This is a genomic window from Pseudomonas alkylphenolica, from assembly GCF_004025535.1.
GTDB classification, from domain to species: domain Bacteria; phylum Pseudomonadota; class Gammaproteobacteria; order Pseudomonadales; family Pseudomonadaceae; genus Aquipseudomonas; species Aquipseudomonas alkylphenolica_A.
Window position 1 is genome coordinate 284,274 of record NZ_QJRG01000050.1, and the last position, 57,671, is coordinate 341,944.

Consider the following 57,671-nt stretch of genomic DNA (forward strand, 5'->3'; position numbering starts at 1 on the left):
AATCGACCTTGCTGGGCGTGCGCCGTGAGAGGCGCTGGCGCTGTAATGATTGATGTAGACGTTCTGGCCCAGTGGTCTGGTGATGTAACCCTAACCCAGGGTCGGAAAAATTTTTAATACGAAAAACAGCTATCGAACTGCTGCAATGTTCTATTGCTATTCCTTAAAAGTATTGCTGGTTGCGCTTTTATTGCGTTAGCTTTTAAGCACGCCACGCTTGGCGACCGATAACAATCTCTTCGCTCAACGCCAGACTGCATGCCCACAGATGGTCGAGTTAGCCATTAACTCTGTGGGTATCGTTAATGATCATTCGTCGAAAGCTTTTAACCCTGTTGGGCCTGGCCTCGCTGGCGCTGCAGGGCGCTCCGGCACTCGCTGCTCAGCCACTGACGCTGACCGTAGGCGACCAGTTCTTTTCCAACCGCATTGTTCTGGAGCTTTCCGGCGAGTTGAAGGACTTGCCGTATCGCATTGATTTCAAACGTTTCAATACGGGGTCGCCAGTGGCCTCGGCCGTGTCCAGCGGTGCACTGGATATTGGTGTGGTGGGTGACACACCGGTGATCAGCCTGGCGGCCAATGGCGCACCGGTAAAGGTGGTGGCCAGTACGCAGACCAGCCTTGACGGCGTAGGCATTGTCGCCCGTAAGGGCATTCATTCGGTGGCTGACCTCAAAGGCAAAACGGTCGCGATCTGGAATGGCTCGTGGAGCCAGCAGCTGATGTACAAGGCCCTGGATGAAGCCGGGGTCGCACGCGACAGCGTCAAGTTCAAATTCCTGCTGCCCGCCGAGGCGAGCATGGCCTTGAGCCAGGGCGACATCGACGCCTTTGGCACCTGGGAGCCCTATGTGTCGTTGCAGGAGAAAGAGGGCAGCACGCTGATCCGAAATGCCAAGGGGCTGATGAGCGCACCGACTTATGTGGTCGCCTATGAGCCGGCCCTGGCGCAAAAAGGTGCTGCCATCAAAGACTTTGTCGAACGCCTGACCCGCGCACGGACCTGGAGCAACAGTCATATCGACGAATATGCCGAGGCGTGGGCCAAGGCAAATCAGTCGTCCCCGGAGATCGCCAAAGTGTGGTTCAAGCGCGACGCCATCAAGGTGTTGCCGATCTCGCCGACGATTGTCAGTGAGGCGCAGGCCACGGCTGATTTTTTATACGACGCACAGATGCTCAAGCAGCGCTACGACGTCGCGCCCTTGTTTGATCGCACACTCTGACCGCCAAGGAGAAGCATCATGCCCAAGCAAATGGCATTGGCCGGATTCATGCTTTCCGGCCCTGTGGTACACAGCCACGCGGTATGGCGACACCCGCTGACCCACAGCCACTTTCTCGACCCCGATTACTACATCGAAGTAGCCAAAACGCTCGAAGACGGCTGCTTTGATCTGCTGTTTTTCGCCGATCGCCTGGCTGTCGGCGATCAGGCGGGAGAATCGCGCGCGCGTTCGTTCGAACTGGGCGCGCAAGATGCCGCGCGGCTGGACCCGTTGCCGATCCTTAGCTTGCTGGCCGGGCACACCAAGCGTATCGGCCTGGGGCTGACGCGCTCTACCACGTATTACCAGCCGCCCCATGTGGCGCGGGCGATAGCCTCCCTGGACCATATGTCCAAGGGCCGCAGCGCATGGAACATCGTCACTTCGATGAACGACAGCGAAGCGCGGCTGTTTGGCCATGCGCAGCACTTGCCCCATGACCTGCGTTATGCCCGTGCCGACGAGTTTGTCGAGCTGGTGCTAAAGCTGTGGAACAGCTGGGGACCTGACGCGCTGGTGCTGGACAAGGTCAGGGGCATCCTTGCCGATCCCGCCAGGATCGATGCGTTCAAGCACCAGGGTACATACTTTGAATGCGAGGGGCCGCTGAACATTCCGCGTGTGCCGCAGGGCCAGCCAGTACTGATTCAAGCCGGGGCTTCGGGCCGTGGCCGGCAGTTCGGTGCGCGTTGGGCGGAGGTGATTTTCAGCATTAACAGCCGGGTGGAGCGCATGCTCGAGTTCCGCCAGGATATCCACCAGCAAATGCGCGCGTTTGGCCGTAACCCGGAGGAATGCAAGATCCTCACGGCGGTCATGCCATTCATTGGCGGCACTGAAGCTGAGGCGATCAAAAAGCGTGATGAGCACAATGCCCTGGCTAACCCGGAGCTGGGGATCATCACCTTGTCGACCCAGTCGAACTTCGACTTCACCCAGTTTCCGTTGGACATTCGCCTGCTTGATATCGCCAAGCACTCCGCCACACCGGACGTGATAGCGCAAAAGCTGCGCCTGGAGCGCGACATGACCCTGGGTGAATACGGCGCGATCATGGCCTCGAGCATCCGTGTGCCGCAATTGGCGGGCACTGCAGACAGCGTGGCGCAGCAACTGATCGACTGGCTGGAGCAGGGCGCTTGCGACGGTTATGTGGTTTCGCCGGCGCACCTGCCCGGAACATTCACGGAGTTCACCGAATCGGTCGTGCCGATTTTGCAACGTCGCGGTTACTTGCGCACGGCGTATGAACATTCAACGTTGCGCGGTCATCTGGGGTTGAAGGCGTTTGCTGGCTGACCGTCGCCGGTCACGAGCAATCATGTTCCAGTTGAACGTACTCCAGCATTTTCTGGCTGCCATCAAGGATGTCACTGCAGATCGCCTTGCGCGCTAGCGCGCCATCGCGTTTCTTCAGGGCGTCGAGTACATCCCAGTGGTGGTCGATCGCCATGCGCTCGTTGAAACTGCCATAAGCGCGGGCAATGAGCGGCCCGGTACGCATCCACAAGCCGTCCAACAGGTTGGACAGTACCGGCATGTCAGCGATTTCCGTCAACGCGAAGTGAAACTGGTGGTTGAAGGTCAAGGCAGAGGCCAGGTCATTGTCTTTGATCGCGGCGAGGTTGTTTTCAATGCAGGCTTCCAGGCGCATCAAGTGCTGCGGGGTCGCTAACGACGCCGCAGTCTCGGCTGCCAGTCCTTCGAGCTCAAGGCGGATGCTCCTGATCTCCAGGTACTGCTTGGAGGTCAGGACCGGGACGCGAATGTCTCTCGGTGTCTTGAGAACTAGCGCCTGCTCCTTGGCCAACTGAAGAATGGCGTCGCGTACCGGCGTAACACTCGTACCCAGTTGTTCGGCCAGGTCGCGTATGCGTAGCCGGTCGTTAGGGTGGAAGCGACCGGTGATCAACGCTTCCCGGAGCAAGCCATAGATGCCGCTGCCAAGATAGGCGTGTTTCAGGTTCTCAATAGGGTAATTCATCGCGTACTCGTGTGAGGCTACCGGCTGCGATTATCGAGTAACTCAAACATGTTGCCCACCGTTTACGTGGATTTCTGCGCCATTGACATACGAAGCGCCGTGCGAGCAGAGAAAATGCACCAGTGCGGCGACTTCCTCGGGTTTGCCCAGGCGTTTCATCGGGATCGATCGCTCAACGATCAGCTCGGTGCCGGCGGACAGGATGGCGGTATCGATTTCCCCGGGCGCGATCGCGTTTACGCGAACGCCATGTGGCCCGAAGTCATGCGCCATCTCGCGTGTAAGGGCCGATAGCGCTGCTTTCGAACAGGCGTAGGCAACACCTGCAAACGGGTGAACGCGTGACCCTGCGATGGAGGTGACGTTAATAACCGAGCCTTTTGCCGCTTTGAGTTCTTCGAAAAGCCCTTGGGCCAGCAGGGCTGTCGAGAAGATGTTGACGTTGAAAACGTTCAGCCAGGTCGAGTAGTCAGACTCCAGAACCCCCAGTCGCGCGCCATCCACGCCTTTTGGTGAAATCCCGGCGTTGTTGACCAGCGCATCCAGCCGGCCACCGAGTTTCTCCCGGATTTCCGGAAGCCTGCGCTGTACATCCTCGATGTTGCCGAGGTCGAGGTGAATGTGGTTGGCCAGCCCTTCGGCCCATGGGCAGCCTTCGCCCAGGTCCTGCCGCGAAGCCGTAAAGACGCGCCAACCCGCGGCGCTGAAGTGTTTCACGGTGGCGTGGCCAATGCCCCGGCTGGCACCGGTGAGCAGCAAAGTACGTTGATCGGTCATGACAGGATCCCTTCGTTGGTGAGGGCAAGTGTAGATCAAAATATGATGCATCATATTTTTAATGTGTTTTAATGGATTTTGTCCCCACCGGGGAAGCGTCACCTTCGATCGATTGCTGCCACTACAAGAAAACTGCCATCCCTTTAAAGCTGCCCACCCCACGTAGCTGACCTGGAGAGACGCATGAATAAGAAAATCGCAGCTGTACTTTTGCTTGGAACACTTGCAGGCCCGCTGAACGCCGCTGAAAAGCTGACCGTGGTGTCCTTTGGCGGGAACAATCGCCAGGCCCAGGAAAAAGCGTTCTACAAACCCTTCACCGCCGAGAGCGCCACTACCATTACGGCGGATGACTACAATGGCGAAATGGCCAAGATCAAGGTGATGGCCGACACCGGCAAAACCAGTTGGGATGTTGTCGAGGTCGAGTCCCCCGAGCTCATCCGTGGTTGCAGCGAAGGGTTGTTCGAACCCCTGGACTGGAGCCGGATCGGGAAGAAGGAAGATTTCCTTCCTGCCGCAGTCAGTGACTGTGGCGTCGGCATTTTCATCTGGTCGACTGTGCTGACCTATGATCCCAAGAAGCTCGCTGATAGCCCGCAGGGCTGGGCAGACTTTTGGGACATGAAGAAATATCCCGGTAAGCGCGGCCTGCGTCGCGGCGCGAAATTCACCCTGGAGTTCGCGCTGCTGGCAGACGGTGTCAACAAGCAGGACGTCTACACGCTGCTCGGTACTGAAGCGGGTATTCAACGTGCGTTCAAAAAGCTCGACGAGATCAAGCCCAACATCCAGTGGTGGGATTCCGGCGCGCAGCCGCTGCAATGGCTGGTAGCCGGTGACGTGGTCATGACCTCCGCCTACAACGGTCGTGTCACCTCTGCCCAGGAGGAGGGCCAGTCATTTGCAATGCAATGGAATGGCAGCCTTTACGACCTGGACCACTGGGCGATCGTGAAAGGCTCTCCGAAAAAGGAACTGGCAGAACGTTTTATCGCGTTCGCCAGCGAGCCTGTGCAACAGAAGAACTTCGTTGAAGCCATTCCCTATGGGCCCAGCAATTCCAACGCAATGAGCCTGGTTGACAAGCACGTTGGCGCGAAACTCCCCACCGCACCGGAAAATCTGAAAAACGCCCGGGCTACCGACGCCGAGTTCTGGATCGATCATGGTGAGGACCTGGAGGAGCGTTTCAACGCCTGGGTTAACAAGTGAAGTATGGCGCCCCTGAAAACAGGGGCGCCATTAGCAAGCCGGATGAGGACATGAGCCAATGCCCCTTGAAAATTTAGCGGTTGATGACAGCTTGCTGGAAGCTGCCCCAGCCCTGGTCACTGATATACAAGCGTGCGCTGTGCTCCAGCAGCACTTTGGTTTAAGCGGCACGCTCGAAAAACTTGGCGGAGAACGCGACCTCAATTTCCGCGTAATTCTTGAGGACGGGGCGTCTCGTTTGTTCAAGCTTTCCCATCCGCTCGAAAACCCCGATGTGGTCGACTTCCACAACCAGGCGATGCGAAGAATCGAGCTTCGCGATCCCGAACTTCCGGTTCAACGCGTGCATCCGTCGCTTGCAGGCCAGTACGCCACCCTGGTCGAGATTGATGGTCAGCACATGCTGGCGCGACTCATGTCGTTTGCAGAAGGCATGCCCCTTCACAGGGTAGGTCGCGCCACAACGGCTTTTCGCCGGGTAATCGGGCAGTCCATTGCCCGGCTCGACGTAGCGCTGGAAGGCTTCACGCATCCTGCTGCCGGGCACGCGCTGCTCTGGGACATGCAGCATGCTGCGCACCTTCGACCGCTGCTGACTCACATCGAGTCAGGGCAGGGGCGAAGCCTTGTCGAGCACACGCTGGACCGTTACGAAGCCGTTGTCTTGTCCCGGATACCGGGGCTTCGAAAGCAGGTCATTCACAACGACACAAACCCGCACAACATTATCGTGGAGGCCGCACGTCCTGATGTGTTGCGCAGCATTCTTGATTTCGGTGACATGGTGTACGCCCCCCTTGTTAACGAAGTCGCGGTTGCAGCTTCATATCACCTTGGGCCTGTCGGTGAAGTGCTGGAGCCAGCACTGGATGTGATTGGCGCTTACCACCAGCACAATCCGCTGACGCCTGAAGAACTGGCGCTGCTGCCAGAGCTGCTGGCCACGCGGTTGGCCTTGGCCCTATGCATCAACTCATGGCGCGCCGAGCTCCATCCTGAGAACCGTGAGTACATCCTTCGAAACGCCCAGCGTGCGTGGGCAAACCTGAATGCGATGGCGTCCCTGTCCCGATCTGAAATGGAAGATCGAATTTCTTCAGCGTGCCTGCGCGAGGTCAAAGCATGAGCATGGTCAACGGATTCACGTCAGACGACGCAAGCCGGCTTTCGGAAGCGGAACGACGCCTGATCGAGCGCCGCGAGCGTCTACTGGGCCCGGCCTACCGTCTTTTCTACGAGCGACCGTTGCATACCGTTCGAGGGGAGGGCGTATGGCTTTTCGATGAGCAGGGCCGTCGTTTTCTGGATGCCTACAACAACGTCGCGTCCATCGGGCACTGCCATCCCCGCGTGGTGGAGGCCATGTATCGGCAGTCGCAGCAGTTGAACACGCACACCCGCTACCTGCAGGAGGGCATTCTCGACTATGCCGAGCAGTTGCTGGACACATTCCCGGCTAACCTGGATCGGGTCATGTTCACCTGTACCGGCAGTGAAGCGAATGACCTCGCGCTGAGGATCGCCAAGCAGTACACCGGCGGTACCGGCGTCATCATCACCCGGTTTGCCTACCACGGCGTAACAGGCGACATCGCCGAGCTGTCGCCATCGCTCGGTCCCGGCATCGTACTACCGGCACATGTGCGTACCGTTCGCGCCCCTGACGCTTACCGACTGGGGGCTGAAAACGTGGCGTCGACCTTCGCCGCCGACGTACGTGCTGCAATCGATGACCTGAAAGCGCACGGCATCCGCCCCGCGGCCATTTTGCTGGATGGCATCTTCTCCAGCGACGGCGTGCTGCCCGGGCCGGAAGGCTTCCTCGCTGAGGGCGTTGCGTTGGCCCAGGCAGAAGGCATGCTGTACATCGCCGATGAGGTGCAGTCAGGCTTTGCGCGTACTGGTCTGAACATGTGGGGTTTTACCCGGCATAACGTGCGCCCGGACATAGTCACGCTGGGTAAGCCCATGGGTAATGGCCAGCCCATTGCCGGTATTGTTGGACGCGCCGACGTAGTCGATCACTTCGGCAAGAACATGCGCTACTTCAATACCTTTGGCGGCAACCCGGTCTCATGTGCAGCAGGCCAGGCGGTGCTTGACGTCATCCAGGAAGAACAGCTGCAGCAGCGCTCGCATGACATTGGCGGTTATCTGCTGGCCGGCCTGACAGCGCTTGCGCAGCGCCATGAAATGATCGGTGACGTCCGGGGGGCGGGCATGTTCCTCGGTGTTGAGCTCGTTACTGACCGTGCTACCAAGAACCCTGCAGCCGGGGACGCGCGCAAGGTCGTCAACTTGATGCGGGAGCAGGGCGTGCTGATCAGTGCTGCCGGCCCGCTTGAAAACGTGCTGAAGATTCGGCCGCTATTGGCGTTTACGCAAGAGCACGCGAAGATGCTTATCGAGGCGGTGGATGTCGCCCTGCAAGGGGTTTATTGACAACATGTGTGGATGGCTCCCACAGGTGGAAGCCATCGGTTTCAAAGCACCGGGCTAAAACGCGTAGACCAGCGTGGCCGTCGCGCTTCGCGGCGAGCCGTACCAGCCACGTGAGCCAATCGCTGTATAATAGGTCTTGTCAAAGACGTTATTGAGGTTCAGCGAGACGCTGGTTTGCGGCGTAAACGCGTATTGCGCCATCAGGTCGACCACGCTGTAAGGGTCTTGGGTGAACGTCTCGTCGTTGGGCCCTGCGCCTTTGTAGTATTCGGTACCCTGCCAGCGCACGCCACCACCCACTTTCAGCTGCGGCAGGGACTGAAGGCGATAGCTGGTGAACAGTTTGAAGGTGTCACGGGGGACTTCGGTGAGCAGGCGGTCATTGTCGGCATCCTTGAGTACGGCGTAGGTGTAGCTGGCGGAGACTTGCCAGTCGGGCAAGATCTCGCCCGCCATTTCCATTTCGAAACCACGGGTTTTGGTACCGGACTCGGCGCGGTAGGCCTGGTTGCCGTCGGGCGCCAGGTTACTGCCGTCGGCGACCGCGAGGTTGTCCTGGCGCACCTCGAAGACACTCAACGCAGTGGTCAGACGCTTGTCCCAGAACTCACTTTTCAGACCCAGCTCGTAGTTCACGCCTTCTTCTGGATCCAGGTAGCTACCGCTTACATCCTTGTTGCTCTGGGGCTTGAAGATCGTGGTGTAGCTGGCATAAGCCGACCAGTTTTCATTGAGGTCATAAACCAGTCCGAAGTAGGGCGTGACAACCCCGGTTTCGCTGCGTGAGGTTCGGCTGGTATCGCCGGTTGACAAGCTCGTAGAGGCTTCGTCACGTTTCCAGTCAATCACCCGCGCCCCGGTGATCAGCGACAGATCGTCGGCCAAGCTCCAGCGTACCGAAGCCACCAGGCCGTCCTGAGTTTCATCCAGCGCATCCTCCGACGACTTGGTATGGATGGCATCGGGGATCGCCAGCGAGCCGTCCCAGGTGTAGATGTTGTCAATGTCCTGGAATGACCAGAGCGGGTAACCGTCGTTACGGTAGTAGGCTTTGTAGTGACTGGCACCCAGGTAAGCCTGATGCTCGCGGGCAAACAGCTCGAATGGGCCGGAAGCCGAGAAGTCAAACGAGGTCTGCCGGGGCTCGCCTGCCCAGCGTCCGGTCCAGGTACCAATGCCGCTGCCATCGGGATTGACGGTGCCGCTGGCGGCAGTGGCAAAGGCATCATCATAACTTCGGCGATTGTGCTCAGCGTTGAATTTCAGGTGCCAGCCATTGTCCAGGTCGTGATCCAGGGTGGTGAACAGGGACTTGGTTCGACGCTTGTGATAGCTCCAGTCCGAAGCTGAATTGAACGAGCGGGAAGGGCTGAAGTGGCTGCCATCGGTATTGAACATCGGGAAGCCGTGATTGCCTGCCCCGTCGCTGTCCATCTCCTGATACTCCGCGCCCACGGTCAGCATCGTGCTGTCGGTAATATCCCATTCCAGCACCCCATACGCCGCCTGCTTTTCGAGGGACTGGCGATCGATATAGCTCTGACTGTCGGTGTTCGACGCGACGAAACGCCCACGTACATTGCCGCTTTCCGACAATTTGCCGGAGACGTCCAGTTCGGTGCGGTAGTTGTCCCACGAACCGGCTTTGAGGGTCAGCTTGCGTTGTGTTTCGAGTGTCGGTTTCTTGCGAATAAGGTTAACGGTCGCGCCGGGATCGCCTGTGCCCGACATCAGCCCCGTGGCCCCGCGTACCACTTCGACCCGGTCATAGGACACCATATCGGCCAGGTCGTCGCGAAAGCCATAGGTGTCGGGCCGGTTGATGCCGTCAACCTGAATGCTGCCAACCTCGAAGCCACGTACGTAGATATGGTTGGCGTCGCTGCCGGCTGGCCCCATGCTGTCGACGACCACGCCAGGGGTCTGCTCAAGCACCTGGGCTACATCGTTCAGGTTCTGGTCTTCAATCTGCTGGCGGGTTACTACGCTGATCGACTGCGGTGTCTCGCGTGCCGAAAGGCGTAGTCCGGTCGCGGTATTGGCCGAACCCGTAGTGTAACTTCCGGTACCTTCGGTGGTGGCACCCAGCCCCACGCTGGAGACGGTCGTTGCCGTGAGCTCCATCGTGCCATCCTGGCTGGGTCGAACCAACACGAAGCGCTTGTCTCCCGCCTGCTGCACTTGCAGGCCGCTGCCTTGCAGCAAATGGGCGAATCCCTGTTCCAGCTCGTAATTGCCCCGCAGACCCTCGCTGTGCAGGCCGGCCATTTCCTCATGGCTGAAGTTGACAATCACTCCGCTGGCGGTGGCGAACTTGTTCATGACAGTCGCCAAAGGCCCTGCAGAAATGCTGTAGCTGACAGGTGCGGCCCAGGCATTGGCAGCGGCCAGCAGCGAGCCTGAAAGGCTCAACGCCAGTGCTGCCTGGCGAATGCTGATGGCGGGGGAAACAAAACAAGCGAACATCCATTGACTCCTGTGCGATGGAATACGCGAAGGGCCCAATAGGAATCGACTTGATAATGGGAATCCTTCGCATCGAAGGCGTGGCGATGTTCTTTGCTTTCACTTGCAGTTGTCAACCGATGATTTTCGATTTTGCAGACGAGTGCGCACGCACCGAGGGCGCGTGACAGGGGCTGGACGCTGTCCTGCTAGCGGTGAAAACCAGGTAAAGGTGGGAGGCTTATCAACCTTGGGCTTTTTGCTTCTGCGCGCGCTGGTAACGACTTATCGCGATCTGAACGGCGGCGGCCACGAGGCAAAGCAAGCCGACCTTCCAGCTGCCCTGTACGCCGAAGTGCTCGGAAATTTTCCCCGCAATGATCACGCTAAAGAAGATGGCGACAGGAAGGATCAGTTTGTTCATGGAGTTTCCGGCGGTGAACGACAAAAGCTGTCAGCGTACAGGCTCATTGGCCGCTTGGGGAGCAGGGCGTGTTCAAAGGCAACGCTCCCCACAACAATCATTGCAGCCTGAAGCCCCCTACCAGCCATTTACCGACCGTTGTTGCCGTCAGTCCACCCACTTCAAGCATGTGGGACTCAGTCTCCTGATCGATTGTTCTGCTGTGCTTGAGGTCGTGGAAGAACACAAAACTGGCAATTGGGGAGGAGCACACAGCTCCTCCCTCCGGGAATCAATGGGTGAGGATTTTCGAAAGGAACTGCTGCGCACGGTCAGACGCTGGCGTCTCGAAGAACGCATGCTTCTCACGGTCCTCGATGATCTCTCCCTGGTCCATGAAGATGACCCGATTGGCGACCTTTTTGGCGAAGCCCATTTCATGCGTCACGCACATCATGGTCATGCCTTCTTGTGCGAGTTCGACCATCACGTCCAGGACTTCGTTGATCATCTCGGGGTCGAGTGCAGAGGTGGGCTCGTCAAACAGCATGCAGATCGGGTCCATTGCCAAGGCCCGGGCAATGGCTACACGCTGTTGCTGGCCGCCGGAGAGCTGCCCTGGATACTTGTGTGCGTGCGCCTTCAGGCCAACGCGCTCCAGCAGCTTCATCCCTTTGTCCATGGCCTCTTCACGGCGGCGGCCAAGTACCTTGATCTGGGCGATCGCCAGGTTTTCGGTCAGGCTCATGTGAGGGAAGAGTTCGAAATGCTGGAACACCATGCCGACCTGAGCGCGAAGCTTGGGCAGGTTGGTTTTTTTATCGCCCACCGAAACGCCGCTGACGGTGATCGAACCCTGCTGGAACGGCTCAAGCGCATTGACACACTTGATGAGCGTGGACTTGCCGGACCCTGAAGGCCCACAGACCACAACGACCTCTCCCTTTTTCACTTCGGTAGAGCAATTCTTCAGCACCTGAAAAGGGCCATAGTGTTTGGAAACATTGTCGATTTTGATCACGGAGAGTCTCCTTAAGCGTGCGCTACGTTTTTGTTCAAACGCGCCTGGTAGCGCTTTACGACTTTTGACAGCGTGAAACAGATGGCAAAGTAGACGAGTGCCGCGAAGGTGTAGAACTCCACCAGGCGACCATCGCGCTGGGCGACCTTCGAGGCCGCACCGAGGAAGTCCGTGGCAGAAATCACGTACAGCAGGGAGGTGTCCTGGAAGAGAATGATGGTCTGTGTCAGGAGCACTGGAATCATTGCCCTGAATGCCTGTGGCAGCACCACATAGCGCATGTTCTGCGCGTAGGTGAACCCAAGTGCCTGGCCAGCGCCTTCCTGGCCGCGCGGGACAGCCAGGATCCCGGCGCGGATCACCTCACAGAAATAGGCCGCTTCAAACAGCGTGAATGCGATGAATGCGGTGCGGGTAGTACCGATCTGAACCGGGTGATCGGCGCCAATGAGCCAGGCAACGATTTCCGGGATGAGAAAGAAAATCCAGAAAATCGCCAGGATAAGTGGAATCGAACGCATCAAATTCACGTAGCCGGCGGCAACAGTCGCCAACTTTTTGTAACGGCTAAGGCGTGCCAGCGCCAACAACGTGCCGAAGACAATGCCACCTGCCATGGCGACCAAGGTGATTTGCAGCGAAAAGAGCAAGCCTTCGCCCAGGTACGGCAGCGCACGCAGCAGAACGCTGTAGTCAAGATTCATCATTTCAGCGCTCCTGCTTGATCAGGCCAGGGATATAGCTCTTGCGCTCGATAAGCGCCATGAGCTGGTTCACGGTGAGGGCAACGATGATGTAGATGACCGTGGCGGCACCCAATGCCTCGTAGGTGCGGAAGGTGAACTCATTCATCTGTTGGGCCTGAGCGGTCAGCTCGATGACACCGATGGTCAACGCCACCGACGAGTTCTTGAAAATGGTCATGAACTCACTGGTGAGGGGCGGGATGATCCGCCGCGCAGCCATTGGCAGCAGTACATACCGATAGGTTTGACCGAGGGTCATGCCCACCGCCAACCCGGCGTTGCGCTGCCCCTTGGCTAGCGAGTTGATCCCCGCGCGCACTTGCTCGGCAATACGCGCCGAAGTGAACAGACCAAGCCCCACCAGCGCCGTGAAGAACGGCCCCCACGGTGCGTCGAAGGATTTGATCCAGTTGCCGATGGCGGCAGGCAGTATTTCCGGGAGCACGAAATACCAGAGAAACAACTGCACCAGCAGCGGAATGTTGCGGAAAACCTCCACATACGCGTTGCCCAGCATTACAAGCCATTTGAACGGCAACGTCCGCGCGACACCGACCGCTGTACCAACGATCAATGCCAACACCCACGCGAGCAGTGCAAGTGCTACCGTCCACGCCAGGCCTGACAACAGCATGCCGGCATAGGTGACACCCGGATCAGGCGACGCTTCGAAAAAAATATTCAGATCAAGGGACATTACGAACTCCCACGCATGGGGCGTCCTGAACCCTGGACGATCCATGCATTACTCACTCGGTTTAATAGGCTGAGCTGGCTGCCCAGCACGGGTACCTGGGTCAGCTCGACGCTTGGTCTGATGGCTGCTCGAACAGCTCTTTCAGCTTGGCTGGCATGGCGAAGTTGATCGTGATGTCCTGTGGCGGAATCGGCCCCAGGAACCATTTCGTGTAGAGTTCGGAAGCCTTCCCGCTGCTCATGAGCTCGGCCAGCGTGTCGTCGACCAGCTGTTTGAACTGCGGGTCATCCTTGCGAAACATCAATGCGTATGGGTCACCACCGAAGGTATCGTCCAGCAACTTGAGCTGAGAAGGGTCGCGCTCCTTGGCACGAAGACTGGACACCAGGATGTCATCTTCCATGAACGCGGCCGCACGACCGGTCTGGACCATCAACAGCGACTCTGCATGGTCTTTGCCCGACTGAATGCGCAGGCCGAGTTTTCGCTCATCGTTAACCTTGCGAATCAGCAGTGCCGTATCCGTGCCCTGAGTCACAACAACCGACTGACCCGCCAGATCATTGATGGTGTTGTAGGGGCTGCTGGATTTGCTGATGAGTCGCTTCGAGACCCAGAAGGTCGAATAGGAAAACGCGACTTCCTTGTGGCGTTCCAGGTAGTTCGCAGTTGAACCACACTCAAGATCGACAGTGCCGTTCTTGACCAACGCGATGCGGTTGGACGAGTTTACCGGCTGGTAGCGCACCTTCAGCTCGGCTTTGCCCACAGCAGTTTTGATCTTTTCGACCACCTGGGCACACAGATCCATCGAGTAGCCTACGGGCTTCTGCTGATCGTCGTAGTACGAGAAGGGCATCGAGGACTCACGGTGGCCAACGGTAATCACACCCGATTGTTGGATTTTCTGGAGGGTGCCGGTCAGCGGGTCGGCTGCTTGAACGTTGGTGATTGCTGTAGCGAAGGTGAGACCGAGGGCGATGTAGAGGCTCTTCATAAGACGTTCCCTTGTTGTTTTATGGGCGAATGTGCTTGGTTGAAGGCAGTAATTCTTTGCATTTGCAGGTTTTTTTATTTTATTGGTCCAGCTGATGCGAAGATTTGCATGCATCTTGACCATTTGCAATCTTTTGTTGCGGCTTGTGCGCGTATGAAAACCTCCAACTGTGGAAGCTAAAAAGAAAGAAGTCGTTGTTTTACATAGCTTTTTATAGGTTGCCGAGGAACAGCCGGGCGGGGTTTACGATGGAAAATTCAGGACAGGCTGCATTGCAAATGCACCCGCCCTGCATGAAGCAAGGTGCATTTCGCGATCAAAGTGACGTGTTCAGCTCGGCTATCAGTGCTTCCCGGTACTTCAAGGCAGAGACCGAAACCTCTCCCAATCGTCCCGCTACAGCACTGAGCATGCCTTGCGCCAGCAGCATGAATGCGCACATGCTGTTACTGAAGAACAGGCTTTGATTAGGTACGTAAAAGCTGTGCTGTGCCACTTTCGCCAAGGGTGAGCTGGCAGAGTCAGTCAGCGCAATGATGCGGATTCCATGCTTGGCTGCTACCTCCGCAGTGGCGATTACGCTCGGGGTATAGGGGAAGCAGCTGGCGACGACCAGGACATCATTTTCTTCCAGCTGCGCGAGCGCATCGGCAACGCCCTGTCGGCTTGAGTCCAGTGGGGCAACATCCGGGCGGAGCATTCCCAGCCCGTATGCCATGAACAATGCGAGCGAGTTGAACTGCCGCATCCCGTGGATGCGAACGCGCTTGGCGTTCGAGAGAAGGTCGACAGCGGCTTCAAAAATCTGCGGGTCGACTTGCTCGATCATGCTGGCAATGTTCGCACTTTCCTGACGCCCCAACCGGGTTAGCTGGCTGATGGTGTCGCTGTTGTCGGCGCGCACCAACAACCGGCTAGCCTGGTCACTATAGAAGTGCCGCCCCTCGGTCAGCTCGCGACGAAAGACGTCCTGAAACTTGCTGAACCCACTGTAGCCCAGACGTTGCGCCAGCCTGGAAAAGGTAGAAGCGTTCACCCCAAGCTGATCGGACAACTCACTTATCGAAGATACAGCCGCCCGCTGAGGGGACTCGATCAGCGCAGTCAGCACCCGACGGGAACTGCTGCCAAGCGATATGTCAGTCTCTCGCTTTTCGATGGACTCAAGCAGGAGCTTCAAGCCGGCGACCGTGTCCGGTGCGGATTCAACAGGAATGGCCATTGCAGCATCCATATCACGATGTTCGTGTTCTATTTAAGAGCGCGCAGCAGGCTGCGCGGTCGATTGATGACCTTATACTACCCAGCTATTTCCAAACCGCCACGCCAAGCGTGCAAGAAACGATTGCTTTTTTGCAATTTCGTTTCGGGTTTATTGCAAATGCAACGTTTGTTTGCAACTCAAAAGCTCAACCATCGCTCCGAAAAGCGCCATAGATACCCGAATTTCCTTGCCGTAACGGCTAAAAAGTCCTTTTTCATCCCGCGCTATCCCCTCTGCCTTACCAAGCAAATAATCATTGCATTTATTTTTGATGCAATTATTCTTTGCAAAAAAAGCCTGCCAAGCAGCCCGGAGATACCATGAGCCACGTATTCCATCGCAGCCTTACCCAGCGCTATCCAACCGCGGTCAAGGGTGATGGCCCTTACCTCATCGACAGCCAAGGTCATCGCTACCTTGACGCTAGCGGTGGCGCCGCCGTTTCCTGCCTGGGTCATAGCGACCCTGATGTCATCGAAGCAATTCGCGAACAGGTGGGTAAAGTGGCCTATGCGCACACCTCGTTCTTCACCACCGAGCCCATGGAGGCGCTGGCCGACTTTCTGGTCAAGCGTGCGCCGGCGGGACTTGACTCTGTGTACTTTGTCTCCGGCGGTTCAGAGGCGGTAGAAGCGGCACTGAAATTGGCTCGCCAGTACTTTGTCGAGATCGGTCAACCTCAACGCAAGCATGTAATTGCCCGACGCCAGAGCTATCACGGCAACACCTTGGGCGCGTTGGCAGCAGGTGGCAACGCGTGGCGTCGCCAGCAATTTCAGCCGTTGCTGATTGATGTCAGCCATGTCAGCCCGTGCTACGCCTATCGTGAACAACGTCCAGGTGAAACGCCTGAGCAGTTCGCCATTCGCCTGGCTGAAGAGCTTGACGCGGAGATTCAGCGCCTGGGCGCTGAAAACGTCATGGCCTTCATTGCCGAGCCAGTGGTTGGCGCCACCTTGGGCGCCGTTCCGGCAGTAACCGGCTACTTCAAACGCATCCGTGAGGTGTGCGACCGCCACGGCGTCCTGCTCATTCTTGACGAAGTAATGTGCGGCATGGGCCGTACCGGGACGCTGTTCGCCGCTGAGCAGGAAGGCATCAGTGCCGACCTGATCACTGTCGCGAAGGGACTGGGTGCAGGTTACCAACCCATAGGTGCCACCTTGGTGAGTGAGCGAATCCGTAATGCGATTGCGCAGGGCTCCGGCTTCTTCCAGCACGGACACACCTACATTGGTCACGCGACAGCGTGCGCCGCAGCACTTGCCGTGCAAACCGTGGTCGAGAAGAAACAGTTGCTGGCACGCGTAAGAGAGCAGGGCGACGGGCTGAGCAAGCGTTTGCTCGATCGCTTTGCGGGCCATCCGAATGTAGGAGACATTCGCGGTCGAGGCCTGTTCCAGGGCTTTGAACTGGTGGCAGATCGTGAGACCAAAGCGCCCTTCGACCCGGCATTGAAGGTCAACGCCAAAATCAAGAAAGCAGCCATGGAGCACGGACTGATGTGCTACCCGATGGGCGGCACCGTAGATGGCCGCGTGGGCGACCACATCCTGTTGGCGCCACCCTTCATTCTGGAAGACCACCACCTGGATGAGTTGGTGCAGAAGCTGGACGACGCCATCCACACCGTGTTGCGCTCTCTTTAAGGAGGCTTGGGTATGAAAATCACTTCACGTCTTACCGAACTCGACCGGGAACAGATGAGCGTCCCACAGCAGGAAGTACTCAACGAGATACTCAGTGGCCCGCGGGGCAATCTCGATGGACCTTTCCTGGCCTGGATTCACAGCCCTGAACTGGCAAATCATGCCCAGCGCCTGGGTGCATTCTGCCGATACGGAACGCAGCTGGAACTGCGTCTCACCGAGCTCGCGATTCTGTTCACGGCTACCTGGTGGCAGTCCCAGGCGGAATGGCAGATTCATGAACCCATTGCGCGCAATGCTGGTGTCTCCGATGAAATCATCGAGGCATTGAGAACCGGGAAAGAACCGCAGTTTATTCGCGAGGATGAACGTCTCGTCTACTGCATTGGCTCATCGCTCTACATCTCGCGCCGTGTGGATTCCGAGCTGTATGAGCAGGCGATCAACGCTTTCGGCGAGGCTGCGACTGTCGAACTGATTGGCGTCTTCGGTTACTACGCGCTGGTCGCCATGACCCTGAACGTCTTCATGGTGCGCCGGGGGGCTGAGCTCCCGCTTCCTTTCGCTGAACCCTAAAGCGTTTTCCTCGGGGGAGGGGGTGTGACTTTTTGATCTCTGCTCCCTTTGGTTTTTGACGGCAATGGCATCTTTACTCGCAGCCAAAGACGTCCCAATAATTTACCCAGTAATACTGCTGCTGAAAGCCACCAGGTCTAAGGCCTGGGGCGTTTATCAAAGAAGCGCGTTCTACGAACACCTTGACCTTGTCGCCAGCAACCTGTTCAACAGTGCCTTGGTATCGAATGCCTCCTTGATCCTGACAAACGCGATCACCCACATATTTGGTCCTGTTAGAAGCGATGCGTTGTAGCTCTCGGCGATCCGCATCTGCCTTTTCGCGTGCCTGGCGGATGAGTTGTGCGCGTTGCTGAGGTGACAGGTAGCCAAAGTCGATTACAGATTGATCAAAAGAGGTGTCATTCGCCGAGCGTCGCTCCAGAACGAACAGATTGACTCCTCGGACTGAGAAAATAAAGGTGAGTAATTTTTGAGATCTGGATTGGCAAACGAAGCCCTTACTATTACTGAAGAATGAGTCCTCTTCAGCTTGGTAAGGAATGACGTAACCGCCTGTATTGGCGCAATAACGCTCTAAGTCCCCAATGATGTCGTTGCGGGCAACCTTGTCAAAAACCGTTGCAGAGATACCCAGTCCGGGAGGGGAGATCAGCACGTGGGTTTGTGGGGAAACAGCCTTGATGATTTCGTTCGCAGCTTTCTCGGGAGGGAGATCCGCATGCGGATACATAAACGAACAGCCTGCAAGGGTGCTGATCAGGAGCCAGGTAATTCCTTTTTGTATTTTCAAAACAGATCCTTAACACAACAATGATGGCGCATGGCTATCTTATCGCGTTACCCGCACGTCATACAGGCTCACAAGATATGGCGGCGGCTCGGTTCGCAATAGCGTGTTGAAGGGCCTGGCGAGCAGAAAACCCAATGGAGTACAAATGTTCTCTTGGTCGACGTGTCGACGCATAGCCTTTATGCCTGGATAAAGCGCTACAGCAACTGTCATGACAACGCCGTGGCCGAAAGCTTTTTCCAGCTTCAGAGACGGGAACGGATCAAGCGGAAAATCTACACCACAGGGGCAAATGCTCATAGTGATGTGTTCGATTACATCGAGATGCCCTACAGCGCACAACGCCGCATGGCCTCAGAGCTTGCAAGGTGTCTAGAGTATCCGGGGCAGTTTGTGATAATCGACAGTGTCTGACTGCCAGACAGTAAACTACACGATTTAACAAGTGGGCGATGTAATTTGTTCATAAGTTGGCCGGCACCCGACTTTCTGGAGCGCTATGGCCGATGGCATTGCTGAATGTTCATCGATCTATGTTCATGGAAGCAGGCCAGCGACCTCGCGCTCGGCATACCCGGGCAAAGCTCCTCCACGCTTTCCGCCCGTCTTGGCCTTTGCGGGCTTCTATCCTTCACGCCTTGGCGGCCTGCGCGCGCCACTTGCGCTTAAACCAATTCAATGCCTTCAGCATTTGTGAGCAAGCGCATCCAGATTCTTGATGCAATGCTGCAACTGAAACTTCTCCATCACTCGACTCGGCGGGTCTCGATCACAGAAGACGGCGAGCGGATCTAAACCCGGGCTCAGTCTATTCTGGGTGTTGAGATCGGGGCCAGGCAGGGAGAGCCGACTGGGAGGGTGCGGATAATCAGCAGCCCAGGGTTCGGGCACAGGAAGTTGGCACCTGCGCTTTCAGCGCTCTCTATCAAGTACCCCAAGTTGGACATCCACGATCATCTGACCTAGCTCAAGAGGGTATTGATCTGGACATTCGGGTGGGGAGCGAGATAGCGATGACGCAGTTAGCCAAGAAAATGGTCGGCAATCGAAGGGTATTGTGTGCAAGCTTGGAATACCTGAAACGCAGGAGAGCTCCGAAATCGCCTCGGAGCTTGGAGAACATGACGGCCTAGTAATCAAGGAGCGAGATTACCCGTTTGGCGTCTGGAGCTTCACCGGGCCTTCTGAGTTCAGCAGCATCAAAGTCACCGGTAGTCTTTCGACGAACCACGGAGAGATCGCCCACGAATGTGTTTAGAGGGGAGGGGTATCCTTTCCGTTCCATCTGGGACGTCCGCGATGATCTGGCCAGCGGGAAGCTCGTGCACGGCCTGCCGGACTACTTCGAACAGCTGGATGAAAGGCACGACAAAGATTCCTGCAAAGATCCTGCACTTGAGGGAGTAGTTCGAACCCCCTGAATTCTAGCCACGTGATCCACAAGCGTTAGGCAGTGGAGTTTCAGATATTCATTTGCTAAACACTGCGTGATCACTGCTAAAGCAGCTGCAAAACATTATCTGGATCGAACATGGCGATCGTATCTCGCTGGAGCTTGCTGTAGCACCTCTTTAGTATCCGTTGCTGGGTAGCAATTATGCCGAAGTCTTTAAGCCTTTGTTTAAGGCGAGCGCGCTCATCCTCATTTGTCACTCCACCTCTGAGAAGGTGCGAATAATTGGCCAGGATTTCAATTAAATCTGTAATTCGTGCTGGCTCTAGATTTCCTCGATATCGCGATTCAAGTTTTAGATCAGTGAGAAGTTTGTCGTCAAATATGGATTTTTTTCGTATCCCCAACAAATTTGGTGCTTCATTTCTTAAGACACCATGGTTCAGCTGAAAATTGTACAGAGTATCAAAGCACCGGTTATAAGGATGTATATGCGTTGCTAGCGTAAATTCTTTCGTTCCTTTGAAGCCTTGGTTGCAAGATTTACATGAAGGAATGTGGTTATAAAACGATAGCGCTAAATATGGATAGAGACTCTTAGAGTAAAAGTGGTCGATATCGAACAGCATCTTCTCGTCAACCGTATGCTCGTCCTCCACGCGAACGATCCTCATGATTACTTCATTACAATAGGGGCATGTAGATCCGTCGAAGCCAAGTTTTCTGTATCGGTTGATGCATTGATGACTGCTTCGATAGTTGGAGTACGTGAAAACCTGAGAGAGAAGGCGTGGCCCGAAAGATTTGGGATGGATCTTCTCATTTTCGATGATAAATAGATCGCCAGGTCTGAGTATCGTATTTGCATGCTCAATTATGTCATCTAGCTGTTGAGGTGCGGCAGTAATAATCTTCTTTAAGTTGCTCGAGTCGGAAATGTAGTCAATGTAGGTGAGTTGGCGAGCTACTATCTCTGCACCAACTAAAGCCACATAGTCAGCCTTTTCCAGCTCCGGTCGCAAAGCATGAACTCTGGCAATGAGTGATCTAGCGGAATACGACCCGTCAATGTTTTGGGGATTCAAGTCTTCCCAAAGCTCTTCAACCGTTTCGCTCAGTAGGAAGCTTACGTTATCAGTTAAGGTTTCTAGATGTTTTAGAATGCTGATCACTTGCTGGAAATCCTTTTGATGATATGGGATTTGATCAGCTGATCGTCAATGATTGATGCCGCTTGTCGAAGTGCGTCCAAGTCGAGTGGTGAAATTTCGTCTGCATCAAGTATGGTAAGTATTTTGGATATGTATTTAGCAGAGATGTTGCCGCTACGTTGTCCTTTGAGGCCGAATGTTGAAGCGTAGATATCAAATAGGTTTGCACCGAAAGTTTTCAATTCCTCGCTAGGCGGCACAGCGTTAGGGCCACCACACTGAGGTAGTAGTGCAATCAAACACTGGCTTGGCAAGTCGCTTACCAAAATTGGAGAATGAGTAGTAATTACTATCTGCGATTTCTGCTCTGAAAGCCTTGGCAGGCATGTGATCAGCCGCTCAATAAACTCAGTTTGCCACTTGGGATGCAGGTATAGATCCGCTTCGTCAATGCATAGCAACGTCCCGCTATTACTATTTTTGGATATTCCAGTATTGCTAAGACTGATCCAGATTGAACTAAACATATTCAGGTAAGCTTTTTGGCCGGAACTAAGGCTTGTCCAGTTGATAGATCCAGATCTGATTAGTTCGATAATCCAGGCCAGCTCTAAGTAAGGCAGTGGCTCATCCTTATCGAAGTCTATTGTGAAGGAATAGCGGCTGCTCTTGAGCGACTCATCCAACCGGATGTTCATTGCTCTCAATATGTGCTCAAGTTCAATGGTGACGTCAAGAAGTTTTGTTAGGGTCGGTTTCGAATGATGCAATTCAAGTTCTTCATGTGTTTTGAAGAATTGTCTGGCGGCAAATAATGGCTCCCTGAAGTCTATGGGCTCGGATTGAAGCTTGTTCAAAGATTGGTCAATGTTGTGAATAAACTCTTCGCGCTCAATGTTTTCAGTCAATAGCTGATACAAGAACAGCCCCTGAATCGCAATCACTGCACGCTGTAAGTTTTTATCAGGTAATCGCTGCCTTCGCATGCTAATTTGTAGTTCGGAGATTTTTTTATAGAAATCTACTAACTTATGATTTCGATCGTTGTTCGTTCTGCGGATTGACCTGTCAACCTTGATCTCAATTCTTCTCGGGGTCTCGATTCTAACCTTGGGGAACTGAGTGGAATAGATGAATTGTAGTTGATAGATAATATCAGCCTCAGCTCTGGCTCTTCCGAGCGCGAAGCCTCTTCGACTGTATTTAAAGTTTGCGGATATGTCTTGAACATTCTTCCCGAGATCCATTTGATTTTCGTCAAACACGTTCGAAAAGTAAATTACATTGAGATCCTTAATATCTCTGAAGTCGGCTCTTCGCTGAGCTGGAAAATTGGTTGTTATTTCGTTGCTGGTGTTGTTTATGTAAAATAGCTCGCCATGTAGTTCGTAGACAACAATTGAAGGTGTGTCGATTCGCTCATTGGACTTTAGAGCAAGGCAAATGAGTTCCAATGCATTTGTTTTGCCAGCGCCATTTATTCCCAGTATGGCCGTTATGTCTAATATGTTCTCGCCAAATATTTCTGAGGGTAGAGCTGTTTGTGTTACTTTGCTGACTTCGTGAGTGTCGGGGCTGTATGAGAATTTGAAATCATTGCACAAATTGATTCCAAAATTGTTCAGATTTTTGAAGTGTGATGTCCATATGAAGCAAATTCTCATTCGAAAGCCCGGCATATCAGTTGAGTTCGAGTCGACCACTGGCAGCGATCAACCTCCATGTCGCCACGATAGCGGATGGCTATCTTCTTGTCGAAAGCTCCGCACTGAATCGCCCCGGTTTCATTAGACCACTACAATCCTGCACGTCTTCGGCCGGGGCGGCCTGCGCGCTCCGCTTACTGTCGTTTTCGAGCTGATCAATCTAATCTTCCTTCTCCATCACCACCCTCCCACAGCTCCGTCCCCCTCCTGAGGCTCAAGGACAGGCCATGCTCGCCGTTACAGTGCTGAGAAATGGTTCTCGCTGATATGAAATCACGGAGGAGAAAGGATTTATGTTGGTAGGCTTTTTGCTGCTGGTGGTACAGATCGTAACAATGACCGCGTGGGCTGAGTCTAACGTCAGGAAAACCCCCGAAGGCGTGAAACTGCTAAATACGCTGTCGTCGGCTGGGTTGTTTTTTCTCCGGTGGCGGGCATTCGCAGACTGCAAAAGCGAGCTCAGATCCCTTCAGAAAATCATGGGTGCATTGGCTCTCATTTCTATCGGGCTATTCAGTATCGTTCCAGAAGAGTCGAAGCAGGCAGCATCTATCTATCCCGTGGCGTTCATGGTTCTGTGGATGTCGATTAAGGTTGGAATCGACGTGCGCGGCCAATTTGGGGAGATGATGTCGATGGCTGTGATTCTGTTTTGCGTGCCGTTGATTGTGCTTTTCTGCAAATGGTTAGGGTTTTTGCCGGCCGTCGTCGTTGACCAGGTTCGAATGACTGTTCCGGTGATGCGCCACTTTGTTTTGCAGGACTACCAGTTTGCTTTGATTCTCGCCTTTTTGTTCGGCATCACTGGCGTAATTATGGCGGTGTTTCAAGTCTTGTTCTTTTCGATCATCCCTCTAATGCTTCTTTTCCTGATGGTGTTGGTATCGAAGTTGTCGAGAAATCTGTTGGGCTGGTCGACAAGTCGGGCTCGAAACTGCGTCGCGGTTTACGTGTTGTTCTTGGGGCCAACGCTATTTTTCCTCCACGCCTATCATTTCATATGAGTGCCGGATTGAACTGGCCTAATGATTCTGGACACCACTTAAGGGCGATAAGATATCGTCAATCGTGGAGGTGCCCATGAACGAGAGAAAGACCTACAGTCGCGAGTTCAAGCACCAGGCGGCCAGCCTGGTGCTTGATCAGAACCTTTCTGTCCAAGAAGTCTGTGAGTCCATGGATATCGGGCCGACAGCTCTTCGTCGCTGGGTGGACCAAGTCCGCAAGGAGCGTTCTGGACAATCGCCCACTGGCGCAAAGGCTATTACCTCAGAGCAACGCAAAATCCAGGAGCTGGAAGCCAAGGTTCGCCGCTTGGAGCGACACGCGGACATCCTAAAAAAGGCGACCGCTCTCTTGATGTCGGACTCCACCGGTCGTTTTTCCTGATCGACGAGCTCAGAGAGCTATTTTCGATTGCTGAGCTTTGCCGCGAGTTTGGAGTAAACCGCAGCAGCTACTACGAACGGGGTCATCGGCGACTTCGCCAGGATCCGCTTCGCGAGCAGCTCAAGACTACAGTGGCCCGGCTACACGCAGCCAGCCGCCAAAGTATGGGGGCCCGAATGATTGCCAAACATCTTCAAGCCCAGCATCTTCGGGTGGGACGCAACAAAGCTGCAAAGCTGATGGCGGAACTCGGCCTTATTGCTCAACAACGGCGTCCGCCTGCGTTCAGGTCAAAAGGCGTTGAAGCCTTGGTTGCACCGAACCTGCTGGCTCGTCGTTTTAGACTGACGACGCCTAATCAGGTCTGGTGCAGCGATATTACCTATCTCGAAATCGGCAAACGGTGGTTCTACCTGGCAGCTGTCATGGACCTGTATGCCCGACGTATTGTGGGTTGGGCTTTTTCTTTGGTGGCTGACGCCAACCTGGTCTGCAAGGCCCTGCGTATGGCTGTCGGGGCACGAGGGACACCCGCAGGTTTGATGTTTCACTCAGACCAAGGCTGTCAGTACACCAGCCACAAGTTACAGCGCACGCTGCAGGACTATGGCTTCTTACAGAGCATGAGCCGTAAAGGCGAATGCTGGGACAATGCGCCGATGGAGCGTTTTTCGGCACATTGAAGTCGGAGTGGATGCCCAAAGCTGGCTACCGATCAGCATCTGAAGCAGAGCAGGATGTGCTGCATTTTCTGATGTATTACAACCGCACACGGCTCCATAGCTACAACGGCTAAGCGTTTGAGCATCTGATCGAATGTCCCTTGGTTTCGCCAGCCGCGAAACCGCTGATACACCGTTGACCACGGGCCGAAGCGTTCAGGCATATCTCGCCACGCAGCACCTGAGCAGAGCAGCCAGAGCACGCCATCAAGCATCAGCCGGTCGCTCAGGCGGGGGGGCCATGGGTTTCGGTGAAGAGATCAGCAACCACAGCCCAGGCCTCGTCCGAGAGTTCGTAACGCTTTGCCATCACAGGATTCCTTTCCGTAGATGGCTGGAAACTCTACAAAATTTCAGCTTCCGAGGGACGCCGATTGGGTTTCTCGGGATTTCGTACAGAGCCTAGCAGTCAGCATTTGGTCAGTATTGGGAATCATGGGTGATCTGTTGCGAAGAGGTGCTACCGGATAGTGCGCAAGCTGGCGGTGTTTAGTCAACAAGCAATTTTTCTTTGAACACGTGCGCGCCCCGCTTCCGAGGAGCGCTAAGCGAACATCCTAAGAAACCAGAGCCGTACCATATTTCTCAGCGTCCCTTTATGTCGACTCTTATTTGGCTCATTTCCATTTTTTGCATGATACTTTTGTACCGCTGAATTCATCCCTTGTACGTATCTTTCAAACTCACCGACTGCAAATTTCAAAAAATGCTCATCCATTAGGACGCTGTCAAATACGTTGACCGACACACCCTCAGTTTTGCGAATGGCTGACAAAACCCTTTTTTCTGAAGAAGTCTTTCTGCCTTGGCGAATATTTATATCGCTATAGCCCTTAGCGATGCCATCGCTGTGAATCATGATATTCCTGATGACTGTCAAGTGATCTAGATCGGAAATGTCTTTGCCTCCAATGACCTTCCGCAGCATGACATGAGCCTTCTCTATTGGCCCCATGCCCTTGATCTTCCCCTCAAATCCAGTGAGATCAATCATAAATTCCAGGCATTGGCTCATTCGGTGTTCGAACAACCCAAACATAGTAAGATACGCTGAGCGTCGAGCGAGCTGGGTAATCAAAAATTTGTGCATGGACAAAACTTCGTCAGAGTTGTATCCCACAGAAGAGCCGCATGAGTAAAATGTGCGTAGCCGCACGTAGCTTTCGCCATGCTGATCGTATGCTTCTTCTTCGTGCTCATGCTCATTTACTGCGCCTGGCTCGTCCGCCTCTTTAAGTGCCAAAGCCACATTTTTTTCTGCCTGCTCCGCGAGCATTCGCATAACAGAAATGGATTCACTGATAGCACACATGTGAACACTGAAAATAAAATCAAGCTTAGCCAAGTTGCCTCCCTGCATGTTCAGTGTGAAGGCCATAGGTTACCTATGGTCAAATTTACTTTGAAGATTTTATCTCGTGAAATCCTAACGAGGACGGACAGCGATGAGGCATGGTTTTCGCATGTTTGTTTCTCAGGTTACGTCGATTATTCAAGCTTGCGTACGAGCCCGCCAAACTGCTGGGCTGGCTCGACGTAGCGCAGAGCAGACTTGAGATCGCTCCACCCCACGTACTCCATCAGTGTCTTCATATCCCAGCCCGAACTGGCCGCCCAGGTAGCAAAGCCCCTGCGCATCGAGTGCGCGCTGTAGATCTCAGAGGGCAGAATGACAACGCTTCTGGCAATGCCACGCCGGAGCCTGACCGCGACTCTCTATAACTTACTCCTCATCAGGTTTAGCCTGCGTTTCAGAGCTGCGATCGTTGAGGGTAATCTCTATATCCGGATCCTGGAGGAGTGTGGACATGAATTGGGAAGGTGAGTCCGTTGCATAGAAAGGCCACCACGGGCCCCAAGTGACAGCAGCCTTAAATTCGATGGGTCTGGCAGGTCGACCAGCTCTAACCTTGGCTTGCGCGAGCTTCACCCCCACGGCTTGCCAAGTGAGCTCGTTGAAACGCGCCTCTGGAAGAGTTAATGCGAGCCTTAAGTAGGCGGTGGATTGCCAGTCTTGTGGGCAGTCGGGGTGCCTGAACATGGGCTCGAAGCAATATTCAATCAACTGCAGCATCACGCCCGCATCGCAGCGCCCCGTCAGATACATATCACAAACGAAATCGTTGAGTACCGGCACCGCACTTGAGAAGGTCAGCAGGGGCGTGGCCAGGTAGGTGCGCAGACCATTGAGACCTCTGTTAGCGAAAACGGGCCCTTGATCCATCATCGCGATGAGATCTGCGGTATCGATACCAATGAAATTCCGTCGGCTTATGATCATTTTGATCATGGCGCAGGAATACTCTGGCCATCTTAGCTTCTTATGTACTGCCGCATGATTAAGCAGCATCTGGGGCGAAGCCGTGTTGACCCCCATCGTTTTCGCCAGCAGACGAAGGCGCCCATCTAGAGAAAGCAAGCCGGCGCCGTACTCAAGACAGACAAGCAACGTCGAATAGTCTTCGTCCGATACGATGTCTTTGAGTTGATCAACCGGCGCTGCAGACGATGGCCCGTACGCAGGTACCACCTTGCAATAGCCGTCAACGGTAGCGGTAATGGCTTCAAGGTAGGCCAGGTTGTTCTCCCAATCTTCTTCGGTCAGCTTGAGAACACCGATCTTGCCTTCGTGGGCATACATCGAATCTCGCCCGAGACCTCGAGACGCTTTGTCCGCCTTCGCAGCAAGAGCCAGTCGCGTTGCACTGCTGACATAGAGATTCGGCAAATGTTCGAGTACATCCAGCATACCCAGGGTGGATAGCTCGACCAGCATGCTCAAATCAACCACCCAAGCGAAATCTGGTGCCAGCTCACCGAATGGGTCGGACATATCGCCACGCTCAAACGTGACCTCTAACGTAGTCTCCTCGGCTGGCCATTCTCTGACCAGGTCTATGGCGTCCACCCCGATCAACCTCCCAATCAACCCCAGTGTGGCAGCGTGCTCCTTGTACAAATTCAGCGTATGAAGGCCTTGGGCTTTGCGTCGTTCCAACTGCTCAATGAGGTACGAAAGGTCGTAGTCGCCATTTTCCAGACGAGGAATCTTCATCGCGGCGAGCATTTTATTCGGTACCATTGCGGTCAGGATGCGCTGATTAGAGAGCTCAACGAGCCTTTGGTGAATGGTGATGATTCGTTTGATCCTGTACTGCTGCTGGCCTATCAATCCTGGAAAGCCAACCTCGTCACCTACTTTTAATCCCAGGAGTGCAGCGGCTTGCGCAGAGTCAGGGGGTATAAATTCATCCATGGGGGGAAGCTGAGTGGCCTGCGCTAAATCGATAGAGATGTGGCCAGAGTCTCCGCCGGCGCCTTCAAGCTCTGCCGTGGTTCCAGGGGCAATTGACAGAGGCTTCGTCTGGGCTTCGTCCATTGCTTTAGCTGTGGTAATCATGATCATCAAGTGCAGAGCCGCTGCTTCGTTCTCTCCGGCGCTCGATCGCATTGCGCGGTAGATCCTGTCGATACCCCGATCAACATGACCATGCATAATTTCGATGCTCCCTAGCCGTAACAAGGCCTCCGTTGAACCAATGAGCGAGGAGGGGACTCGAGCCAGCACATCTCCGACATTTACGTCGTGAGTGTTGGCGCTGACCTGCACCAAAAGCAGCCACGAAGCTGCGTCATCGGGTTGTTCCACGACATCTTGTTCGATGAGCGCCAACATTCGCGGCCAGTCGCCTGCGTTACCGTATAGATGAAGTGCAGCCTGTCGCGCATCCTTAGACACCCGCCATTGAGAGGCTAGCGAATCCAGCAAGTCGCGTAATTTGACCCGCTTATCAAGGGCGGCGTAACACTGGATCAGGTCGTCATGCTGTAGGGTGTACGCATCAGTCGGTAGCAGACGCTCCAGAATATCGACGACTGCATCGTAGCGGTGACAAGTGAGCATCAGCTGCGACGCCAGGGACAACTCTTGCGCTACGGTGCAGGTTTTCGCTATCTCGGCCACCCTATCTTCATAGCGCTTACGCAGCGCGTCGTCGCCGATGTATGCGCGGGCTGCGAACACTAAATGGGGAATACTGGTACTTGCCGGTGTGATACCGCGAGCCTCAAGCTCCTCCCGGACACGATCCGCTTGCTTCTCGCGCAACAGTAATTCCCAATGAAGCTGATGAAGAACGGTCGAAACCAGCTTCACCATCTCGCTCTCATCATTTTCGGAAACAGGCATCCTTGCCGTTACCTCGGCGATCGTAGCCTGCAACAGGTCATCACGATTAACGATCAGACAAGACTGTCCGAAGGATACCAACGTATCCGTATCAAGCTGTTCAATGGTTCCTTCAAACCGAGCAAGAAGATCCGCATCCCGGCCAAGGTCACGAAGCGCCTCCATCTCAATGCGCGGGGAAGCGGCGTGTTCTGGTACGCCGCGCTCTCGACCCTGCTCAATCAGGCCTAGCGACTGCGCTGGTTTAGCGAGCAGCAGGAATGCGTAGGCCAGGTGGAAGACTATATCGGTCTGCACCCTGACGCTCTGCTCTGACCAGAGCACTTTCTCACGGTCAGCGAAGCGAGCGATGGCGCTCTCCAGCAGTTCGCGCCGATCTTCGGGCTGCCAGCGATTCTTGACGTGGAAGGCGTTCTGTGTGGCCAAACGCACTACCAGTCGCAGATAGCTTTCGAGGATGAAAATGGATGCATCGGTTTTTTCGAGTGCAATCTCGATAGCACTGACCGCACCAGCGTCGTCGTCCTGGCTGGCACGTGAGCTGGCGAGCATTTGCCACGGTGCCGCCATGTCCACGAAAGCAGCGGGAATCTCTTCAGCAGTGAGTACTTCGCGGTTCATGACCCGCGCATTGGTGACAATCTGCCAAACAGCAAACGACTCTGGGAACTTTGCGTTCAAGGCTTTTCCGGCTTCCAGTGCCGCGTTAACTTGGTTGCGCAACAGCAGCGCTCGAACACTGCCTGCAGCGATACGATCATCGTCAGCATAAAGCGCTGCAGCCGTCTCAAGATCCCTTGCGGCAAGTTCATCCTCGGCAAGATGCCAATTGCACATCCCACGCAGGAAATGCCACCGCGCTCTCTGATGGCTGTCGAAATCGTCCAGTTCCTCCTGCAGGGTCTCCAACTGGGTCAGAGCCTCTCTGTATCGACGCTCGCTGTGCAGCTGCTTCACACGATCCAGCTGGCGTGAATAGATCGAACTGGCAGAACAAGGTTGAGACGAAGGCAGTTCCTCGGGGCCCACTGCACGGGTATCAACCACTACAGGTTGGGACAGGAGGGGTGAAAGCGTTTCTACCAGCGGACGTAGGCGCTCGAAAACCTCTAGATTGATGCTCAGAGGACTGCTTTGAGCTGAAGTCAGCGTAGTGCGCCATAGCTTGGGAAGCTCAAACTCGTCGGCAGCATCCCCCAGGAAACGTTTGAGCGTTGCAAGGCTGAGCTCCCCGCCGAGGCCGTTCAACTCTGAGCAGACACTTACCATCTGCGCCCAGATAGCACTCGGATCCGCCCACGGCATTGCTTGCTTAATGAGCTGTTTCTGATTGGCCACTTCCGCCGTGCGATCGGAGTCCAGATCGTGGCGCAAAAATCGAAGATGCACGACGAATTGGTGAAGCTCATCTGCCTCGACCGGCTCGTCGCTGTATTGCTCCACAGCTAACTTAATCGCTGCGTATGCAGCCCGATTGCTCGCGTTACTGACCTTCTCGGCATTGACTCGCGTGTACCAGCTTTCAGCGCTGGAGGAAGCGAGCGCGGCGCTGACGACCTCAACCGCGCCTTTCATGGCGCTCGTACTCGAGGCGTCATACACAATCACGTTGTCGTCCGACTCGCGCGTGAAATCCGGACGTTTAAAGTCCAGCCAGGCAAGGCCCACTGCCTCGATGAAGGTGGGATTGTCGCTTGCTCGAAGCGACCGCTTCATTTGCAGGTTGTGCCTCGCGCGTTGCGTCGAGTTGAGGCGCGCAGTGAAGATGATCAAGTCATCGGTGTTATGGCCGAATGGCCGACCTTGGAATAGCAGTTCCACGATAGTGAAGTTATCGCGTATGCCAGCGCAGGGGATGCCCAGACACATCGCCAGCAAGCGTACCGCCTGCACGCGCCGCTCGAAAGTGACGCCTCGTCCACCGGTAGACACGGGATTGGACGCATTCTTTTGGCGACCAACCTTACGTCCACCGGTTTGTTGTGTCGCAGGCGTATCAGTCGACTTCCGTGGCATAACCATTCCATTTGATTCCGAGGCTTACGCATTCTAGCGGTTAGCGGTGCCCGAAACTATTGCGGGATAGGAGTGCAAATGTACTCATAGAGCGATCGGCGAGGATCAGTTGCGCAACTTGGCCAAGCGCTCGGCCGGCAACAGGTAAGCAGCGAGGAGTTCAAGGTGCTCGGCGAGGTGCTGCGCGATGAGGTCATTCTAGCCGTCTGGCAACGCCAGTTGCCGGCACAGATTAGAGATCTAGGGCGAGCAGCTATGCCGGGTTCGGGCACGCGGTTGTCCGTGTCGGTTACCAGCAAAATTCCGGACGTGAAGGAAATCATCACAGTTCTTGCCGCACGGTTCATTCATGACCCGGGATTCCAGATCCAAGTCAATGGCACACCTCTGACTCTCGTAAAACTTGAGCAGCTTGCTCGCACGCATGCCCTGAAACTGAGTGCCGCTTGGGCAATATTCGGGTTAATCAAGTTGATGAATCGGTCGGTGCAACTCGTTCAGCTTTAAGCCAAATTATAGCTCAGCCATAATTGTTGCTGAGCCATAATTTTCATGGGTTCCGACCTATTGGGCCCTGAGGTGTACAGCCACTTGCCACCTGTGGCGATCTCGAGGCCGAGTCAAATTTGTGGTCTTGCCCAGGTGCTCTGGAAGCTAGGTCCATCGGATATCGGGGGTTGGCTTGGCCGACCTATCTGAATTGTTACGGGGATCGGGAAGTCCACCCCTACCATAGCTACCTCTCCTTGTTTAAGGTTCGGTAGGAATGCAGCTGCAGAACGATCAATTTCACCACAGGCCCGTTCGACTACCTCTCGATCTCGATCGTTCGTGAGCCGATGCACGAGCAATGTACCCATCTGACTCAGCACTCCCTCTGTGATATCACGAGGTCGCTGGGTGGCTAGACAGATGTTGAGTCCATATTTCCGCCCCTCTTTGGCGATCAGCTCGAAAGCATCCAAGTTCTGCAGGTCATCCTCATTCCCGACTGTTTTGCCCAGGAAGTTATGGGCCTCATCGAGGATGGTGATCAGAGGTTTCCTCCTGAACACCTCAGCGCGAGCTCGCTGCAGAAGAAGCCTTCCGATAACGTTCGCCACCACCTCGCGAGCATTGAATTCGTAGCCTATCGAGCTCAAGCAGACCCTGAACAAAGTCTTGTCGCCATGAATGAAAGTGTCGAGTTGTTCCACGAAGCTACTAAGACCGGCCGCCGGGCTGAAAACGCAGCTAAGTGACGGTGACTCCATCACCCCGAGGATACGGGTCATCAGCGATGAGCAGTGTGAAATCTCATTGCTGGCTGACCCGAATCTTTCTCCATCGTTAAACGCGGTTGGGTAGCAGCATTCCTGTACTAATTGGGGAACAAGGTAGCGAGGGTTGAACGGAGTATTCGGATTTCCGACAAGCCTCGCATTGTTGCCTCTGTTCATAGCTTCGCGATAAAGCTCCTTCGACTGATCCACCTTCCACACAATATGTCGAGGGAACAGATCTGGTGCGAGATTCACGAGCCGGAGGCTTTTGATCGCCTCCCTAAGCTTAGGCCCCTGAGTCTTCCCGGATGGCTGAAAGAGGGCGATGAAATCGGACTCGGTAAAGCTTGTTGGCGGAATTGCGACTTCTGTCGATCCATCAGCTTGGTGGAGAGGATTGCCTAAGTGGCAGTGAACAGTATCGTCGCCGATGAGAGAGCGGTACTCGCCTGTGGCATCGATCAGTACCACTTTGGCTGCGTGGCTACGGCATTCTTCAACCAGCTTGGAAGTCGTCCAACTCTTGCCACCGCCAGTCGAGCCTAGGATAGCGCAGTGCCTTCCGAAAATTTTCTCCGGAGTTACCGCGATAGGGAATCCGCCATCGCCTGCAACGTGGCCAAGCTTCAGCGATACTTCAGGCGGGGCGCCATCCACTCCTGTTGATGTCAGCAAAGGAATTTGAGAAATAAACTCTCCCGGGGCTGAATAAACCCGATCTCCAAGCCGAGGGTAGGAGCTAACTCCGGCAGTGACCCGCAGCGATTGCGGATTGACGGAGCCCAAGAGCCGAATGAACCCGATGGCATCGATTTGCCGGCTACCCGCAAAGTCTTGAGAGATCTCAGTGCGATCCTTGTCCGGCAGGGTAACCTCGGTGATGCGTCCGAGGAGCACAGCTTTCTGGCCTTCGATCAGTACGAGCTCGCCGACCTCGCCCTTGCCATATCTGTTGTGCCCTAGATACTGGCCGCTTACGTTGCCGGCATGCGCAAGGTTTGTTTTTACCAAGTGCGCGCTCACGCTCGAGACCACACCAATTTTGAGGTTGCTAGCCAAAATTCCATCGAGAGAAATCATGAATTTTGGCCCCCTAGACGCTTAACAGCGTTGGCAAGCTGTTCAGCAGGCGAGGCAGTCCGCAGGTGAGGGATATGACTCACTAGGTCACTGAACGAGCCACTGATGAAATGGATGTCCAGGCCACGCCTGGCAAGGTCATGGAACCTGCCCCAGTAGTCGCTTGAGCCATGGAAGCCCCGGTTATGCAGGTGCATGATGCACTGGAAATCACAGAGTATGAGCTTCAGGCTCGGGTTGGACTGGATAGCCGAAAAGATAGGCTCGGAGAGGTGGTCATCGTTGAAGCCGAAGCCAGCCACAATGAGACAGCTGTTAGGCTGACGCAGAAACTCCAGATAGCGGGACAGGAGCTCCAAGTGAGGCTGCAGGAAGGCTTGCTGGTATTTACCTTTGGCAGGGTAGATCAGACATGCATTCGCTGGGGTGGGTGCAGCGTCTTCGTAGATTTCTTTGCCGTCTCTGCTCCAGCTCACCGATCCATGTAATTTCAAGAGCTGAAATACGCCTTCAGCAAACTCATGGCCTTCAGTCTCACGTCTGACGATGTCGTAGCTGAAGTGTCTTCCATCAAAGCGGCGTCTACGCGTGTACGAGAAACCATCTATGGTCATCATCCCAAGATCAGAGGCCGCCGTCTCAAAGCACATGTCGTAGTTAGTGGTGAACACCTTGAGTCGGGGATCACGCACACGTCGTCTGGCCAGTTTTTGCAGTAACTGCCTATAAGCTGAAATGTCGGCGGCAGGAGCCCTAAGGAATGCCGAACATGCATCCAGAATGACAGCCTTCACGTCGCTTACGAAGACTTTTACAGTCGCGTCATCATTGAAAGCCAGATAGGCGTCGCACTGTGAAAGGAAATGCTCAATGTTTGGATTGGTTGTTTCCAGGTATCGAACGGCCTCCATCACCTGTCTGGCTTGCTGCGTAAGATCCCACGTACCTGGATTACACATGGATCGCTGCCATAAATCTCCCATCCCCGGCCCACCCGGTGCTCCAAGCGATGTCCCGCTCCCCGCTAAAAAGCCCAAGTTAGGAATCTGAAGTGCTCCGGTGAGCATGTCCGACAGAGCTGACCGGTTTGAGTTGATCTTCAAGGGATCTTGAGGAGGCGCACCTTTGATGATCGTGAATGCTTCCTCCGTCAAGGGTGACCACTCTGTTGCACCGGGCGCTAAATACGCCTGTAAGCCCCGGCGATTAGCATCCAATGGCGGGGGCGGCGGAGGGGGGGGCTGTGGGAGATCAGGAACAACAACGGCTTGAGGAACAGGCGGAGCATTCTCGTTTGACATCAACACAATCCTTGATGGTGTAGCGATGGTCGAGGGTATCACCGGGCCACTCGAACACGCCTATTAGAATCTACATGCAACGCAAGCATAATGCCCACCACCACCTGTCTAGCATAGTGGTGGAGAAGACGGCCAGGGAGGTACCGAGTGTCTTGAGCTGGGTCAGTCGCCATTCCAAGTCATTCAGCGCGTGTGCGGGACCCTCGTTGGACGTGAGCCGGATCTGCTCAAACGCCCTAGCTATTGATGTCGTGACAGTCAGCAAACAGCAATACCCTGGGGGTTGAGACTGGCATTGGTCAGGCATGCCAGCTCAGCATTTGAGCCAGCGGGCTTGGATGCAGATTTTGTGATGGCAAAACTGCGTGAGGGGCTGTCGAGCCAGGAAGCCCTTCACGCACTGACCGTTTCGAAGCGAGCGAAGCGCTGAGGTGTCCAGGATCGTTAGGCTAGTTCAGTCTGCAGCGACGCTTACTCGGATCAAACCGAGGTAAGTTTCAGGTCTTCCCTCACGACTTGGATTGTTACGAGGCCGTGGGTGCAACGTACGGTCGAACATCGAGTCCAAAGAAGTCCTCAAGCAGGAAGGCCTCTCTGAATTCGATGCCGGGGGTGAGGTGAAGAATATCGTAGATGTCTCTCTTATGGGCATCAGGCATGCGTGCTCCAAAGATAATCGCGGAGATAGGCGCTGGTGCTCGATAAAGCTTTTCGCCGATATGCATGATTGCCCTCCATTCCCTCTCGTAGCTCCATTGCTTGGCTTTGGTATACACACAGACATCAATGAAGTTCTCTTTGGCGTCGCCAGGCAGGTTCTTCAGGGACAAAGACGGGTACACGTCTGTGTACCTCACCGGTTTAGCCATGCTTCTTAACGGGGAAGTCTCATCGACGCGGTACTCGATGCAGAACCCCTTGTGGTACTCCGCGTAGTGAGACCACATGAGGATTTCATTTGGCGTTTCGCTCAGGCAGAGCACCCCAATTTGTTGCATTTGTGTGCGCAGTCCATCACGAAGCTGCGTATAAGCAATCTCGTCCGCCGCAATTGGAACCTTGAGCGAATCCTCTACCACAGCATTTTGCGCGATTATGTCGACTGCGTGGGCGACGGACTCTTTCAGTTTTTTGCGATCGAGATTGATGGCGCAGTCAAAAGGATCATTAAACGACGCCGGGCTGGACAGCCAGACGGTTTCATCAACCAGAGACTGCAAGGAGTACGGCGTGACGCGTTGGTATTTGTACAGGTGGGAAGGCGTGCTCATGGTGTCCTGGTTTTCTGGGCATTCAGGTTTTTGATTGCTGTAGGCGGTGATTCCTGATCTAAATTTACGGGTACCTGAAGCGATAGATCGGGCATCGCTTTAATACCTGCTCAATCGTGCCAATCCCTCCAGGAAACGCTGGAGGTAGCTCTCACTCCCAAAGGCAAAGCCTGCAGCAAGCAAGGGCGCCTTGAACTCCTGCGTAGAGTATTCCTGAGCAAAGTGAGAGATCGTCTCCGAGTGCCACGACAGACGCCCCATCGCGATGTTTCGGAATTGATTCTGCTGGATTCTATTATTGAGCTCTTCTTCGTTGACGCCATTCGCTTGAGCGAAGAACAGCAGGTTCAGAAATTCGAAGCGCTCATAGAGCAGCTCGGCATCGTGCACGCCGGCAAACGAGGGTGCCCATTTGGAGGTGATGAGGCTGGCAAGCCGATTGGATAGTGGTGTACGGGCGTTGCTCTGACCCTCTAGGGTTTTCCAGTGCGCTAAGAGCCCGTTGCCGGACTCCAGGTAGAACGGTGACAGTTCATACCCCACCAGACTGGGTTGCTCGCGACGGTTAATCACGATTGAACCGAGCAGGCGATACAGAACGTCAAGGCGATTCGCACGGGTCAGCCCAAGTGCATAGCCAAGAACGACCAACATTACCGGATAGTCCTTCAGGGCTAGCCAGTGGGTATAGCCAGCCTGTTCTCTATGAGCTTCAGCATACAGCCCTTTGACTGCATCCAGTACGAGGCTCAGCTCATCACCTGTACCCCAACGACCTAACACTGAAGCAATTCGTGCGATCGGTTCGACAATCGCCTCGTACTCTGGAACCCAGTCACTGAACGCCTGGTTCCTCACTTCTCCCCCTCCTGCGAAAAGTGGGGCGAAATCAGAAATCATCTGCCGAGTTTGAGTCGTGACCAAGTCTTCGAGCTGGATCCTGTGTTCAGGCCGATCCATGAAGCGTTTTGCCATGGCGATCATCAGTTCGACACTTGCCGGATTAGGCTGGCGGGACTGCTGGATGGTCTCAAGCTTCAGTTTAAGGGCATCGAAGAACGTGTCCGCGTCAGTGCCGCTGACCACAGATGCCCGGCGCTGTGTGACCAACTCCTGGCCACGCTCAGACAGGCCACCACGTGCCAGCCAGTAGGTTGGGTAGCGGCGGGAGGGCGCGCGCAGAAATGCCTCCCTCAGGGCGTGATCCCATTCCCCTGACCAGCCAGCAACGATCAACCCGAACTCATCGATGATGCGGTCGAGCAGGGTGTTGAACTCGGCAGGGTAGTCACCCAGCTCTAAATCCGTATTCAGAATTCTGGCGTCTTTGTAGTCGCCATGAATTTTGAGGATGAAGCACTGGGAATGGGTGATCGGCTCGGCCCCTGCCAAGGTGTCGACTGAGCTCACGATCGTGGGCTCAATGCCGGCATCACGCAGAGCATTTTCCATCAGCCTATCAAAGTTGGTTGTGACGATCACGCGCACGTGCCCAGCGCGCACCATTTCTGCGATAGCTCGATGAGCCCGGGTGGGTACCTTCAATCCGTCCTCCAGCTCTTGGGCTGTGGGCTCCAGGAAGCCTTGGACAATCGCTCTGCGCTCGCTTTGCGTGCCTGCCAAGGTCTCAAGCAGCGTCGAATAGTTAGGCTGCTCTCCTGTCTGACCTACATACCAAGCATGCCAGTCTTCTTGCTCCCCTACACCTGAGGCAACACCGGCACGTTTGATCAGCTCCATGGTGATCTCCCAGCCGGTCGGGATGCCAGCGGAGCGTGACACTCCTGACCCAAGGATTAGTGCATACACCCCTTTGTTCTCGTATACCGAGAATGCGAGCTGGGTAGTGGGGTCATTGGCGATCATGGGCATGGGATCTTCCTTGCGTTCCGGGGGCGATTGCCAAATTCTTGGAGTCGCCAGCGTTATCCTGGGTGGAAGCATTCTAGCCAAAGGCCATCATAGACGCACCTATTGCTCCGCAGAGAGATTGTTCAATTGTCACTGCATAAGTGGGTGCCCGGATGAGTCAGTTCAATGGTTAGGAACAGCCGATCAAGGACATTCGACAAAGCGCGGATCGACAGCGGGCGACCTCGGTCGGAGATGAACAAAGCGCGGATCGACAGCGGGCGGCCTCGGTCGGAGATGAACAAATAGCGGTATGGCAGTTTCATCAGTTTGCCGCTCCGTGAAGGGCGCCGTTCGCTCTGGATATAGCACTCATAGACCTCATACAACTGGGCGGAGATACCTACCGTCCGCCCGTGGGTTTTCAGTGCAGGCTCTTCAGCGCGCGGATCGCCTGGGTCATGTTCACGATCGTTGATGCTGACATAGGCATGCTGCGAAACGTTATTGACATCGGTGGTATAGAGCTTGAGAAGCTCCCCTCGGCGCATACCGGTCTCCAGCAGCAATTCAATCATTAGCCAATTACGTAACTGCAGTCGTTCCGGAAACGGATTCTCCGCGGCGCCCGGGCGAATCAACGTGCGAATGATCTGGAGTTGCGTATTTGTCAGACTGCGGTAACGAGTGCGGTCCGGCCGAACATTGAGGATGTAGCTCTCAAAGCGCCGTTCAACGACGTCGGCAACATCTGCAAATGCAACCTCGATGTTAGCCAGGGAGGTTGAGGTTTGACGAGCACGCGGGATGTAACGGCTGACAGACCAGGACAGGTATAGCTTCAGCAACCGCAGGTATTGGTCACGGGTACGCGGATCGATCTGCGGAAATGGTGCCGTTGCAGCTATGCCGATTCGAGCGACCAGGTTGTCGGCTTGACGACCGCTTTGAAGCCAGAGGGCGTAACCATCCAGCAACGCCAGAATCACCTGCGCGCAGATGCGCCGCAGCGGTGTTGTACGCGCGGTATCGCAACTTGAGTTGAACGTAAATGAACGGGATAAGCATGGGCAATGGCGCCGCATCTCCGGTCTGTACGAGCAGCGGCACACGCTGACCAGAAGAGTAACGGCACTGGATCAATTTCATCGACAGCTACCTCATTCAACGATTCGCCATGAACACGAAGGACATGGCCCGTTGAAAGCGTGGTCGGTAAAAGCTGGTTTGTCGAATCAGTGCCTTACGAAGCTCATGAACATTCTGAACATAGCACCTCGTTTAACATAATATACATTATGCGTAGTGATCAATAGATCCCTCAGACCCAAGACACAGCAGATTTCAACGCTTGAACCCCCAGGCTGACCCTCCACCCATCGCTGGACAGTCAGCCTGACGATTTCCGATGTTACTGCGCAGCGTGCAACGCTTCACTCACCGCATTCACAAACAACGCCTGCTCGTCATACAGCGAGCTTGGCGTTTCTGCGTTCTTCCACGTCGACCACTGAACCATCACCAGTTTCTCCGCCGGGTTGATCGCGATGGATTGACCGAAGATGCCCAGCGCCCAGAATGTCTGGTCACTGGTTGCGGTTTTGATCGGCTCGGCGTTGGCGTCCGGCGCCGGTGCCGAGAACCACCATTGATAGCCATATTGGCCATTGGGTGCCGATGGCGTCACCGAACCTTTGGCTGTCGTCCAGTGCGTGGAGCGTGCGATCCAGTCGTTCGGCAAGAGTTTCTCGCCCGTTGGCAGTTGTCCGCCGCTCATGACGAATTGGCCAAAGCGACCCCAATCACGCAACGAGGCATTGAAGCCGTGACCGCCCATGTCGACTTTGTCCTTGACCAAGGCGTGCCAAACACCATCCTGTTGCATGCCGTAACGGCTCCAGACGCGGCTTTCCAGGTATTTGGCGATGGTCATGCCGGTGGCGTTTTCCAGTACACGGCCCACCAACCAGGCGCCGCCGGTGTTGTAGGACCACACTTCACCAGGCTTGACGCCGGGTTTGCGTTTGACCGATTTGACCAGGTTGAGGACACAGTCGTATGGCGCAGGTTTGGCCTCGCACTGGGTCATGTGGGAGAAATCGGAGTCTGGCGACGCGTAGTTTTCATCCCAGACCACGCCTGAGGTGTGCTGCATCAGTTGATGCAGGGTCACCTCTTCCCAGGCTGTACCCTTGAGTTCGGGGATATACAGGGTGATCTTGTCATCCACTGACTTGATCTTGCCTTCTTTTATCGCCACGCCGACCAGTACGCTGACCACCGACTTGGCCACTGAACGCGACGTCCACAGGGTGTTGGCGGTATTGCCCTTGCCGTAATACTCATAGGCGATCTTGCCGTCCTTGAGAATCAACATGCCCGTGACGCTCTGGTTGGCCAGGTAGTCATCAAGCGTGTGCCGGGTACCGTTCATTGAATAGTGAATGGCTGGCAGTGCGTGGCTCGAGGCCGGCAATGGATAAGGTTTGGCGTCTTTTGCGCTGAAGACATCGCCTTCATACAACCTGTAGGTATTGCGAAAACCCACCACACGGGTGTCCTGGTCCCAGGTCAGCATGGCGTGCGGATCCGGGAGCGTCTTGTCGAACGGTTGCGGGCACACGTTTAGGCCGGGAACGCCACATTCAGTAACGGGATCGGCCGCCAGGCTGACACCCGCGTGGGTAATTCCCAGCACGGCAACCGCCAGCGCACGAAGGGAAAAAGTTTGCAGCGCGTGCTTTGTTATTGTTGTGGGCAACATCGGTATTCCTCGACATTTCAATGAACTTCACGGGTCGATGTCGAAGATATCAACTTGCCGGAATTCGAAAAGCAACATAAAGTCCGGCCCGATATTAATAAAACTAACAGCTGTGAACCCGATGCCCACTGAACGGCTACCGCCGCTAAATGCCATTCGCGCCTTCGAAGCGGCTGCCCGCCTGGGCAGTTATGTTGCGGCCTCGCAGGCCCTGCATGTCACTCAACCGGCAATCGGTCGGCATGTGAAGAACCTTGAAGACTGGCTCGGCGTGCAATTGTTCAATCGCACCCCGCGTGGCGTAACGCTTACAGCGCCGGGGCTGGAGTATTACCAGTCGGTTTCGCAGGCCCTGCAACTCCTCGCCGATGCCGGCGCTCGCGTGGCACGGCGCAAGGAAGAACGCTGGCTGCGCATCCTCTGCGTACCGGCGTTCGCCTCACGCTGGTTAACGCCCCATATCGACCAGTTGCGTAACCTGCGACCAGACCTCAAGCTGGCGATTGAACCCAACGCGTCGTTCAAGGCCGTGGATGCCAGGCAAGCTGACCTCGGGATCGCCTTCGGGCTGCCGGGCGAACACACCGGGGTACATACGCGCATGATCCGCCCCGAGGTGTTTCCCGTGTGCTCGCCGGCGTATCGGGCGAGCTTGCAGCGCATCCCGTTGTCAGTCACGGATCTGCCGGCGTGCGCGTTGATCCATGTCGACGACGGCACCTGGTGGAACAGCTGGTTTACGGCAATGAACGTTGCGCTCAAGGTCAAGGCGGATGCCTCGCACATGAGCAACGACATTGCCTTGAACCTTGCACGACATGGGCATGGCATCGCCTTGGCGACCGATGTTTTGGTCAGGCATGAGCTGGCCCAGGGTGTACTGGTACGATGCGGCGAGGCGTCGGTGGCGCTGGAAACTTACGAAGTGCTGACGCCCCAGCAGGCTGTTTCAGACGATGTAGCGTGGTTTATCGACTGGTTGAATATGACGCTGCGAAAGGAGTTTCCACACGCAGCAGTTGATCCTTGATGAGTGCCACGGTACTGTCCTGCCCTGCTCGTTTAATAAGCCTTTTATATAACTCAACTAAATGTCTATTTAGTTGAGTTATTTATTCGTTCGCCATTTGGATGGTGTTAAAACCCTCTCTTCTTTCGTTTCAGCCATTGGGCGCTCCTGCACTAAGTCTATCTCTTTGGGAGATGGCCCCATCTGAAATCAGCAATACAAGTGTTGGCCAAAGCCTGATTAACATGTGGCATAACTCCCTACAAATGCCGCAATTTTTACGCGGTCAAGAATAATCGGAGACTGCTCGATGCCCCTTCCCCTTTCCCTGTGCGACGACCTGCGCCTGCTGCTTAATGACCGCTTCTCCACCTCCGCCAGTGTGCGTGAGCACCATGGCAGCGATAGTTCCGCCCTCGATCCGATGCCACCGGATGCCGTTGCTTACGCCAACAGCCTCGACGATATCGTCAGCATCAGCGCCGCCTGCTACCGCCACGATGTGCCGATGATTGCCTATGGCAGCGGCACGTCCCTTGAGGGCTGGTTGCAGGCCACTCACGGCGGCGTGAGCATTGATGTTTCGGGCATGAACCAGATTGTCGAAATTCGCGTCGATGACATGGATGCCACCGTACAACCGGGCGTAACCCGCAAGCAGCTCAACGCTGCCTTGCATGGAACCGGGCTGTTCTTTCCTATAGACCCGGGCGCCGATGCCTCGTTGGGCGGGATGGCCGCTACCCGCGCCTCCGGCACCAACGCCGTGCGCTACGGCACCATGCGCGAAAACGTACTGGGCATGACCGCCGTGCTGGCCGACGGGCGTGTGATCAACACAGGTGGCCGGGCACGCAAATCTGCTGCTGGTTACGACCTGACCCATTTGCTGGTGGGGTCCGGCGGTACACTCGCGACCATCGCCGAGCTGACCGTCAAGCTGCACCCGATCCCCGAGGCCATCTCGGCCGCCGTGTGCCGCTTCCCGAGTGTCGACCACGCTGTACGCGCGGTGATCCAGATCATCCAGCTCGGCGTGCCTGTCGCCCGTATCGAGCTGCTCGACGCCTTGACCATGCGCGCGCTCAATGCCTACAGCAAAACGCAGCTGCGCGAGGTGCCTTCGTTGCTGTTCGAACTGCATGGCTCCGAAGCCGGTGTGCAGGAGCAGCTTGAGACCCTCCGCATGGTCGCTGACGAACACCAGGGCCTGGATTTTGAATGGGCGGTGCATCCGGAAGACCGCAGCCGCCTGTGGCAAGCCCGTCACGACGGGTATTTCGCCGCCCTCGCCCTGCGTCCCGGTTGCCGTGCCCTGACCACCGATGCCGTGGTGCCGATTTCGCGGCTGGCCGACTGCATTGAAGCCACCGCGGCAGACCTTGCACAAAACGGCTTGCTGGCACCGATCTTCGGCCATGTCGGCGATGGCAATTTCCACGCGTTGATTCTGGTCGACCCTGATGACCACGCCGAGGTCGAGCGCGCCGAAGCGGCCGCACACCGGTTGGCCGAACGTGCGATCGCCATGGATGGCAGCTGCACCGGTGAGCATGGCATCGGTCTGACCAAGCAGGATTGCATGACGGTTGAACACGGCGAAAACGCGGTGGACACCATGAAGGCGATCAAGGCCGCACTGGACCCCAAGCAATTGATGAATCCTGGGAAAATCTTTCCTCGCGGGAACACTGCGGGCTGACGCGGTACCATCACCGGCCCCTCACCTTCCCGTGCTACAGGAAGCCCCCATGGAAATCCGCCAGATCAGATACTTCGTCGCCGTGATTGATTGCGGCAGCCTGTCCCAAGCCGCGCGTCAGGTGCATGTCGCGCAGTCGGCCTTGAGCAAACAGATGTCGGCACTGGAGGACGAACTGGGGGTGCAGCTGTTTCATCGCAGTCACAATGGTGTGGTCGCCAGTGAGGCCGGCAAGGTGTTCTACGAATATGCCCAGGGCATGCTCAAACACCTGGCCGATGCCCGCGCGGCCGTCACCAGCAGCCCGGACGCGGTCAGCGGCTCGATCATCGTGGCGTTGCCGCAAAGCGTTGCGACCATCCTCGCCATGCCGTTGATGCGGGCGGTGGCAGCGCGTTATCCGCTGGTAGCGTTTCACCTCAATGAAGAGCTGACTGGCAACGTCATGGACCAACTGATCCATGGTCGCGTGGACCTTGCCCTGTTTACCAGCGCCGACCTGCCCGCACAGGTGCTGTTCAGCACCTTGATCGAAGAAGACTTTTACCTGATCCACCGGGCCAATGCGCCGGATGCGCCACCTGCCGGCGACGTGTCGCTGGAGCTGGCGCTGGCACGGCCGCTGGTGTTTCCGAGCCAGGCCCATGGCCACAGCACCCGCACCCTGGTTGAACAGGCGGTGGCACAGCACGGGCTGAGCGTGGGACAGATCGCCATGGAGGTCAATTCCGTCCACATCCTTAAAAGCGCGGTGGAAGCCGGTATCGGTCATACCATCATGCCGTTGAACCTGGCCATCCGCGAAATCCATGACGGCCGCCTGGTCGCTCACCGGATTGCCGCTGACGGGGTGTCGCGCACCCTGGGCATCTGTAGTTGCGCGTCGATGCCGGCCAGCCGCCTTAAAACGCTGATCAGCGAATTGATCCGCGAAGTTGTCCGGGACATGTGCGCATGCGGTGAATGGCCGGGAGGCCGCGCGCTCTGACCCGTTGTACTGCCATTCAAGGTTCGCCCCTACAACAAGAAAGAGGCACGAGATGACCACCCTACCCCCGCTCCCCGGCAGCATGCCGGACGCTGACCTGCACGGCGCCTACCGAAAAACCGCGTGGCGGATCATTCCGCTGCTGATTGTCTGCTACCTGGTGGCCTACCTTGACCGGGTGAACGTTGGCTTTGCCAAGCTGCAGATGCTCGATGACCTGAAATTCAGCGAGGCCGTGTATGGGCTGGGTGCCGGTGTGTTTTTTGTCGGCTACCTGATGTTCGAGATTCCCAGCAACATCGCGCTGCACAAGTTTGGCGCCCGCCGCTGGATCGCACGGATCATGATGACCTGGGGTTTGCTGTCGGCGGCGATGATGTTCATCGAAACGCCGATGACATTCTACGTGCTGCGGTTTTTGATCGGCATCGCCGAAGCCGGGTTCTTTCCCGGAATCATCTTCTACCTCACCAGCTGGTTTCCCAATCATCGCCGGGGCGTGATGATTTCACTGTTCCTCGTTGGCCTGCCGATTTCGAACATGCTCGGCTCGCTGATTTCCGGTTTGATCATGCAGCACTTCGATGGCGTGGCCGGTTATGCCGGCTGGCAGTGGCTGTTCGTGATCGAAGGCTTGCCCGCGGTGGCGTTGGGCGCTGCGGTGTTTTTCCTGCTGCGTGACCGCATTGCCGACGCTCACTGGCTAAGCGCCGAAGAAAAGCGCGGGATGCAGGCGGCGCTGGATCGCGAAGCCTTGGCCAAGACCGGCCATTCGGTGCGCGACGGCTTGTTGAACCCGAAAATCTGGCTGCTGGGTGCGGTGTATTTTTGCCTGGTGCTGGGGCAGTACGTCATCAGCTTCTGGATGCCGACCATCATCCGCAACAGCGGCGTCGCCGAGCCTTGGGTCATTGGTGTGCTGATGGCGATCCCCTACTCGGTCGCCGTAGTCAGCATGGTGCTGGTTGGCCGCAGCTCGGACCGGCTTCGCGAGTACCGCTGGCACCTGGCGATCTGCGCTTTTATCGGCGGTGCCGGGGTGGTGTTCGGAACATTGTTCGGCAACAGCCTGGTGCTCTCGATGATCGGCCTCACCATCGGTACGGCGGCGATGATCAGCAGCTTACCGGTGTTCTGGGGGATGCCCACGGCAATGGTTGGCGGTGCAGCGGCAGCAGCGGGAATTGCATTGATCAACTCGCTGGGCAACGTGGCCGGGTTTTTCAGCACGATTGCCATGGGCTGGTTGACGCAGCTTACCGGAAACACCCAGGCAGCGATGTACTTCATGGCGGCTGCGCTGGTGGTCGGGGGGGTGCTGGGGTTGAGCGTATCGCGTTCACACGGAGCAAGTGCCGCGGTAGGCGATTGTTTGCCCCGCGATGCCTAGCGTAATGAGGCCAATCCATGACCTGCCCCGAAAACGCCGTTTTCATATGCAAAAATGCACGCTCCACGCGTTGTGACCATCTGTTAATTTCCGCTCCGGGTTCTACCACCGGATGGAGACGACCAGATGCTTGCGGCCTATAAAGGAACTACCTCCATCAGCCTGGTGCGCGAAGCGCTTTATGGCGCAACCCAGCGCGGCCTGGACATATCCCTGCCGCTGCAGCAGGCACGTATCGATCCGGAGTTGCTCGGCTCGGCTAATGCCCGTGTGTGTGCCAGCGCCTTCTCGCGGTTGTGGGTGGCGCTGTCGGACCTGCTCGACGATGAGTTCTTCGCCATCGACACCCATCCTCTGCGTCGCGGCAGCTTTCGCCTGATGTGCCACGCCACCATCGGCTGCGAAACGCTGGAGCAAGCCCTGCGCCGGATTCTCGCGTTCCTGCGCCTGGGGCTCGATGACCTGTACGGTGAGTTGCAGGTGGAGGGCGACCTGGCGTCGATTGTCATCCACGACCATGGTGTCGAGCGCAGATTGTTCAGTTATGGCACCTGGCTGATCCTGGTGCACGGGCTGCTGTGTTGGCTAGGGAACCGCAGAATACCGTTGCAGATACTGAGTTTCCGTTCACCACGGCCGGAGGACGACAGCGACTACCGCATGCGTTTTTGTGAACACATCGAGTTTGCCGCCCCCGTGTCCCGGGTGTGCTTTGACGCATGCTTTTTGAAACTGAAAGTGGTCCAGACTCCGGAAACCCTCGCCGCCTTCCTCAAGGACTCGCCCGCAAGCCTGCTGGTCAAATACCGCAACGATGCCAGTTTAAGTGCCCAGATCCGTCAACGGCTACGCAACCATCCGCCGGAGCTCTGGCCGGCGCTGGATGAAGTGGCCAATCAGATGCGCATGTCCAGCTCCACCCTGCAGCGCCGTTTGCAGGCTGAAGGCATCAGTTACCAGGGCCTTAAAGACAACCTCAGACGCGATATGGCCATCAATTTCCTTGGGCAGTCGGACTTGACCGTCTGCGAAGTCGCCGCCCAGGCGGGCTTTCAGGAAACCAGCGCGTTTCACCGCGCCTTCAAGAAATGGACCGGGGTAAGCCCGGGCGCCTATCGCCGCTCGAATCCAGGCGCACAGCCCCCGGATCGACAGTTCCTGCTCTGATTCAATGGGCAGGCTGATCCCTGCCCTGCTCTCCCCGTTGCCCCTGCCCTGGCCAATGTGCCCAGATCGGTCACACACATCGACGCCCGCGGGCATGTGCCGCACCCACGATCGGCCCTAGGATTCGCTCCAGCTTACTGACATATCGACTGTGCACTTCACAAACAAAAACAACAGCGAAGGAGACACGCTATGCAATCGGTGAACGTCTACGCATTAGCGGGCGATTCAAAGTTCAATGGCTTCCATGGGCGCATCCTCTTCTGGTGCGTACTCATCCTGATCATCGACGGCTATGACCTCGCCGTGGTGGGCGCGGCGCTGCCAGCGATCATGCAGGACATGAACGTCGACCCGACCAGCGCCGGCATCATGGCGGGCTCGGCACTGCTGGGCACCATGCTCGGCGCGATTTTCCTCGGCACGCTGGCCGACCGTATCGGCCGCCCACGGATGATTGCCATCTGCGTGGCACTGTTCAGTATTTTCACCGCCGTGGCAGGCCTTACCGACGACCCGGTCAGCTTCAGCATCGCCCGCTTCGTCGCCGGCCTGGGTATCGGTGGTGTACTGCCGGTATGTACCGCACAGATGGGCGAGTACTCGCCGCTGAAATTGCGCACCCGCCTGATCACCCTGGTGTTCGCCGGCTACTCGGTGGGCGGCATTCTCGTCGCCCTGACCGCCAAGCAACTGATCGAAAGCTACGGCTGGCAATGGGTGTTCTACGTCGCCGGGCTGCCTGTGCTGCTGATCCCGTTCATCCTCAGGAGCATGCCGCAATCCATTGGCTATCTGCTGCGGACCGGCCGCCAGGATGAATTGCGCGAGATCGTGCGCAAGCTGGAGCCAGGCCGTGCCGTTGACGACGCGGTGGTGGTAACCGGCAATGTGGCGGTGCAGCCTGCCCGGGAAACTCCGGTTCGCGACCTGTTCAAGCAAGGCCGCGGCTTCAGCACAGTGATGATCTGGACCGCGTTCATGACCGGCCTGTTCATGGTCTACGCCTTGAACTCCTGGCTGACCAAGCTCATGGCCATGGCCGGATTCAGCCTCGGCTCGGCGCTAAACTTCGTCATCGTGTTCAACCTGGGCTCGATTGCCGGTGCAATGTTTGGCGGCTGGCTGAGTGACAAGCTGAACATCAAGCATGTGCTGGTGTGCTTCTACATCACAGGTGCCATCGCCCTTACCCTGCTGGGGTACACCCGCGATACCACGGCGCTGTTCGCGGTGGTGTTCCTGGTGGGCGCGTCGACCCTGGGCACACAGTTGCTGGCCTATGCCTATGCCGGCGACTTCTACCCGTCCGAAATCCGCTCCACCGGTGTCGGCTTTGCTTCCGGCGTGGGTCGCATCGGCGCCATCGTGGCACCGGTACTGATCGGCTGGCTGGTGTCGTTGAGCCTGCCGCTGCAACAGAACTTCATGGCCATCAGCCTGGCAGGCCTGATCGGTGCCGTGGCGGTCACCCTGATCAACCAGTCGCGGGCGCAATCGACCCAGGAGAAAAAGGCCCTCGCGCTGTCACGCTAAACCTTTGCCATTACGCCAGACTGCAGGAACGAACATGAACCGATTAGCGCCACCGCCAGCCACTGCACCGCTTGTGAACCAGGCAGTTGACTGGGCTATCGCCACGCGACGCAGTATCAGGGCATTTCTTCCCACACCGGTGGCGCAGGCGGATATCGAGGCTATTCTCGATGTCGCCCGCTTCAGCGCCACCGGCGTGAACATGCAGCCCTGGCATGTGCATGTGCTTACGGGCGAGGCAAAGGCACGCCTGTCGCGTGCCATCGCCCGGATCGACAGCGATCCCGAGGCCGCTGCACAGCACGACGACCCTTACGCCTACTACCCGTACGAATGGAAAGCGCCCTACCTCGACCGCCGACGGGCCGTCGGCTGGGCGCTGTACGGCCTGCTTGACATCGACAAGGGTGACAAGCTGCGCATGCATGCCCAGCACGCACGCAACTACCGCTTTTTCGACGCTCCGGTGGGCCTTCTGTTCACCATCGACCGCAGCCTGGGTGAAGGCAGCCTGCTCGACTACGGCATGTTCCTGCAAAGCCTGATGGTCGCCGCGCGTGGCCGGGGCCTGCACACCTGCCCGCAGGCTTCATTCCTCAAGTACCACAGCCTGATCTCGGCGCAACTGGGAATTGCGCCCGAGCAGATGCTGGTGTGTGGCATGAGCCTTGGCTACGCCGACCCTGCCTGTATCGAAAATACCTTGGTAACCGGTCGGGAGCCGGTCAGTGCGTTCGCAACCTTCCACCCCTGAACACAACAACAAAAATAAAAGGTGCCTGCAATGTCGAAACACCCAGTGAAGCTGCTGCTCGCCACGGCCATTGCCGCTCAAGCCCCGGTGGTGATGGCGGACTTTGTCAAGGACTCGAAGGCAAGCCTTGAGCTGCGCAACTTCTACTACAACCGCGATTTTCGCAACGACGACGCCCGCCAGAACAAGCGCGACGAATGGGGGCAGGGCTTCATTCTCAACCTGCAGTCGGGCTTTACCGAAGGCACGGTCGGCTTTGGAGTCGACGCGCTCGGCCTGCTGGGGGTCAAGCTCGACTCCAGCCCTGATCGCACCGGCTCAGGCCTGCTGGCCTATGATCGTGAGCGCAATGTCGAGGATGCCTACAGCAAGATGACGGTGACCGCCAAGGCGCGCCTGGGCAAAAGCGAGCTGCGTATCGGCGGTCTCAACCCGGTCATGCCGCTGCTTGCCAGCAACAACAGCCGCCTGCTGCCGCAAGTGTTCCGTGGCGGCCTGCTGGTCTCCAACGACCTGGCACCGCTGACCTTCTCGGCACTGCGGATCAACGCGGTCAAACAGCGTAACTCCACCGACTTCGAATCGCTCACTGCCACCGGCTATGCACCGGTAGAAGCGGATCACTACAACTACCTGGCATTCGACTACAAATTGTTGCCGACGCTGAGCCTGAGTTACCACGTGGCCGAACTTGAGGATATTTACCGTACCAACTTTTTCGGCGTGAAACTGAACCAGCCTCTCTCGACCGGCGCCGTTATCGCCGATGTGCGTGTGTTCGACGCCAACGAAACCGGCGACAAAGCTGTGGGGGAAGTCGACAACCGTACCCTCACCAGTTACCTGGCCTACAGCCTCAAGGGCCATACCCTGGGTGGCGGCTACCAGAAGGCGTGGGGGGACACCCCGTTTGCGTTCGTCAACGGCACAGACACCTATATTTTCGCGGAATCGCTGGTGAGTACCTTCACCGCCGCCAACGAGCGCGTCTGGTTTGCCCGTTACGACTTCGACTTCGCCGCCGTGGGCGTGCCCGGGCTGACCCTGGGGGTCAAATACGCCAAGGGTGAAGACGTTGACCCGACAATGGTCAATACCTCCCAGGCGGCGGGGCTTCGTGCGAGCGGTGAGTCGGGCAAGGAATGGGAGCGCATGACCGACATCACCTACGTCGTCCAGGGCGGGCCGGTCAAAGGGCTTGCCGTACAATGGCGCAACTCTACCAACCGTTCCACTTACGCCGATAGCGCCAACGAAAACCGCCTGATCCTGCGCTATACGTTCAACTACTGAAGCAGCGCGTTGAGGAGCGGTACGCGCCTGTTCCACGCCTACCCTCCTCTACCGGCTGACGCACGCGCCGGACTCAAGCGTCGTCGTCGACCTTGGCCGTCACCACGTCACCAATGGCATAGAAATGCCCACCGGCAATGTAGTGCACACTGCGCAGCGCAGGGTCCGCCTGTTCAAAATGCCAGTGGCCGTCCTTGAATACCCGCGTATCGGCCCAGGCTGCGACGACCTCGCCAATGAACAGGTCGTAGGTGTCCTGGTTATGCGGTTCCGGTATCAGCCGGCACAGCAACCAGGCGGCGCATCCGGCCACGAACGGCTGCGCATGCCCGGGCATACGCATCAGCTCGACGCCAGCGCGCTGTAGCTTGTCGGGGGTGTCGGCAAGGCTGCGGGTGCCGACATCGTGGGTCAACTGGACCTGCGCTGCGGTCGGTACCTGAATGACAAACAGACCGCTTTGCTCGACCAGGCCGCGTGTGTGGGTGGCCTTGTCGAGCACTACGGTCAGTTTGGGCGGCAAAAAATCCAGGGCGCAGGCCCAGGCGGCGGCCATGACGTTATCGACGCCAGCGTGGCAGGCCGATACCAGCACGGTCGGCCCGTGGTTGAGCAGGCGGTAGGCCTTGGGTAGATCGACCGGGGCGATAAACTCGTTCATGCAACACCTTGGTTCGGGTAGAAGATGAGCGATTGTATGCCCTGCCCCCAGGTTATGGGAGCAAGGCTTGCCGGCGATGGGCGATCGGCGTGGCTTTTTACAAGGCTTCGGCATCCAGCAGGAACAAGCTCTCGCTGCCGGCTTTGACGGTGGCGGTCAGCGACTGGATGCGTGGCAGCATCCGCGCAAAGTAGAAGCGCGCGGTCCCCAGTTTGCTGGCGTAGAAGCCTTTCTGTTCACCGTGCTCCAGTGCAACATCAGCCATCTGCGCCCACAGGTAGGCATAGAGCGTGTAGCCGAACACATGCAGGTACTCCACCGATGCCGCACCGATTTCGCGGGCATTACCCTGCGAGCGGTCGAGCACCCAGGCGGTCAGTTCATCCAGGTTGTTGACTGCCGCCAGCAGCGGCGCCTTGAACTCGGCACGCGAGTCATCCAGGCCATGGGCGAAGGACTTGATCTGCGCTGACAGCAAGGTGTAAGTACGACCACCGTCAGCCACCAGCTTGCGCCCGACCAGGTCCAGAGCCTGAATGCCGTTGGTGCCTTCGTAGATCTGGGTAATGCGGCAGTCACGAATCAACTGCTCCTGGCCCCATTCGCGAATGTAGCCGTGACCGCCGAACACTTGTTGACCATGAACGGTGGTTTCCAGGCCCATGTCGGTCATGAAGGCCTTGGCGACCGGGGTCAACAGTGCGACCTGCGCCTCGGCGTGGTTGCGCTCAGTAGAGTCCGCACTGTATTTGGCCAGGTCCAGTTGCAGGGCGACGTAGGTGGAGAACGCCCGCCCGCCTTCGTTCAAGGCCTTCATCGTCAGCACCATGCGCCGCACATCGGGGTGGGCGATGATCGGGTCGGCCGCCTGTGCCGTTGCCACCGGGCCGCTCGGTGCACGGCTCTGCAGGCGTTCACGGGCATACTCGATGGCGTTCTGATAGGAACGCTCACCCAGCGCCAGCCCTTGAATACCCACGCCCAGGCGCTCGTAGTTCATCATGGTGAACATGGCGTTGAGGCCCTTGTTCAGCTCGCCAACCAGGTACCCGGTCGCGCCATCGAAGTTCATCACGCAGGTGGCCGAGGCCTTGATCCCCATCTTGTGTTCGATGGAGCCGCAGCTGACGGCATTGTCGTTACCCAGCGAACCGTCGGCATTGACCAGCACCTTCGGCACCAGGAACAGCGAGATGCCCTTGGCGCCCGACGGCGCGTCCGGCAGCTTGGCGAGCACCAGGTGAATGATGTTTTCGCTGAGGTCCTGTTCGCCACCGGTGATGAAAATTTTCGTGCCGGTGACACGGTAGCTGCCATCGGCCTGCGCTTCGGCGCGGGTGCGAATCAGCCCCAGGTCGGTACCGGCATGCGGCTCGGTCAGGCACATGGAACCGGTCCAGCGCCCTTCGTACATCGCTGGCAAGTAAGTGGCCTTGAGCGCATCGCTGGCATGGTTGAGCACCGACAATGCAGCGCCTGCGGTCAGCATCGAATACAAGGCAAACGACAGGTTGCCGGCGTTGAGCATTTCCTCGACCTGCGCGCCGATCACCTTGGGCATGCCCATGCCGCCGAAGTCGCAATCGCCGCTCACCCCTACCCAGCCATCATCGGCGTAGGTGCGGTAAGCCTGAATGAAGCCGTCCGGGGTGATCACCTTGCCCGCCTCCCAACGGCAGCCTTGCTCATCGCCACTGCGGTTGAGCGGTGCGATGGTTTGCGCGATGACCTTGCCGGCCTGTTCGAGCACCGCCCGGGCGGTGTCGGCATCGACATGCTCGGCCAGCGCCGGCATGCGCGCCCACTGGGACGGGAGATCAAACACTTCGTTGAACAGGAACTCCATGTCACGCAGCGGCGGAAGGTAATCAGACATGATGCAAAGACTCGGCTTGTTGAGGGGAGTGTTGAGCACCCGCGTCGGTGACGGGGGTAGACGCTGCAGCGCCGGCCTTGACCCGAACCTTGTGGTCGGGCAACAGGAAGTGCGACAGCGCCGGAATCAGGATCAATGCGCCGAGCATGTTCCACAGGAACATGAAGGTCAGCAGGATGCCCATGTCGGCCTGGAACTTGATCGGTGACCAGGCCCAGCCGACAACGCCGGCCGCCAGGGTGATACCCACCAGGCCAACAACCCGGCCGGTGAACGCCACTGCGTTTTCATAGGCTTCGGCCAACGGCATGCCCTTGCGCTGGTAGTGCAATTGCACGCTGAGCAGGTACAGCGCGTAATCCACACCGATACCAACGCCCAGGGCGATCACCGGCAAGGTAGCGACCTTCACGCCGATCCCCATCATCACCATCAGCGCCTCACACAGCACCGAGGTAAGGATCAGTGGCAATACCGCCACCAGCGTGGCGCGCCAGCTGCGGAAGGTGATCAGGCAGAACAGTGTCACCGCCAGGTACACCAGCAACAGCATGGTGCGATTGGCGTCACGGACCACGATGTTGGTCGCCGCTTCAATACCGGCGCTGCCGGCGGCCAGCTGGAACTGCACCGCATCGCTGTTATTGGCCTGGGCGAAGCGCTCGACAATGGCAACCACCTGGTCGAGGGTGTCCGCCTTGTGGTCCTTGAGGTAGGCGATGACCGGCATCAGCGAGCAGTCGTTGTTGAACAGCTCCGGCGCGTTCACCGACGCCTGCTGTGCGGCGTAGTTGAGCACGTCCTGGTTGCGCTGGATGCTGTTGAGCTTGGGGTTGCCCTCATAGGTACCGGCAGTGATCTGGCGTACCGCGTTGGTCAGCGACAGCGTGGTCTGTACGCCGGGATACTGCTGGAGCTCCCAGGCCAGGCGGTCGGCGAGCACCAGTGTCTGGTAACGCAGGCAGCCTTCAGGCGCGGTCTTGATCATTACTGCAAAGGTGTCGCTGGAGAGCGCGTAATGGCCGGTGATGTAAGCGTTGTCACGGTTGTAGCGCGAGTCGGCGTGCAGTTCCGGTGCGCCGCTGTCGAGGTCGCCAATTTTCAGCTGCATACTCAGGGCAAAGCCCCCTGCCCCGAGAACCCCGGCCACCAGCAATGCCGCCGTAGCCCATTTGCGCGTGGTAAAGCGATCGAGCAGGTCCCACAGTTTGCCAAAGCCGCGGTGCTCGGCAGCCCGCGAGTCGATGCGCAGGGCACGTTCGGCGGCCTTGCGGCCCACACCGACATACGACAAGGCCACCGGCATCAGCAACAGCGAAGTGAAGATCAGCACCGCAACGCCGATACTGGCGGCAATCGCCAGGTCCTTGATCACCGGGATGTCGATCAGCATCAGCACGGCAAAGCCCACCGCATCGGCCAGCAGCGCGGTCACACCGGCGATGAACAAACGGCGGAAGGTATAGCGTGCGGCCACCTGACGATGGGTGCCGCGGCCGATGTCCTGCATGATGCCGTTCATTTTCTGCGCGGCATGCGACACGCCGATGGCAAAGATCAGGAACGGCACCAGGATCGAATACGGATCGATGGCATAACCCAGCCATGCGACGATCCCCAGTTGCCAGATCACCGCCGTCAGCGAACAGAACACCACCAGCAAGGTACTGCGTACGCAGCGGGTGTAGAGGTAGATGATCACCAGGGTGGTCACCACCGCCAGGGCGAAGAACAGCATTACCTGGATCAGCCCGTCGATCAGGTCGCCCATCAGTTTGGCGAAGCCGATCACGTGAATCTTGTAGTGGCCCTGCGCTTCATACTGGCTGCGCAGTTGCTCAAGCTTTTGCGAAAAAGCGTGGTAGTCGATGCCGCGGCCGGTAGCGGAGTCATGGTCGAGCAGCGGTACGATCAACATGCTCGATTTGAAATCGCGAGCCACCAGGCTACCGACGATGTTCGCCCGCTCGATGTTCTGGCGCAGTTGCTCGATATCGGCCGACGTGCCCTGATAGCTGTCAGGCATGACCGGGCCGCCCTGAAAGCCTTCCTCGGTCACTTCGGTCCAGCGCACTGCCGGGCTCCAGAGTGATTTCATCCAGGCACGGTCCACGCCCTGGCTAAGGAACAGTTCGTCGTTGATGTGACGCAGGGTTTGCAGGTACGCGGGGTCGAAGATATCGCCCTGGGTGTTCTCTACCACTACCCGCAACGAGTTGCCCAGGCCACGCAGCGACTGGCGATTGTCCAGGTAGTTCTGGATGTAGGGATGGCTCTGGGGGATCATTTTTTCGAAGCTGGGCCGCAGCTCCAGACGCGTCACGGCCATAAAGCCCAGCACCAGGGTAGCCAGCAGCATCAGCACCATGAACGGCAGTCGATGGTTGAACACCAGGCGTTCCAGCCCGTTGCCTGAGCGCGCGTCGAATTCACCGAGGGTGCGAATTACCGGCAACGTGTCTTGTTGGATATTGGCCATCAGGGTTATCTCTTGTTATGTGGACGGCGGTTACTCAACGGCGAGCGTGCGTACGCCGCGCTCACCCACCAGCACCAGATCGGTTGCGGCATCGAAGGCCGCCCCGGTGATCGGGGTACGGGTGATTTGACTCACCTGGACAAAACTGGCGCCATCGTCGTGGCTGACCAGCACATGCCCGGCCTGGCTCATCAGCCAGAGGTTGCCTGTACTGTCGAGGTTGGCGGCGGTGATGCTGTTGGCAAGGCCGGTTTCGACCATCTGCCAGTTTTCACCGCCATCGGTGCTACGCACCACATGACCGCGCAGGCCATAAGCCAGCAACACGCCCGGTTTGCCGACGGCGCCAAAGAGGGTTCCGGCATACGGGGTGGTCAGGCGGGTGAAATGCTCGCCATCTGCAGCCAGTTTGAGCAGCAGCCCTTGTTCGCCGGTGATGTACAGCGCCCCGTCGATACTGGCCAGGCTGGTCAGGTGCAGGGCTTGCGGGTTGTCGGTGCGCTCCAGCCATGGCGTCCAGTGCTGGCCGCCATCACGGGTGTGCAGCAACAGGTTGAACACACCAACGGCAAAGCCGTTTTGTTCATCGGCGAACCACACGTCCAGCAAGGGCTTGTCGGCGCCCTCTGCTACCAGGCGTTCACCTTCGCCGATCAACTGTGCCAGGCGCTCGTCGTTGGGGGCCGCCTGGGCCTGGGCGCGGTAGTAGGCCAGCACTTGCTCGCCCAACACTCGGCCGTCCAGTTGCTTCTGCCAGGTTTTGCCACCGTCCTGGCTGTGCACGATGACGCCGTCGTTCCCCACTGCCCAACCCTGTTGGGCACTGGGGAAACTCACGGCATTGAGATCGGCACTGGCCGGCACACTGGCTTGCTGCCAATGGCTGCCGTGGTCGTCGGAATACAGAATGTGGCCACGAGGGCCGACCGCCACCATGCGGGCACCGGCGCTGGTCACATCACGCAGCGGGCTTGCCGATGCCAAGGCACTGGGCGAAGCCGGCAGATCCAGTACATCCGTGTAAGGCGCGGCCTGGGCCGTACCTTGAAGGGCTGCCCACGTCAGCATCAACGCAGTGCATCGTTTGACAAAATACATACCCGGTCCTCCAGATCGCCGCTGCACGCAGCAGGCTGCTCTACAAAGCGTCCGGCGTCGCAAGCGAGGCCGGACTTCATCTACGTTGCCGTCGACTCAGCGAATACCGGCGCCGGCCAGCGACTCCGGCGACCACTGGGTTTTCGACAGCGGGTCGATGTAACGGATACCGCCGTAAGCGCCGACCACACCGTTGAGGTTGTAGGTGCCGCCAATCAGGTCGTAGATCATGAACGGCGTAGAGTCCGGGGTGCGTTTGTCGTAGCTCTGGCTGAGGAAGGCGAACGAGCCACGGTACAGCTGGCCACGGGCGTCATACTGGTCCGATGCCAGAGCGATCCAGCTGTCTTCGTCGAGGTAGAAGCGACGCTTGTGATAGATGTGACGCGCACCGTCCTTCAGCTTGCCTTCCACTACCCATACCCGGTGTTTCTCCCAGCGCACGAAGTCCGGCGCCAGGTGGTTCGGGGTGATCAACTGCTTGATATCGGTGTTGTAGGTCAGTTTGTAGGTGTTGTACGGCACAAACATTTCCTGCTTGCCGACCAGGGTCCAGTCGTAGCGGTCCAGTGCGCCGTTGAAGACGAACACGTCATCGTAGGTGCCCGAGCCCGACGTACCCGGGTTGGGGGTGTCGTAGGCCAGGTTCGGCGCCAGTTTCACCCGGCGCTGGCCAGGCAGGTATTGCCAGGCACTGCGGGGCTGTACCAGCGGGTTGGCGGCATCGCGCAGCATCATCGCTTCACCGGCGCGGCGGGCTGGTGCGGTGTACACCAGTTTCATCTGGTAGTAGGTGTCTTTGGAGCCGATCGGCTTGTTCATGTCCTCGTAGATCGGGTAGCTGATGTTCGCCTGGCCGGTGGTGGACAGGGTCGGTACACCGGCGGCGTCGACGTTCCAGGAGTCGTACTTGGCGGCCATGCTCACGCCCTGGTAGCGCAGCAGGAAGTTCCACATGGCCTCGGCACCGGTCTGCGGGATCGGGAACGGAATACCCGGCAGCACGTTTTCAACCGCGGAGCCACCTTCCTGGCTGCGCGCACCGACGGCGTTCTTCACCGTGTTGTCGAGCACCGGTTGCGGCAGCGCCACGGTACGGTGGGTCGGGTAGACGTCGACCTTGAAGGTCGGGAAGCGCTTGAGCAGCTCAAGCGTGGTAGCGGTCAGCTGACCTTTGTATTGATCAGCGTTCTTGCCGTCGATGACCATCAGCGGCTTTTCACCGGCAAACGGGTCCGGACGCATGCTGTCGCCGCTCTTGAAGCCGGCAGGCGGCGTGACCAGGCCACCCTGGTAGGCAGGAATCGAGCCGTCGGCATTGGCCGCTTTTTCGGCGCCGATCT

Annotated in this window: 45 protein-coding genes and 2 pseudogenes (1 of these 47 only partly in view); 20 read left to right on the plus strand and 27 right to left on the minus strand. The window is 56.9% G+C overall.

What is annotated here, in order from left to right; translation table 11 throughout:
• The first annotated feature begins 305 nt into the window (after window positions 1–305).
• Both DM813_RS28030 and DM813_RS28035 read left to right on the plus strand, forming a co-directional pair.
• Window positions 306–1,229 carry an ABC transporter substrate-binding protein gene (locus tag DM813_RS28030; protein WP_128326654.1) on the plus strand — a complete coding sequence of 308 codons (924 nt, stop codon included), beginning with the start codon at window positions 306–308 and terminating at the stop codon, window positions 1,227–1,229.
• Window positions 1,230–1,247: 18 nt separating this feature from the next.
• On the plus strand, window positions 1,248–2,570 hold the full coding sequence (locus DM813_RS28035) for an LLM class flavin-dependent oxidoreductase (protein WP_128326655.1): 1,323 nt from the start codon (window positions 1,248–1,250) through the stop codon (window positions 2,568–2,570).
• Window positions 2,571–2,580: 10 nt separating this feature from the next.
• Here DM813_RS28035 and DM813_RS28040 read toward each other — a convergent pair whose 3' ends face one another.
• Window positions 2,581–3,255, minus strand: a complete 675-nt coding sequence (locus DM813_RS28040) for a GntR family transcriptional regulator (RefSeq protein ID WP_128326656.1) — start codon at window positions 3,253–3,255, stop codon at window positions 2,581–2,583.
• Window positions 3,256–3,297: 42 nt separating this feature from the next.
• A complete protein-coding gene (locus tag DM813_RS28045; protein ID WP_128326657.1) occupies window positions 3,298–4,032 on the minus strand; it encodes an SDR family NAD(P)-dependent oxidoreductase in 735 nt (244 codons plus the stop codon).
• A gap of 183 nt (window positions 4,033–4,215) precedes the next feature.
• On the opposite strand from DM813_RS28045, the gene DM813_RS28050 reads away from it, so the two are divergent.
• From DM813_RS28050 to DM813_RS28060, 3 genes are read left to right on the plus strand one after another with little or no spacing between them, the layout of a single operon-like run.
• Window positions 4,216–5,247 carry an ABC transporter substrate-binding protein gene (locus tag DM813_RS28050; RefSeq protein ID WP_128326658.1) on the plus strand — a complete coding sequence of 344 codons (1,032 nt, stop codon included), beginning with the start codon at window positions 4,216–4,218 and terminating at the stop codon, window positions 5,245–5,247.
• 58 nt (window positions 5,248–5,305) lie between these two features.
• On the plus strand, window positions 5,306–6,373 hold the full coding sequence (locus tag DM813_RS28055) for a phosphotransferase (RefSeq protein ID WP_128326659.1): 1,068 nt from the start codon (window positions 5,306–5,308) through the stop codon (window positions 6,371–6,373).
• On the plus strand, window positions 6,370–7,689 hold the full coding sequence (locus DM813_RS28060) for an aspartate aminotransferase family protein (RefSeq protein WP_128326660.1): 1,320 nt from the start codon (window positions 6,370–6,372) through the stop codon (window positions 7,687–7,689). Before DM813_RS28055 ends, DM813_RS28060 begins: the two co-directional genes overlap by 4 nt.
• A 54-nt stretch (window positions 7,690–7,743) precedes the next feature.
• On the opposite strand, the gene DM813_RS28065 is transcribed toward DM813_RS28060, so the two are convergent.
• From DM813_RS28065 to DM813_RS28095, 7 genes are all read right to left on the minus strand, one after another.
• A complete protein-coding gene (locus DM813_RS28065) occupies window positions 7,744–10,155 on the minus strand; it encodes a TonB-dependent siderophore receptor (RefSeq protein ID WP_128326661.1) in 2,412 nt (803 codons plus the stop codon).
• Between the two features lie 223 nt (window positions 10,156–10,378).
• Window positions 10,379–10,558 carry a hypothetical protein gene (locus tag DM813_RS28070; protein ID WP_128326662.1) on the minus strand — a complete coding sequence of 60 codons (180 nt, stop codon included), beginning with the start codon at window positions 10,556–10,558 and terminating at the stop codon, window positions 10,379–10,381.
• A 271-nt stretch (window positions 10,559–10,829) separates the two neighbouring features.
• Window positions 10,830–11,558, minus strand: a complete 729-nt coding sequence (locus tag DM813_RS28075; protein ID WP_128326663.1) for an amino acid ABC transporter ATP-binding protein — start codon at window positions 11,556–11,558, stop codon at window positions 10,830–10,832.
• 11 nt (window positions 11,559–11,569) lie between these two features.
• On the minus strand, window positions 11,570–12,265 hold the full coding sequence (locus tag DM813_RS28080) for an amino acid ABC transporter permease (RefSeq protein WP_128326664.1): 696 nt from the start codon (window positions 12,263–12,265) through the stop codon (window positions 11,570–11,572).
• A 1-nt stretch (window position 12,266) separates the two neighbouring features.
• Entirely contained in the window at window positions 12,267–13,001 is a 735-nt protein-coding gene (locus DM813_RS28085) for an amino acid ABC transporter permease (protein WP_128326665.1), read from the minus strand.
• A 100-nt stretch (window positions 13,002–13,101) separates the two neighbouring features.
• Window positions 13,102–13,998 (minus strand): transporter substrate-binding domain-containing protein, encoded by an 897-nt coding sequence (locus DM813_RS28090; protein ID WP_128326666.1) that lies wholly within the window; start codon window positions 13,996–13,998, stop codon window positions 13,102–13,104.
• Between the two features lie 316 nt (window positions 13,999–14,314).
• Complete coding sequence (locus DM813_RS28095; protein WP_128326667.1) at window positions 14,315–15,220, minus strand: MurR/RpiR family transcriptional regulator; 906 nt, start codon at window positions 15,218–15,220, stop codon at window positions 14,315–14,317.
• A gap of 159 nt (window positions 15,221–15,379) precedes the next feature.
• On the opposite strand from DM813_RS28095, the gene DM813_RS28100 reads away from it, so the two are divergent.
• From DM813_RS28100 to DM813_RS28110, 3 genes are read left to right on the plus strand one after another with little or no spacing between them, the layout of a single operon-like run.
• A complete protein-coding gene (locus tag DM813_RS28100; protein WP_128326668.1) occupies window positions 15,380–15,586 on the plus strand; it encodes a hypothetical protein in 207 nt (68 codons plus the stop codon).
• Complete coding sequence (locus tag DM813_RS28105) at window positions 15,583–16,911, plus strand: aspartate aminotransferase family protein (protein WP_128326669.1); 1,329 nt, start codon at window positions 15,583–15,585, stop codon at window positions 16,909–16,911. Before DM813_RS28100 ends, DM813_RS28105 begins: the two co-directional genes overlap by 4 nt.
• A 12-nt stretch (window positions 16,912–16,923) precedes the next feature.
• Complete coding sequence (locus tag DM813_RS28110) at window positions 16,924–17,487, plus strand: carboxymuconolactone decarboxylase family protein (protein WP_128326670.1); 564 nt, start codon at window positions 16,924–16,926, stop codon at window positions 17,485–17,487.
• Window positions 17,488–17,560: 73 nt separating this feature from the next.
• Here the strand turns inward: DM813_RS28110 and DM813_RS28115 are convergent, their stop codons facing one another.
• Complete coding sequence (locus DM813_RS28115; protein ID WP_128326671.1) at window positions 17,561–18,280, minus strand: hypothetical protein; 720 nt, start codon at window positions 18,278–18,280, stop codon at window positions 17,561–17,563.
• Window positions 18,281–18,958: 678 nt separating this feature from the next.
• Here DM813_RS28115 and DM813_RS29145 point away from each other — a divergent pair.
• Window positions 18,959–19,075: a LysR family transcriptional regulator gene (locus DM813_RS29145; RefSeq protein WP_431312017.1), complete on the plus strand. Its 117-nt coding sequence runs from the start codon at window positions 18,959–18,961 to the stop codon at window positions 19,073–19,075.
• Between the two features lie 702 nt (window positions 19,076–19,777).
• Here the strand turns inward: DM813_RS29145 and DM813_RS28125 are convergent.
• Window positions 19,778–20,845, minus strand: coding sequence for a hypothetical protein (locus DM813_RS28125; protein WP_128326672.1), 1,068 nt, complete (start codon window positions 20,843–20,845; stop codon window positions 19,778–19,780).
• On the minus strand, window positions 20,842–22,428 hold the full coding sequence (locus DM813_RS28130) for an AAA family ATPase (RefSeq protein WP_164897310.1): 1,587 nt from the start codon (window positions 22,426–22,428) through the stop codon (window positions 20,842–20,844). Before DM813_RS28130 ends, DM813_RS28125 begins: the two co-directional genes overlap by 4 nt.
• A 395-nt stretch (window positions 22,429–22,823) precedes the next feature.
• Here DM813_RS28130 and DM813_RS28135 point away from each other — a divergent pair, with 395 nt between their 5' ends.
• Together DM813_RS28135 and DM813_RS28140 are read left to right on the plus strand one after the other, a co-directional pair.
• Window positions 22,824–23,534, plus strand: a complete 711-nt coding sequence (locus DM813_RS28135) for a hypothetical protein (protein WP_128326674.1) — start codon at window positions 22,824–22,826, stop codon at window positions 23,532–23,534.
• 76 nt (window positions 23,535–23,610) lie between these two features.
• A pseudogene (locus DM813_RS28140) lies at window positions 23,611–24,715 on the plus strand (IS3 family transposase).
• Here the strand turns inward: DM813_RS28140 and DM813_RS28145 are convergent.
• The 4 genes and pseudogenes from DM813_RS28145 to DM813_RS28160 all read right to left on the minus strand — a co-directional run.
• Window positions 24,707–24,951, minus strand: a pseudogene (locus tag DM813_RS28145) (transposase); the annotation flags it as partial. The pseudogenes DM813_RS28140 and DM813_RS28145 sit on opposite strands and share 9 nt — an antisense overlap.
• A gap of 234 nt (window positions 24,952–25,185) precedes the next feature.
• A complete protein-coding gene (locus DM813_RS28150; RefSeq protein WP_206617446.1) occupies window positions 25,186–25,986 on the minus strand; it encodes a hypothetical protein in 801 nt (266 codons plus the stop codon).
• 143 nt (window positions 25,987–26,129) lie between these two features.
• Entirely contained in the window at window positions 26,130–26,330 is a 201-nt protein-coding gene (locus tag DM813_RS28820; protein ID WP_347233038.1) for a tyrosine-type recombinase/integrase, read from the minus strand.
• Between the two features lie 34 nt (window positions 26,331–26,364).
• On the minus strand, window positions 26,365–30,846 hold the full coding sequence (locus DM813_RS28160) for a PIN domain-containing protein (RefSeq protein WP_128326676.1): 4,482 nt from the start codon (window positions 30,844–30,846) through the stop codon (window positions 26,365–26,367).
• Window positions 30,847–31,011: 165 nt separating this feature from the next.
• Here DM813_RS28160 and DM813_RS28570 point away from each other — a divergent pair, with 165 nt between their 5' ends.
• On the plus strand, window positions 31,012–31,353 hold the full coding sequence (locus DM813_RS28570) for a hypothetical protein (RefSeq protein WP_128326677.1): 342 nt from the start codon (window positions 31,012–31,014) through the stop codon (window positions 31,351–31,353).
• Window positions 31,354–31,466: 113 nt separating this feature from the next.
• Here DM813_RS28570 and DM813_RS28170 read toward each other — a convergent pair whose 3' ends face one another.
• From DM813_RS28170 to DM813_RS28195, 6 genes are all read right to left on the minus strand, one after another.
• Window positions 31,467–33,188: an ATP-binding protein gene (locus DM813_RS28170; protein ID WP_164897311.1), complete on the minus strand. Its 1,722-nt coding sequence runs from the start codon at window positions 33,186–33,188 to the stop codon at window positions 31,467–31,469.
• A complete protein-coding gene (locus tag DM813_RS28175) occupies window positions 33,185–34,489 on the minus strand; it encodes an SIR2 family protein (protein WP_241653259.1) in 1,305 nt (434 codons plus the stop codon). The genes DM813_RS28170 and DM813_RS28175 overlap by 4 nt, the downstream gene beginning before the upstream one ends.
• Before the next feature lie 524 nt (window positions 34,490–35,013).
• Window positions 35,014–35,760, minus strand: a complete 747-nt coding sequence (locus DM813_RS28180) for a DUF2971 domain-containing protein (protein WP_128326678.1) — start codon at window positions 35,758–35,760, stop codon at window positions 35,014–35,016.
• Window positions 35,761–35,859: 99 nt separating this feature from the next.
• Entirely contained in the window at window positions 35,860–37,632 is a 1,773-nt protein-coding gene (locus tag DM813_RS28185) for an SIR2 family protein (protein ID WP_128326679.1), read from the minus strand.
• Between the two features lie 122 nt (window positions 37,633–37,754).
• Window positions 37,755–38,588 carry a tyrosine-type recombinase/integrase gene (locus tag DM813_RS28190; protein WP_241653260.1) on the minus strand — a complete coding sequence of 278 codons (834 nt, stop codon included), beginning with the start codon at window positions 38,586–38,588 and terminating at the stop codon, window positions 37,755–37,757.
• 434 nt (window positions 38,589–39,022) lie between these two features.
• Window positions 39,023–40,375 carry a serine hydrolase domain-containing protein gene (locus tag DM813_RS28195; RefSeq protein ID WP_128326680.1) on the minus strand — a complete coding sequence of 451 codons (1,353 nt, stop codon included), beginning with the start codon at window positions 40,373–40,375 and terminating at the stop codon, window positions 39,023–39,025.
• Window positions 40,376–40,496: 121 nt separating this feature from the next.
• Between DM813_RS28195 and DM813_RS28200 the strand changes: the two genes are divergently transcribed.
• The 8 genes from DM813_RS28200 to DM813_RS28235 all read left to right on the plus strand — a co-directional run bounded on the left by DM813_RS28200 (window position 40,497) and on the right by DM813_RS28235 (window position 50,214).
• Window positions 40,497–41,405 carry a LysR substrate-binding domain-containing protein gene (locus DM813_RS28200; protein WP_128326681.1) on the plus strand — a complete coding sequence of 303 codons (909 nt, stop codon included), beginning with the start codon at window positions 40,497–40,499 and terminating at the stop codon, window positions 41,403–41,405.
• 289 nt (window positions 41,406–41,694) lie between these two features.
• Complete coding sequence (locus DM813_RS28205) at window positions 41,695–43,086, plus strand: FAD-binding oxidoreductase (RefSeq protein ID WP_128326682.1); 1,392 nt, start codon at window positions 41,695–41,697, stop codon at window positions 43,084–43,086.
• Window positions 43,087–43,135: 49 nt separating this feature from the next.
• On the plus strand, window positions 43,136–44,074 hold the full coding sequence (locus DM813_RS28210) for a LysR family transcriptional regulator (RefSeq protein WP_128326683.1): 939 nt from the start codon (window positions 43,136–43,138) through the stop codon (window positions 44,072–44,074).
• A 52-nt stretch (window positions 44,075–44,126) separates the two neighbouring features.
• Window positions 44,127–45,464 (plus strand): MFS transporter, encoded by a 1,338-nt coding sequence (locus tag DM813_RS28215; RefSeq protein WP_128326684.1) that lies wholly within the window; start codon window positions 44,127–44,129, stop codon window positions 45,462–45,464.
• A gap of 126 nt (window positions 45,465–45,590) precedes the next feature.
• Window positions 45,591–46,631 (plus strand): AraC family transcriptional regulator, encoded by a 1,041-nt coding sequence (locus DM813_RS28220; RefSeq protein ID WP_128326685.1) that lies wholly within the window; start codon window positions 45,591–45,593, stop codon window positions 46,629–46,631.
• Window positions 46,632–46,823: 192 nt separating this feature from the next.
• Window positions 46,824–48,167 (plus strand): MFS transporter, encoded by a 1,344-nt coding sequence (locus tag DM813_RS28225; protein ID WP_128326686.1) that lies wholly within the window; start codon window positions 46,824–46,826, stop codon window positions 48,165–48,167.
• A 34-nt stretch (window positions 48,168–48,201) separates the two neighbouring features.
• Window positions 48,202–48,921 (plus strand): nitroreductase, encoded by a 720-nt coding sequence (locus tag DM813_RS28230; protein ID WP_128326687.1) that lies wholly within the window; start codon window positions 48,202–48,204, stop codon window positions 48,919–48,921.
• 30 nt (window positions 48,922–48,951) lie between these two features.
• Window positions 48,952–50,214 carry an OprD family porin gene (locus DM813_RS28235; RefSeq protein WP_128326688.1) on the plus strand — a complete coding sequence of 421 codons (1,263 nt, stop codon included), beginning with the start codon at window positions 48,952–48,954 and terminating at the stop codon, window positions 50,212–50,214.
• A gap of 73 nt (window positions 50,215–50,287) precedes the next feature.
• Here DM813_RS28235 and DM813_RS28240 read toward each other — a convergent pair whose 3' ends face one another.
• The 5 genes from DM813_RS28240 to DM813_RS28260 all read right to left on the minus strand — a co-directional run.
• Window positions 50,288–50,875 carry a flavin reductase family protein gene (locus DM813_RS28240; protein ID WP_128326689.1) on the minus strand — a complete coding sequence of 196 codons (588 nt, stop codon included), beginning with the start codon at window positions 50,873–50,875 and terminating at the stop codon, window positions 50,288–50,290.
• Between the two features lie 97 nt (window positions 50,876–50,972).
• Window positions 50,973–52,751: an acyl-CoA dehydrogenase C-terminal domain-containing protein gene (locus tag DM813_RS28245; protein WP_128326690.1), complete on the minus strand. Its 1,779-nt coding sequence runs from the start codon at window positions 52,749–52,751 to the stop codon at window positions 50,973–50,975.
• A complete protein-coding gene (locus tag DM813_RS28250) occupies window positions 52,744–55,230 on the minus strand; it encodes an efflux RND transporter permease subunit (RefSeq protein ID WP_347233037.1) in 2,487 nt (828 codons plus the stop codon). The genes DM813_RS28245 and DM813_RS28250 overlap by 8 nt, the downstream gene beginning before the upstream one ends.
• A 30-nt stretch (window positions 55,231–55,260) precedes the next feature.
• Complete coding sequence (locus tag DM813_RS28255) at window positions 55,261–56,328, minus strand: WD40/YVTN/BNR-like repeat-containing protein (RefSeq protein ID WP_128326691.1); 1,068 nt, start codon at window positions 56,326–56,328, stop codon at window positions 55,261–55,263.
• A 96-nt stretch (window positions 56,329–56,424) separates the two neighbouring features.
• Window positions 56,425–57,671: the 3' portion of a DUF1329 domain-containing protein gene (locus DM813_RS28260; protein ID WP_128326692.1), read on the minus strand. The gene runs 112 nt beyond the window's last position; the window shows 1,247 of its 1,359 coding nt (coding positions 113–1,359); its start codon lies off the right edge, out of view; it ends in the stop codon at window positions 56,425–56,427.

Bases quoted from the DNA above. Each gene is read 5' to 3' on its own strand.
- DM813_RS28030 (WP_128326654.1), top strand. From the start codon at position 306: ATGATCATTCGTCGAAAGCTTTTAACCCTGTTGGGCCTGGCCTCGCTG.
- DM813_RS28035 (WP_128326655.1), top strand. From the start codon at position 1,248: ATGCCCAAGCAAATGGCATTGGCCGGATTCATGCTTTCCGGCCCTGTG.
- DM813_RS28040 (WP_128326656.1), bottom strand. From the start codon at position 3,255: ATGAATTACCCTATTGAGAACCTGAAACACGCCTATCTTGGCAGCGGC.
- DM813_RS28045 (WP_128326657.1), bottom strand. From the start codon at position 4,032: ATGACCGATCAACGTACTTTGCTGCTCACCGGTGCCAGCCGGGGCATT.
- DM813_RS28050 (WP_128326658.1), top strand. From the start codon at position 4,216: ATGAATAAGAAAATCGCAGCTGTACTTTTGCTTGGAACACTTGCAGGC.
- DM813_RS28055 (WP_128326659.1), top strand. From the start codon at position 5,306: ATGCCCCTTGAAAATTTAGCGGTTGATGACAGCTTGCTGGAAGCTGCC.
- DM813_RS28060 (WP_128326660.1), top strand. From the start codon at position 6,370: ATGAGCATGGTCAACGGATTCACGTCAGACGACGCAAGCCGGCTTTCG.
- DM813_RS28065 (WP_128326661.1), bottom strand. From the start codon at position 10,155: ATGTTCGCTTGTTTTGTTTCCCCCGCCATCAGCATTCGCCAGGCAGCA.
- DM813_RS28070 (WP_128326662.1), bottom strand. From the start codon at position 10,558: ATGAACAAACTGATCCTTCCTGTCGCCATCTTCTTTAGCGTGATCATT.
- DM813_RS28080 (WP_128326664.1), bottom strand. From the start codon at position 12,265: ATGATGAATCTTGACTACAGCGTTCTGCTGCGTGCGCTGCCGTACCTG.
- DM813_RS28085 (WP_128326665.1), bottom strand. From the start codon at position 13,001: ATGTCCCTTGATCTGAATATTTTTTTCGAAGCGTCGCCTGATCCGGGT.
- DM813_RS28090 (WP_128326666.1), bottom strand. From the start codon at position 13,998: ATGAAGAGCCTCTACATCGCCCTCGGTCTCACCTTCGCTACAGCAATC.
- DM813_RS28095 (WP_128326667.1), bottom strand. From the start codon at position 15,220: ATGGCCATTCCTGTTGAATCCGCACCGGACACGGTCGCCGGCTTGAAG.
- DM813_RS28100 (WP_128326668.1), top strand. From the start codon at position 15,380: ATGCAACGTTTGTTTGCAACTCAAAAGCTCAACCATCGCTCCGAAAAG.
- DM813_RS28105 (WP_128326669.1), top strand. From the start codon at position 15,583: ATGAGCCACGTATTCCATCGCAGCCTTACCCAGCGCTATCCAACCGCG.
- DM813_RS28110 (WP_128326670.1), top strand. From the start codon at position 16,924: ATGAAAATCACTTCACGTCTTACCGAACTCGACCGGGAACAGATGAGC.
- DM813_RS29145 (WP_431312017.1), top strand. From the start codon at position 18,959: ATGCCTTCAGCATTTGTGAGCAAGCGCATCCAGATTCTTGATGCAATG.
- DM813_RS28135 (WP_128326674.1), top strand. From the start codon at position 22,824: ATGTTGGTAGGCTTTTTGCTGCTGGTGGTACAGATCGTAACAATGACC.
- DM813_RS28160 (WP_128326676.1), bottom strand. From the start codon at position 30,846: ATGCCACGGAAGTCGACTGATACGCCTGCGACACAACAAACCGGTGGA.
- DM813_RS28170 (WP_164897311.1), bottom strand. From the start codon at position 33,188: ATGATTTCTCTCGATGGAATTTTGGCTAGCAACCTCAAAATTGGTGTG.
- DM813_RS28175 (WP_241653259.1), bottom strand. From the start codon at position 34,489: ATGTCAAACGAGAATGCTCCGCCTGTTCCTCAAGCCGTTGTTGTTCCT.
- DM813_RS28180 (WP_128326678.1), bottom strand. From the start codon at position 35,760: ATGAGCACGCCTTCCCACCTGTACAAATACCAACGCGTCACGCCGTAC.
- DM813_RS28185 (WP_128326679.1), bottom strand. From the start codon at position 37,632: ATGCCCATGATCGCCAATGACCCCACTACCCAGCTCGCATTCTCGGTA.
- DM813_RS28195 (WP_128326680.1), bottom strand. From the start codon at position 40,375: ATGTTGCCCACAACAATAACAAAGCACGCGCTGCAAACTTTTTCCCTT.
- DM813_RS28200 (WP_128326681.1), top strand. From the start codon at position 40,497: ATGCCCACTGAACGGCTACCGCCGCTAAATGCCATTCGCGCCTTCGAA.
- DM813_RS28205 (WP_128326682.1), top strand. From the start codon at position 41,695: ATGCCCCTTCCCCTTTCCCTGTGCGACGACCTGCGCCTGCTGCTTAAT.
- DM813_RS28210 (WP_128326683.1), top strand. From the start codon at position 43,136: ATGGAAATCCGCCAGATCAGATACTTCGTCGCCGTGATTGATTGCGGC.
- DM813_RS28215 (WP_128326684.1), top strand. From the start codon at position 44,127: ATGACCACCCTACCCCCGCTCCCCGGCAGCATGCCGGACGCTGACCTG.
- DM813_RS28220 (WP_128326685.1), top strand. From the start codon at position 45,591: ATGCTTGCGGCCTATAAAGGAACTACCTCCATCAGCCTGGTGCGCGAA.
- DM813_RS28225 (WP_128326686.1), top strand. From the start codon at position 46,824: ATGCAATCGGTGAACGTCTACGCATTAGCGGGCGATTCAAAGTTCAAT.
- DM813_RS28230 (WP_128326687.1), top strand. From the start codon at position 48,202: ATGAACCGATTAGCGCCACCGCCAGCCACTGCACCGCTTGTGAACCAG.
- DM813_RS28235 (WP_128326688.1), top strand. From the start codon at position 48,952: ATGTCGAAACACCCAGTGAAGCTGCTGCTCGCCACGGCCATTGCCGCT.
- DM813_RS28240 (WP_128326689.1), bottom strand. From the start codon at position 50,875: ATGAACGAGTTTATCGCCCCGGTCGATCTACCCAAGGCCTACCGCCTG.
- DM813_RS28245 (WP_128326690.1), bottom strand. From the start codon at position 52,751: ATGTCTGATTACCTTCCGCCGCTGCGTGACATGGAGTTCCTGTTCAAC.
- DM813_RS28250 (WP_347233037.1), bottom strand. From the start codon at position 55,230: ATGGCCAATATCCAACAAGACACGTTGCCGGTAATTCGCACCCTCGGT.
- DM813_RS28255 (WP_128326691.1), bottom strand. From the start codon at position 56,328: ATGTATTTTGTCAAACGATGCACTGCGTTGATGCTGACGTGGGCAGCC.